General features: G+C 69.5%; 52 protein-coding genes and 2 pseudogenes (2 of these 54 only partly in view). 32 read left to right on the forward strand and 22 right to left on the reverse strand.

Annotated features, from left to right (window positions below; genetic code table 11):
• Positions 1-322, forward strand: the final stretch of a protein-coding gene (locus tag ACWF7A_RS12930; protein WP_452250602.1) for a LysR family transcriptional regulator. Its footprint begins 578 nt before the window's first position; only the last 322 of its 900 coding nucleotides appear in the window; its start codon lies beyond the left edge, outside the window; the stop codon is at positions 320-322.
• Between the two features lie 117 nt (positions 323-439).
• On the opposite strand, the pseudogene ACWF7A_RS12935 reads toward ACWF7A_RS12930, so the two are convergent.
• Both ACWF7A_RS12935 and ACWF7A_RS12940 read right to left on the reverse strand, forming a co-directional pair.
• Positions 440-964: pseudogene (locus ACWF7A_RS12935) on the reverse strand (pentapeptide repeat-containing protein); the annotation flags it as partial.
• A gap of 217 nt (positions 965-1,181) precedes the next feature.
• Positions 1,182-2,054 (reverse strand): pentapeptide repeat-containing protein, encoded by an 873-nt coding sequence (locus tag ACWF7A_RS12940; protein WP_452250603.1) that lies wholly within the window; start codon positions 2,052-2,054, stop codon positions 1,182-1,184.
• Positions 2,055-2,125: 71 nt separating this feature from the next.
• On the opposite strand from ACWF7A_RS12940, the gene ACWF7A_RS12945 reads away from it, so the two are divergent.
• The 3 genes from ACWF7A_RS12945 to ACWF7A_RS12955 are packed head-to-tail and all read left to right on the forward strand — an operon-like array spanning position 2,126 to position 6,987.
• Positions 2,126-2,941: an SAM-dependent methyltransferase gene (locus ACWF7A_RS12945; RefSeq protein WP_452250604.1), complete on the forward strand. Its 816-nt coding sequence runs from the start codon at positions 2,126-2,128 to the stop codon at positions 2,939-2,941.
• Between the two features lie 60 nt (positions 2,942-3,001).
• Positions 3,002-5,167, forward strand: a complete 2,166-nt coding sequence (locus ACWF7A_RS12950) for a putative bifunctional diguanylate cyclase/phosphodiesterase (protein ID WP_452250605.1) — start codon at positions 3,002-3,004, stop codon at positions 5,165-5,167.
• 20 nt (positions 5,168-5,187) lie between these two features.
• Positions 5,188-6,987 carry a glycoside hydrolase family 15 protein gene (locus tag ACWF7A_RS12955; protein ID WP_452250606.1) on the forward strand — a complete coding sequence of 600 codons (1,800 nt, stop codon included), beginning with the start codon at positions 5,188-5,190 and terminating at the stop codon, positions 6,985-6,987.
• On the opposite strand, the gene ACWF7A_RS12960 is transcribed toward ACWF7A_RS12955, so the two are convergent.
• Positions 6,984-9,623 carry a glycosyl hydrolase 2 galactose-binding domain-containing protein gene (locus ACWF7A_RS12960; RefSeq protein ID WP_452250607.1) on the reverse strand — a complete coding sequence of 880 codons (2,640 nt, stop codon included), beginning with the start codon at positions 9,621-9,623 and terminating at the stop codon, positions 6,984-6,986. The two genes, ACWF7A_RS12955 and ACWF7A_RS12960, sit on opposite strands and share 4 nt — an antisense overlap.
• Positions 9,624-9,773: 150 nt before the next feature.
• Between ACWF7A_RS12960 and ACWF7A_RS12965 the strand changes: the two genes are divergently transcribed.
• From ACWF7A_RS12965 to ACWF7A_RS12985, 5 genes are all read left to right on the forward strand, one after another.
• Entirely contained in the window at positions 9,774-10,367 is a 594-nt protein-coding gene (locus ACWF7A_RS12965; RefSeq protein WP_452250608.1) for a DUF3558 domain-containing protein, read from the forward strand.
• Between the two features lie 120 nt (positions 10,368-10,487).
• On the forward strand, positions 10,488-10,862 hold the full coding sequence (locus ACWF7A_RS12970) for a transcriptional regulator (protein WP_452250609.1): 375 nt from the start codon (positions 10,488-10,490) through the stop codon (positions 10,860-10,862).
• 15 nt (positions 10,863-10,877) lie between these two features.
• Positions 10,878-12,179, forward strand: a complete 1,302-nt coding sequence (locus ACWF7A_RS12975; RefSeq protein WP_452250610.1) for a hypothetical protein — start codon at positions 10,878-10,880, stop codon at positions 12,177-12,179.
• A complete protein-coding gene (locus ACWF7A_RS12980; protein WP_452250611.1) occupies positions 12,176-12,982 on the forward strand; it encodes an ESX secretion-associated protein EspG in 807 nt (268 codons plus the stop codon). Before ACWF7A_RS12975 ends, ACWF7A_RS12980 begins: the two co-directional genes overlap by 4 nt.
• Before the next feature lie 119 nt (positions 12,983-13,101).
• Entirely contained in the window at positions 13,102-14,682 is a 1,581-nt protein-coding gene (locus ACWF7A_RS12985; RefSeq protein WP_452250612.1) for a glycosyl hydrolase family 28-related protein, read from the forward strand.
• Here the strand turns inward: ACWF7A_RS12985 and ACWF7A_RS12990 are convergent.
• The gene (locus ACWF7A_RS12990) at positions 14,677-16,365 is read right to left on the reverse strand and encodes a hypothetical protein (RefSeq protein WP_452250613.1); all 1,689 of its coding nucleotides are present in this window, start codon (positions 16,363-16,365) and stop codon (positions 14,677-14,679) included. The two genes, ACWF7A_RS12985 and ACWF7A_RS12990, sit on opposite strands and share 6 nt — an antisense overlap.
• Complete coding sequence (locus ACWF7A_RS12995; RefSeq protein WP_452250614.1) at positions 16,362-17,894, reverse strand: hypothetical protein; 1,533 nt, start codon at positions 17,892-17,894, stop codon at positions 16,362-16,364. The genes ACWF7A_RS12990 and ACWF7A_RS12995 overlap by 4 nt, the downstream gene beginning before the upstream one ends.
• A 90-nt stretch (positions 17,895-17,984) precedes the next feature.
• On the opposite strand from ACWF7A_RS12995, the gene ACWF7A_RS13000 reads away from it, so the two are divergent.
• The gene (locus ACWF7A_RS13000; protein ID WP_452250673.1) at positions 17,985-18,332 is read left to right on the forward strand and encodes a sterol carrier family protein; all 348 of its coding nucleotides are present in this window, start codon (positions 17,985-17,987) and stop codon (positions 18,330-18,332) included.
• 21 nt (positions 18,333-18,353) lie between these two features.
• Here the strand turns inward: ACWF7A_RS13000 and ACWF7A_RS13005 are convergent, their stop codons facing one another.
• The gene (locus tag ACWF7A_RS13005; RefSeq protein ID WP_452250615.1) at positions 18,354-20,324 is read right to left on the reverse strand and encodes an alpha/beta hydrolase; all 1,971 of its coding nucleotides are present in this window, start codon (positions 20,322-20,324) and stop codon (positions 18,354-18,356) included.
• Positions 20,321-20,644, reverse strand: a complete 324-nt coding sequence (locus tag ACWF7A_RS13010; protein ID WP_452250616.1) for a type VII secretion target — start codon at positions 20,642-20,644, stop codon at positions 20,321-20,323. Before ACWF7A_RS13010 ends, ACWF7A_RS13005 begins: the two co-directional genes overlap by 4 nt.
• A 94-nt stretch (positions 20,645-20,738) precedes the next feature.
• Here ACWF7A_RS13010 and ACWF7A_RS13015 point away from each other — a divergent pair, with 94 nt between their 5' ends.
• The 6 genes and pseudogenes from ACWF7A_RS13015 to arfB all read left to right on the forward strand — a co-directional run bounded on the left by ACWF7A_RS13015 (position 20,739) and on the right by arfB (position 26,159).
• Positions 20,739-21,485 (forward strand): maleylpyruvate isomerase N-terminal domain-containing protein, encoded by a 747-nt coding sequence (locus ACWF7A_RS13015; protein WP_452250617.1) that lies wholly within the window; start codon positions 20,739-20,741, stop codon positions 21,483-21,485.
• Positions 21,485-21,787, forward strand: coding sequence for a hypothetical protein (locus tag ACWF7A_RS13020; protein WP_452250618.1), 303 nt, complete (start codon positions 21,485-21,487; stop codon positions 21,785-21,787). Before ACWF7A_RS13015 ends, ACWF7A_RS13020 begins: the two co-directional genes overlap by 1 nt.
• A 116-nt stretch (positions 21,788-21,903) precedes the next feature.
• Positions 21,904-23,409 carry an amidophosphoribosyltransferase gene (purF, locus tag ACWF7A_RS13025; protein WP_452250619.1) on the forward strand — a complete coding sequence of 502 codons (1,506 nt, stop codon included), beginning with the start codon at positions 21,904-21,906 and terminating at the stop codon, positions 23,407-23,409.
• Between the two features lie 30 nt (positions 23,410-23,439).
• Positions 23,440-24,501, forward strand: a complete 1,062-nt coding sequence (purM, locus tag ACWF7A_RS13030; protein WP_452250620.1) for a phosphoribosylformylglycinamidine cyclo-ligase — start codon at positions 23,440-23,442, stop codon at positions 24,499-24,501.
• Positions 24,502-24,554: 53 nt separating this feature from the next.
• A pseudogene (locus ACWF7A_RS13035) lies at positions 24,555-25,013 on the forward strand (SigE family RNA polymerase sigma factor); the annotation flags it as partial.
• A 717-nt stretch (positions 25,014-25,730) separates the two neighbouring features.
• The gene (gene arfB, locus ACWF7A_RS13040) at positions 25,731-26,159 is read left to right on the forward strand and encodes an alternative ribosome rescue aminoacyl-tRNA hydrolase ArfB (RefSeq protein ID WP_452250621.1); all 429 of its coding nucleotides are present in this window, start codon (positions 25,731-25,733) and stop codon (positions 26,157-26,159) included.
• Here the strand turns inward: arfB and ACWF7A_RS13045 are convergent.
• Both ACWF7A_RS13045 and ACWF7A_RS13050 read right to left on the reverse strand, forming a co-directional pair.
• Positions 26,142-26,813: a response regulator gene (locus ACWF7A_RS13045; RefSeq protein ID WP_452250622.1), complete on the reverse strand. Its 672-nt coding sequence runs from the start codon at positions 26,811-26,813 to the stop codon at positions 26,142-26,144. The genes arfB and ACWF7A_RS13045 overlap by 18 nt on opposite strands.
• Positions 26,810-28,348 carry an ATP-binding protein gene (locus tag ACWF7A_RS13050; protein ID WP_452250623.1) on the reverse strand — a complete coding sequence of 513 codons (1,539 nt, stop codon included), beginning with the start codon at positions 28,346-28,348 and terminating at the stop codon, positions 26,810-26,812. Before ACWF7A_RS13050 ends, ACWF7A_RS13045 begins: the two co-directional genes overlap by 4 nt.
• A 130-nt stretch (positions 28,349-28,478) precedes the next feature.
• On the opposite strand from ACWF7A_RS13050, the gene ACWF7A_RS13055 reads away from it, so the two are divergent.
• Genes ACWF7A_RS13055 through ACWF7A_RS13065 form a run of 3 tightly spaced genes read left to right on the forward strand, consistent with a single transcriptional unit; the run spans position 28,479 to position 31,474 of the window.
• Entirely contained in the window at positions 28,479-29,447 is a 969-nt protein-coding gene (locus ACWF7A_RS13055) for a Bug family tripartite tricarboxylate transporter substrate binding protein (RefSeq protein WP_452250674.1), read from the forward strand.
• Positions 29,444-29,962, forward strand: a complete 519-nt coding sequence (locus ACWF7A_RS13060) for a tripartite tricarboxylate transporter TctB family protein (RefSeq protein ID WP_452250624.1) — start codon at positions 29,444-29,446, stop codon at positions 29,960-29,962. Before ACWF7A_RS13055 ends, ACWF7A_RS13060 begins: the two co-directional genes overlap by 4 nt.
• A complete protein-coding gene (locus ACWF7A_RS13065) occupies positions 29,963-31,474 on the forward strand; it encodes a tripartite tricarboxylate transporter permease (RefSeq protein ID WP_452250625.1) in 1,512 nt (503 codons plus the stop codon).
• A 43-nt stretch (positions 31,475-31,517) separates the two neighbouring features.
• On the opposite strand, the gene ACWF7A_RS13070 is transcribed toward ACWF7A_RS13065, so the two are convergent.
• The 5 genes from ACWF7A_RS13070 to ACWF7A_RS13090 all read right to left on the reverse strand — a co-directional run bounded on the left by ACWF7A_RS13070 (position 31,518) and on the right by ACWF7A_RS13090 (position 35,837).
• Positions 31,518-32,030 (reverse strand): BTAD domain-containing putative transcriptional regulator, encoded by a 513-nt coding sequence (locus ACWF7A_RS13070; protein ID WP_452250626.1) that lies wholly within the window; start codon positions 32,028-32,030, stop codon positions 31,518-31,520.
• Positions 32,027-32,290: a hypothetical protein gene (locus ACWF7A_RS13075; protein WP_452250627.1), complete on the reverse strand. Its 264-nt coding sequence runs from the start codon at positions 32,288-32,290 to the stop codon at positions 32,027-32,029. The genes ACWF7A_RS13070 and ACWF7A_RS13075 overlap by 4 nt, the downstream gene beginning before the upstream one ends.
• A gap of 378 nt (positions 32,291-32,668) precedes the next feature.
• Positions 32,669-33,031: a hypothetical protein gene (locus ACWF7A_RS13080; protein WP_452250628.1), complete on the reverse strand. Its 363-nt coding sequence runs from the start codon at positions 33,029-33,031 to the stop codon at positions 32,669-32,671.
• 314 nt (positions 33,032-33,345) lie between these two features.
• Positions 33,346-34,839, reverse strand: coding sequence for a CoA-acylating methylmalonate-semialdehyde dehydrogenase (locus ACWF7A_RS13085; protein ID WP_452250629.1), 1,494 nt, complete (start codon positions 34,837-34,839; stop codon positions 33,346-33,348).
• Entirely contained in the window at positions 34,836-35,837 is a 1,002-nt protein-coding gene (locus ACWF7A_RS13090) for a LacI family DNA-binding transcriptional regulator (RefSeq protein ID WP_452250630.1), read from the reverse strand. The genes ACWF7A_RS13085 and ACWF7A_RS13090 overlap by 4 nt, the downstream gene beginning before the upstream one ends.
• A 133-nt stretch (positions 35,838-35,970) precedes the next feature.
• On the opposite strand from ACWF7A_RS13090, the gene ACWF7A_RS13095 reads away from it, so the two are divergent.
• The 11 genes from ACWF7A_RS13095 (at position 35,971) to ACWF7A_RS13145 (ending at position 47,031) form a co-directional block, all read left to right on the forward strand.
• Positions 35,971-36,966 (forward strand): Gfo/Idh/MocA family protein, encoded by a 996-nt coding sequence (locus tag ACWF7A_RS13095; protein ID WP_452250631.1) that lies wholly within the window; start codon positions 35,971-35,973, stop codon positions 36,964-36,966.
• A 2-nt stretch (positions 36,967-36,968) separates the two neighbouring features.
• The gene (locus ACWF7A_RS13100; protein WP_452250632.1) at positions 36,969-37,829 is read left to right on the forward strand and encodes a TIM barrel protein; all 861 of its coding nucleotides are present in this window, start codon (positions 36,969-36,971) and stop codon (positions 37,827-37,829) included.
• Positions 37,830-37,843: 14 nt separating this feature from the next.
• Positions 37,844-38,830, forward strand: coding sequence for a sugar ABC transporter substrate-binding protein (locus ACWF7A_RS13105; RefSeq protein ID WP_452250633.1), 987 nt, complete (start codon positions 37,844-37,846; stop codon positions 38,828-38,830).
• A gap of 75 nt (positions 38,831-38,905) precedes the next feature.
• Positions 38,906-39,895 (forward strand): ABC transporter permease, encoded by a 990-nt coding sequence (locus tag ACWF7A_RS13110; protein WP_452250675.1) that lies wholly within the window; start codon positions 38,906-38,908, stop codon positions 39,893-39,895.
• Positions 39,892-40,662 carry an ATP-binding cassette domain-containing protein gene (locus ACWF7A_RS13115; RefSeq protein ID WP_452250634.1) on the forward strand — a complete coding sequence of 257 codons (771 nt, stop codon included), beginning with the start codon at positions 39,892-39,894 and terminating at the stop codon, positions 40,660-40,662. Before ACWF7A_RS13110 ends, ACWF7A_RS13115 begins: the two co-directional genes overlap by 4 nt.
• The gene (gene iolC, locus ACWF7A_RS13120; RefSeq protein ID WP_452250635.1) at positions 40,659-41,591 is read left to right on the forward strand and encodes a 5-dehydro-2-deoxygluconokinase; all 933 of its coding nucleotides are present in this window, start codon (positions 40,659-40,661) and stop codon (positions 41,589-41,591) included. Before ACWF7A_RS13115 ends, iolC begins: the two co-directional genes overlap by 4 nt.
• Complete coding sequence (locus tag ACWF7A_RS13125) at positions 41,588-42,493, forward strand: Cgl0159 family (beta/alpha)8-fold protein (RefSeq protein WP_452250636.1); 906 nt, start codon at positions 41,588-41,590, stop codon at positions 42,491-42,493. The genes iolC and ACWF7A_RS13125 overlap by 4 nt, the downstream gene beginning before the upstream one ends.
• On the forward strand, positions 42,490-43,377 hold the full coding sequence (iolB, locus tag ACWF7A_RS13130) for a 5-deoxy-glucuronate isomerase (protein WP_452250637.1): 888 nt from the start codon (positions 42,490-42,492) through the stop codon (positions 43,375-43,377). The genes ACWF7A_RS13125 and iolB overlap by 4 nt, the downstream gene beginning before the upstream one ends.
• Entirely contained in the window at positions 43,374-45,227 is a 1,854-nt protein-coding gene (iolD, locus tag ACWF7A_RS13135) for a 3D-(3,5/4)-trihydroxycyclohexane-1,2-dione acylhydrolase (decyclizing) (protein WP_452250638.1), read from the forward strand. Before iolB ends, iolD begins: the two co-directional genes overlap by 4 nt.
• 51 nt (positions 45,228-45,278) lie before the next feature.
• On the forward strand, positions 45,279-45,953 hold the full coding sequence (locus tag ACWF7A_RS13140) for a pentapeptide repeat-containing protein (RefSeq protein ID WP_452250639.1): 675 nt from the start codon (positions 45,279-45,281) through the stop codon (positions 45,951-45,953).
• 82 nt (positions 45,954-46,035) lie between these two features.
• Positions 46,036-47,031, forward strand: coding sequence for an NADH:flavin oxidoreductase/NADH oxidase (locus tag ACWF7A_RS13145; protein WP_452250640.1), 996 nt, complete (start codon positions 46,036-46,038; stop codon positions 47,029-47,031).
• A 73-nt stretch (positions 47,032-47,104) separates the two neighbouring features.
• Here the strand turns inward: ACWF7A_RS13145 and ACWF7A_RS13150 are convergent, their stop codons facing one another.
• Entirely contained in the window at positions 47,105-47,296 is a 192-nt protein-coding gene (locus tag ACWF7A_RS13150) for a DUF3073 domain-containing protein (protein WP_360041030.1), read from the reverse strand.
• A 173-nt stretch (positions 47,297-47,469) separates the two neighbouring features.
• Here ACWF7A_RS13150 and ACWF7A_RS13155 point away from each other — a divergent pair, with 173 nt between their 5' ends.
• Positions 47,470-48,330 carry a hypothetical protein gene (locus tag ACWF7A_RS13155; protein WP_452250641.1) on the forward strand — a complete coding sequence of 287 codons (861 nt, stop codon included), beginning with the start codon at positions 47,470-47,472 and terminating at the stop codon, positions 48,328-48,330.
• Here ACWF7A_RS13155 and ACWF7A_RS13160 read toward each other — a convergent pair.
• The 5 genes from ACWF7A_RS13160 to ACWF7A_RS13180 are packed head-to-tail and all read right to left on the reverse strand — an operon-like array spanning position 48,273 to position 52,428.
• Entirely contained in the window at positions 48,273-49,454 is a 1,182-nt protein-coding gene (locus tag ACWF7A_RS13160) for an MFS transporter (protein WP_452250642.1), read from the reverse strand. The two genes, ACWF7A_RS13155 and ACWF7A_RS13160, sit on opposite strands and share 58 nt — an antisense overlap.
• A gap of 43 nt (positions 49,455-49,497) precedes the next feature.
• On the reverse strand, positions 49,498-50,067 hold the full coding sequence (locus ACWF7A_RS13165) for an RsiG family protein (RefSeq protein WP_452250643.1): 570 nt from the start codon (positions 50,065-50,067) through the stop codon (positions 49,498-49,500).
• Between the two features lie 60 nt (positions 50,068-50,127).
• The gene (locus ACWF7A_RS13170) at positions 50,128-50,952 is read right to left on the reverse strand and encodes a 3-keto-5-aminohexanoate cleavage protein (RefSeq protein WP_452250644.1); all 825 of its coding nucleotides are present in this window, start codon (positions 50,950-50,952) and stop codon (positions 50,128-50,130) included.
• A gap of 28 nt (positions 50,953-50,980) precedes the next feature.
• Positions 50,981-52,042, reverse strand: a complete 1,062-nt coding sequence (gene ygfZ / locus ACWF7A_RS13175) for a CAF17-like 4Fe-4S cluster assembly/insertion protein YgfZ (RefSeq protein WP_452250645.1) — start codon at positions 52,040-52,042, stop codon at positions 50,981-50,983.
• Positions 52,039-52,428, reverse strand: a complete 390-nt coding sequence (locus ACWF7A_RS13180) for a transcriptional repressor (RefSeq protein ID WP_439664575.1) — start codon at positions 52,426-52,428, stop codon at positions 52,039-52,041. Before ACWF7A_RS13180 ends, ygfZ begins: the two co-directional genes overlap by 4 nt.
• An 81-nt stretch (positions 52,429-52,509) precedes the next feature.
• On the opposite strand from ACWF7A_RS13180, the gene ACWF7A_RS13185 reads away from it, so the two are divergent.
• Positions 52,510-53,352: an aminodeoxychorismate lyase gene (locus ACWF7A_RS13185; protein WP_452250646.1), complete on the forward strand. Its 843-nt coding sequence runs from the start codon at positions 52,510-52,512 to the stop codon at positions 53,350-53,352.
• A 21-nt stretch (positions 53,353-53,373) separates the two neighbouring features.
• Here ACWF7A_RS13185 and ACWF7A_RS13190 read toward each other — a convergent pair whose 3' ends face one another.
• Positions 53,374-55,908, reverse strand: coding sequence for a glycosyl hydrolase family 18 protein (locus ACWF7A_RS13190; protein ID WP_452250647.1), 2,535 nt, complete (start codon positions 55,906-55,908; stop codon positions 53,374-53,376).
• Positions 55,909-55,993: 85 nt separating this feature from the next.
• Positions 55,994-56,601: the 3' portion of a 5-oxoprolinase subunit C family protein gene (locus ACWF7A_RS13195; RefSeq protein WP_452250648.1), read on the reverse strand. The gene runs 244 nt beyond the window's last position; only the last 608 of its 852 coding nucleotides appear in the window; its start codon lies off the right edge, out of view; it ends in the stop codon at positions 55,994-55,996.

Below are 56,601 nucleotides of genomic sequence, written 5' to 3' on the forward strand. Positions count from 1 at the left end.
CGACTTCAACGCGGACTGGGGCACGCGTGACGAGGTCGACCGCACGCTGGCCGCCGCCGGGGTCGAGCGGCACGTCGCCGTCGAGGTCAACGACGTGCACTCACTTCTGGACTTCGTCGGGTTCGGTCTCGGGGTCGCGCTCGTGCCGCAGTCCTTCGCCGGGAAGTCGGACCTTGTTCGCTTCCTCGGGCTTCGCGGCGACGTGGACGTCCCCTTCGCGGAAACGGTCGTGGTCACCGGGAACACCCTGGGTGCGGCCGCCGGTGTCCTTCTCGACATGGTCTTCGAGGCGCGGGCGGGCAGGCTCCGGGCTGCCGGTTAGCTTCCAGCCCGCGTGCGTGGTCCGCATCGCCGTGCCGGGCAGGAGCTTCAGCTCACCGGTCTGCTTCGGCGGCGGCGGGTCGGTGAGCGCGAGGAACGTGCCGACCGTCGTGGACCGGAAGTCGACCTCGCCCTTGAACCTGACCTCGCTGAAGGCGAGCCCGCCGGCGAACGCCGTCTCCGTGATGCTCAGCCGCCCGTGGAACGTGGAGCCGGACAGGAGCGTGGGCTTGCGGACGTCCATGCGGGGCAACGCCGTGATGCCGTAGAACTGCGCCCGGCGCGCGATGAACCTGTTGACCCGCCTGCCGTCCAGCTGGAAGTACTCCAGGGCGGCGCCGGTCAGGTCGAGGTCGTAGTACACCTTCTTCTTGTCGTCACCCCACGAGAGCAGGTCGCGGATCAGGCGCTGCGCGGTGCGCCGGACCTGCTGCTCCCGCTGTTCGTCCGGCGGCACCTCGTCGAGCAGCACCGTGTCCGGGTCGGCGCCGTTCTCGGCCCAGGACGGGTGGACGAACGGCCTGCGCAGGTACGCGCACAGGACGTCGAGGACGGTCTGCTTGTAGCGCGGCGTGGAGTTCGCCAGCCACACCAACGAATGCATCGCGCCCACGCGCACCTGGTCGGCCTCGTTGCCGAGCATCTCGACCGAGCGCGCGAACCGTTCGTCGGCGACCTTCTCGCTCTCCAGGTTGTGCTTGAGGTCGTTGAGGTACAGCGCGTACAGCGCGACGACGGCACCACCCGCGACACCGGCCGTCTTCACGATCTCCACGGCGGGCGCCTTGAACACCACGAGGAGGACCGCCGTCGCCGCGGTCACCACCGCGGCGGAGATGACGGCGTAAAGCCACTTCACGTCAGTTCCTCCACGCCTCGGGAAGATCGGCCTGCACCGCGAACGTACAGCCGTCCGCCTTCACGTCGGCCCACTCCGAGTTCGAGAACTTCGTCTCACCGCCGAACTTCGACTCCGTAAAGACGGCGAGGCCGCGCGCCTTGACCCTGCTGAACCACGCCTTGCGGCGGAAGTCGTTGTGGTGCATGTACAACCGGCCGGTCACCTCGGCGTCGGTGAGGTACGCGTCGCCGTGGACCACCATGTGGTGGAACGCGTTGGACTCGTTCAGGTGCGCGACCCGCATGATCAGGTCGCCGACCTGCCGGTACGACAGGTCCATGTACTCGAGGTGCGCCTTGGTCAGGTTGAGGTCGTAGTGGACCGGGCTCTTCTCCTCCAGGCGCGGCAGCAGGTCCTCGACCAGCCGCTGCGAGGTGAGCCGGACCTCCAGCTCGATCTCGCCGGCGTCCTCGTCGTCGGGCGACCGCTTGAACGGCTGCCGCAGGTACGCGCAGAGGATGTCGAGCACGGTCTGCGTGTACTCGACCCGCGACTTCGCGAGGCCGGCCAGTGCGTGCATCGCGCCCACCCGCACCTGTGCGGTCTCGTGGCCGAGCAGTTCGACGGCGCGCGCGAACCGTTCGTCGGCCACGCGGGACCTGTCGTGGTCGATGCGCTGGGCCTCGAGCTCCTGGCGCGCTTCCTCGACCTTGCGGCGCCGGTCGTTCAGCCACAACGCGTACAAAGCGACGATCGCACCGCCCGCGAGACCACCGGTCTTGATCGCCTCGTGCTTGGGCGCGCCGGGGTCGAGGAGCAGCAAAATGCCCCCGACCAGCACAAACGCGCCGATCGACGCGAGAATGGTCGACAGCAGCAAACTTTTCCTCACGAGGTCGGCATTCTGCCAAGAGCCGGGTGCATGATGGGCTGGAACGGTCCGAACGCGGGTGGGGTGAGCGAGTGGAGCGGCCGAACTGGGCGCCGGGGGACATCGACCTGGAGCGCCCGAGCGTCGCGCGGGTGTACGACTACTGGCTCGGAGGCGCGCACAACTTCGCCGCGGACCGGGACGTGGCCCAGAAGACCCTCGAGACAATGCCCGAGCTGCGCGGTGTGGTGCTCAACCACCGCGCGTTCCTGCGCAGGGCCGTGCGCCACCTGCTCGGCCTGGGCGTCCGGCAGTTCCTCGACCTGGGGTCCGGCATCCCGACCGTCGGCAACGTGCACGAGATCGCTCAGGCCGCCGACCCCGAGGCCCGCGTCGTCTACGTCGACGTCGACCCGGTCGCCGTCGCGCACAGCCGGTCGCTGCTGGGCGGCAACGACCGGGTGAGCGTCCTGCAGGCCGACGTCCGCGACCCGGCGGGTGTGCTGGCCTCGGACGAGGTCGACAAGCAGTTCGACTTCGACGAGCCGGTCGCCGTGCTGATGATCGCGCTGCTGCACTTCGTCTCGGACGAGGAAGACCCGTGGGGCATCATCGGCGGCTATCGCGACAGGCTGGCGCCGGGCAGCTTCCTGGCGGTGTCCCACGCGGGTTACGACGAGACCGACGTCGAGACGGACGCCTCCGTGCGGGCCCGCAGGCTCTACGACCGGAACGTCACGCCGATGGCGTTCCGCGACCGAGCCGAGTTCACCCGCCTGTTCGACGGGTTCGCGCTGGTCGAGCCCGGTGTCGTCCGGGTGCCCGCCTGGCACCCCGAGTCGCCCGCCGACGTGGAGGAGTCCGGTAAGCGCTTCCCGGGGTTCGCCGCGCTGGGCCGGAAGGCGTAGAGATGACTCCGGACCGCGACCGGCCGTATGCTGCGCGTTCGTGGCGTTAGGGCCGAGAAGATGACCGATCGGGTTGACCACCGGGTGCGTGAGGACCGCTATCCCTTGAGCCCGGCCGTTTTGGCCGGTGCCGAGTCGTTCGCGCGCAGCTGGGCAACGGCCGTGATCGGGTCGAGCTACGTGCCGATGACCAGGGCAGAGGTCGCACAGCACCTGCAGGACCTCACCGAGCGGCTGGTCGAGGCCCTGTTCGCGAGCCCGTTCCGCACCGCCCCCGGTTACGAGATCGGCTCACGTCTGGTCGACGCGCACTTCACCGGCACCGACACGCTCGGCCGCACGATCCAGCTGCTCGGTGACGACCTGCTGGTCGAGCTGGGCTTCCCCGGCGACGCCAGGCTGACGTCCCGCCTCGCGGCCCTCCAGGGCGCGCTGGCCGCCGGGTACGCCCGCGCGCTGCGCGAACGCACGCTGGCCGAGCAGGAGGCGATCAGGGCGGCCGTGCTGGACGCCCGTGACCAGGCAGAGTCGATGCTGCGCGCGTCGGAGGCCCGGTTCCGCGCCATGTTCACCGAGGCCGCGATCGGCATCGGCATCGCCGCGATCGACGGCCGCATCCTGGACGTCAACCAGGCCCTGCAGGACATGCTCGGGTTCAGCGTCGAGGAGATGCGCCAGTACAACGTGCGCGACCTCATGCACCCCGAGGACGCGGGCAGCGTGTGGCGGCTCTACGACCAGCTCATCGCGGGCGAGTGCGACCACTACCGCGCCGAGAAGCGCTTCCACCGCGCCGACGGCGAGCAGGTGTGGACGCACCTGACGTTGTCGCTGGTCCGCGACGACCACGGCGAGCCGCAGTACCAGGTCGCGATGATCGAGGACGTCACCGACCGCCACCTGCTGCAGAACCGCCTGCGCTACCAGGCGCTGCACGACCCGCTCACCGGGCTGCCGAACCGGGCGCTGTTCCTCGAACGCCTCGGCCGCGTCTTCAACAACCGCGCGAAGCACGTGCGGGCGGGCCTCTGCTACCTCGACCTGGACGGCTTCAAGGTCATCAACGACTCGCTGGGCCACGACACAGGAGATCAGCTGCTGGTCGAGGTCGGCCGCCGGCTCGATCACTCGGTGTCCGGCGAGGGCAAGCTGGTCGCGCGCATGGGCGGCGACGAGTTCGTGATCCTCGTCGAGGGCTCGTCCGGGGAGCAGGACATCGTCGACGTGGCGGACCGAGTGCTGACCGAGCTCGAGGCCCCGATCCGCATCGCGGGCCACGAGCTGTCGGTGTCGGCGTCGATCGGCATCGTCGAACGGCAGCTGTCCGGCACGACGTCCGCGGACCTGATGCGCGACGCGGACATCACGCTGTACTGGGCCAAGGCCGACGGCAAGGCGCGCTGGGCGCTGTACGACCCGGAGCGCAACGCGAAGGAGGTCGCTCGCTTCACGCTGTCGGCCACCATGCCGCGCGCGTTGGAACGCGGCGAGTTCTACGTCGAGTACCAGCCGCTGGTGCGCCTGGAGGACTCCACCGTCACCGGTGTCGAGGCCCTGGTGCGCTGGCAGCACCCGGAGTTCGGGCGCCTGGCGCCGGACCGGTTCATCGAACTGGCCGAGGAGACCGGCCTGATCGTCCCCTTGGGACGGTGGGTGCTGCGCAAGGCGTGCGAGGAGGCCCGGCGCTGGCTGGAGGAGTTCGGTGACGCGGCGCCGTTCGTGTCGGTGAACCTGGCCGTGCGCCAGTCCCGCGACCCCGAGCTGGTCCGCGACGTCAAGCAGATCCTCGACGAGTGCGCGCTGCCCCCGCACCACCTGCAGCTGGAGCTGACGGAGTCGGCGATCATGGGCACCGCCGACGAGCCCCTGGAGGCGCTGCGGGCGTTGTGCGACATGGGTGTGCGCATCGCGATCGACGACTTCGGCACCGGCTACTCGAACCTCGCCTACCTGAAGCACCTGCCCGTGCACGAGCTGAAGATCGCCGGCTCGTTCATGGAGGGGCTGCGCGCGGAGAACGAGGAAGACCCGGTCGACGCGCAGATCGTCGCGACGCTGGTGCAGCTCGCGCACGCGTTGTCGTTGGGTGTCACGGCCGAGGGCGTGGAAACGCCTGCTCAGGCCGCGCGGTTGCTGCGTCTGGGCTGCGACACGGGTCAGGGCTGGTTCTTCGCCCGGCCGGGGCCGCCCGAGAACATCGACAGCCTCCTGCGTGGTGATCTCTAGACCGGGGAACTCCGAGTGTCATGAAGCCCTTGGCGCTCGTCGTGCTCCTCCTGGTCATGTCGGCCCCGATGGCCCGCGCGTCTGCCGAGGTGGTTCCTCTACCGGCCGACAAGCAGGCGTTCGGCACGGCCAGGTCCGCGGCGAGCCCGGTGTGGTTCACCCTCGGCCACGAGGGGCTCTCCGAGATCTTCTTCCCCGATCTGAGCACGCCCGCCACCCGTGAGACGCGGTTGCTGGTGGACGGGAAGCCCGGCCGGGCGTACACCGAGCCGGCCGACGACAGGTCGCTGACGTTCCGGCAACGGCTCCGCGGCGACGGCTGGCAGGCCGAGATCACCTACGTCACCGACCCGCGGCGCGCGGCCGTTCTCGCCGACGTCGAGTTCAGGTCACAACGTCCGGCCCGGTTGTCGGTCGAGCACGTGCCGATGAAGGGGTCCAGCGAGGTCAGGACCACCCTGCCGACCGAGCCCGTGCGACGCGCACACGGCACGTTCGCGGTCGGTTTCGGTGAGGGAGTCGCGCAGGCCGCGCTCGACCGCGGGTTCCGTGACGCCGCACGGGAGTACGCGCAGGGCTGGCACACGTACCTGAACGGGCTGACCAGGCCGAAGTCGGCGGACCGGCGGCTCTACGACATGTCCGTGATGGTGCTGGCCGCGACCGAGGACAAGACCCACCCCGGCGCGTCGATCGCGTCGCCGAGCTTCCCGTGGGCCTTCGGGTTCGACCGGGAGCTGGCGCCGGAGCTCGGGCCGTACGCGCTGGTGTGGCCCCGCGACCTCTACCACGTGTCCACGGCCATGATCGCGGCCGGAGACCGCGGGTTCGCCGAGCGCTCGCTGGACTTCATGCTGAACGAGCAGCAGCAACCGGACGGCCACCTGCCGCAGAACACCCGCGTCGACGGCACCCCGGTGTGGCTCAAGGTCCAGCTCGACCAGGTCGCGGCGCCGCTCCTGCTGGCCTGGCACCTCGGTCGCCGAGATCAGTCCACAGTGGACTCGCTGCGCCGCTCCGCCGACTACCTGCTGAGCTACCCGAACTCGCCGTTCAGCGAGCAGGAACGCTGGGAGAACCAGGACGGCTACTCGCCCGCGACCATCGCGTCGGTCGTCGCCGGCCTGGTCTGCTTCGCGGACCTCTTGCAGCGCAACGGGGAGAACGCCGACAAGTACCTCAAGGCCGCCGACGCGTGGCAGCGGAAGGTCGAGGGCTGGACCGCGACGAAGACCGGCCCGTACTCGCCGAAGCCCTACTACCTGCGGCTCACCAAGGACGGACAGCCCGACGCGCCGACGAAGTACAACCTCGGTGACAACAACCCCACCGACATCGACCAGCGCGCGGTCGTCGACCCGAGCTTCCTCGAACTGGTGCGGCTCGGCCTGAAGCGCGCCGACGACCCGACCATCCGCAACACCGTGCGAGTCGTGGACCAGCAGCTGAAGGAACAGGGCTACTGGCACCGGTTCACCCAGGACGGCTACGGCGAGACGGCGGACGGCAGGCCGTGGGGCATCAACTGGCCGACGCCGACCCGCACGTACGGCAGGCTCTGGCCGTTGCTGACCGGCGAACGCGGTGAGTACGAGCTGCTCGCCGGGGACAGGGCCAGCGCCGCGAAGCGCTTGAAGGAGATCGCCGCGACCGCGAACAGCGGGCTCATGCTGCCCGAACAGGTGTGGAACGGCCGGGGTACCGGCTCGGCCACCCCGCTCGCCTGGACGCACGCGCAGTACGTGCGGCTGGCGTGGTCGCTCGACGCGGGCCGTCCCGTGGAACGGCCCGACGTCGTCGCGAACCGCTACGGCGGCTAGCGCTTCGACACGTTGTGCCCGGAGAGCTGGACGACCGGCTGCGCGCCACCCAGGTCGGACGTCCGGTACTCGGCCCGGATCGTCTGGCTCTCACCGGGGAACAGCGTGATGTAGTTGTCGCTCCAGTCGACCGGCAGCACCTCGGCACCGCCCTGACCCTTGCGCAGCGACGCCCGCATGAAGAACGCCACCGACGTGCCGGTGTTCCTGACGGTCACCGACGTGGCCTGCCTGCCGTCCGCGCCGGGCGTCGTCGTGGAGGTCACCGACACCTGGCCGGCCTTCAGCGAGCTCAGCGACTTCAGGTCCGTGTACTGGGCCTGCGGCGTGTACCACCAGTCGCCGGCGTTGTAGTTCAGCGTGTCCGCCTTGGTGGACAGCCAGTAGACGTTGCGGTCGATCTCCCTGCCGCTCGCGTCCTTCAGCAGCAGCCGGACGAAGTACGCGGGTGACAGCCCGGACGGCTGCGGCAGGTTCCCGACCCGCACGGACCCGTTCGCCTTCGCCGGAACGGAACGCGTCTCGTTCGCCTTCTGCGTGCCGTCGGAGTTGAAGACCGTCACCTGCAGCTGCAGGCCCTGCTTGGCTTCCAGGCCCATGTTCACCACGGCGAGCGACTTGTCGTCGTAGGAGTACTGGGCGTGCAACGCCTTGTTCGCCGTCTTGGCGCCGAAGTACGACCCCGCGGTGGCGAGGTTGTAGTTGTAGAGGTGCCAGAAGAGCTTGGGCCACGGGTCGTTCTGCATCCAGTAGATGACGCCCTGCGCCTGGTTCGCGCCGGTGTCGGAGAAGTCGCGGCCGAACGCCTCGAACTGGGCTCGGTTCGTCTCGTACTGCTGCAGCTGCGCCTTCTTGACGAAGTCGTCCACAGTGGACGGCTTGCCGTAGCGGTTGTCGAGCGCCGTGCCCCAGAAGCCGATCTTGCTGAAGTTGCCGGACGGCGACAGGTGGTACTGCTGCGCGTTGTAGTCCGTCAGCTTGGAGATCTCGGCGGGGCTCATGAACTTCTTCAGCTCGTCCATCTCCGGGATGGCGAGGCCGGGGCCGATCTCGGACGCGAAGCCCGCTGACCCGCCCTTCTGGTTGTTGTACCAGTAGACCGGCGGCTCCCACCAGTACGGGCCGTCCATCTTCATGCCCGAGTCACCGAGCTGCGGAGAGCTGCGACGTGCGGCCGCGGTGATGATCGGCGTCTGCCAGTCGGCGCGCTTCAGGGCGTCCAGGTAGATCTTCTCGACGTCGGTCACCGGGGCCTCGTCCGAGCCGATCAGGAACGTGAACACGCTGGGGTGGTTGCGGATTCGCTTGGCCTCGCCCTCGGCGGACGCGCCGGCGACCCTCTTGTCCTCCTCGGTGAACCCGCCGGTGTTCTGCCACCTAGAGCAGCACTCCCAGCCGGTCATCAGCAGGATGCCCAGGCGGTCGGCCATGTCGTAGATCTCGTCGTTCTCCGGCTTGCCCTCCAGCCGGATCGTGTTGAGGCCCATGGACTTCGTCAGCATCATCTCGTCGGCGATCTTCCGCACGTTCGTGCGCAGGAAGAGGTCGGACGCCCAGCCGCCGCCGCGGATCAGGATCGGCTTGCCGTTGATCTGGTACTGGACGTTGCCGCTGATCATCTTCGAGGTGACCTCGCGGATGCCGAACGTCGTCTTCTGCTCGTCCGACTTCACGCCGGCGACGGTCGCGGTGGCGGTCGCGTCGTACAGCGGCTGCGCGCCCATCTGGTACGGCCACCAGACCTGCGGGTTGGTGACGTTCAGCGGGAACGTGACGGTCTTGGTCTCGTTCGCGGCCAGGCTCACGTTCTGGCTGTAGCTCTGGCCCGCGGCGCTGCCGGCGACGGTCGTGGTGACCGCGCTGCCGGTGTTGTTGCGCGCGTCGACCCTGACGGTGACCGCGGCGCTGGTCAGGTTCGGCAGCGGCAGGTCGGACAGGACGTGCAGGCCGCGCACCGAGACCGGGCCGCTCTGCGTGATGTCGACGTCGCGGAACAGGCCCTGGTTGCGGTCGGGCGGGAGCTGGGCCCAGTCGATGAAGTGGATCACCAGGTCCTTGGCCGGGTCGGACGGCGAGGCCTTGATCGCGAGCGCGTTGTCGCCCTTGCGCAGCAGGCTGGTCACGTTGAACTCGAACGTCGGGTAGGCGCCGACGACCGTGTCGGTGCCGGCGACCTTCGTGCCGTTCAGCCACACCTCACCGCGGGAGATCACGCCGCCGTTGAGCTTGAGGAACGTGTTCACGCCGGGCTGCGGGTCGGCCTGGAAGACCTTGCGGTACCACCACGGCACCTTGAAGTCGTTGGGGTCGGCCTTCTTCAGGTTCTCCGAGTAGTTGACGTCGCCGTACCTGTTGTTGGCGATCAGGCCGGCCATCACCGTCGACCGCGCGGGCACGGTGAGCCAGCCGGCGTCCGAGTAGGACGGACCGGAGATCACGGTGCCGGACTGGGTAGCGGTGGCGCTCGTCTGCATGCGCCAGTCCGGGACGGTGGAGGTCTGTCCGGGTGCGGCGGCCACCTTCAGCGCCGCTCCCGTGCCGGGCACGGGGCCCGCGTTGGCGGAGGTGCCTGGCACGAGCAGGGCCAGACCCACCGCCGCCACGACCAGGGCCGGTAGTGGTCGGTTGCGCAGCATGTCGCTCCTCGACGCATCGGGGCGGCGGCGCTTCGGGGTATCGTAAAGAAGGTTTCCTTTTGGTGAGGTCACCGGCAATGCGTCGTACGGGTGACGCGGGACACGTCGAACGCCACACTCCGTGCCCGGGGATCCGATAGTTTGGCCCGCATGCGTCGACTTGCCGTCCCGTTTCTGCTGGCAGCGGTCCTGTCCGGGTGTTCTTCGACAGAGCCGGGCAAGCCCTCCGCGAGTGACCAGACCGGCTCCGCTCCGACGACCGGAACTTCTGCCGGGACCGCCCCCGTGAAGAGGCCCAAGACCGTCGATCTCCTGGCGCTCGACCCGTGCGCGCTGATCTCTCCCGACCAGACGACGGCTTTGGGTTTGAGCACCGTCAAAGCGGGGGACCCGTTGCCCGCCTACGGGGAGGGGAGCAAGCGATGCAATGCGTCCTACGCGGACCGCAAATACCTCTCCACGATCCACACCCTGGTCAACGGCGGTGTGGACAGGCTGAAGCGGACGGTCGGCGAGTCGAAGCTCACTCCCCTTCAGGTCGCCGGTTATCCGGCCTACCTCACGCAGCGGGAGTCGCCGGGGTCGGCAGGTACCTGTGAGATCTACATCGACGCCAACGACGCCCAGTTGTTGCTGGTCGACGCGATCTCGGGGTTCGGTGACGCGAGCTCGACCCTGGACGTCGCGTGCGAGCGGGCCAAGGCGCTCGCCGGAGCCGCCGGCGCCGTCCTGGCGACCAAGTGAGAGTTGAGTAGAAGTACGCGTCTTGTACCGGGAACCGGTCACTCGCGTAATGCATCAGAGCTAAAGTCGTCCCAAATGCACACATGGTCCGTCCCCGGGCCGTACTGAGGAGGGTGTGCCGTGTTTCTCGCGGATGGTGGAGGCGGAGGCGTTTCGACGCCGCCCGAGTTCGGTCAGCGAAAGCTGAAGGTGGACCCGTCCGCCATTCCACAGGCGAGGAAGGCCTTCGAGCAGGCACTCGCGGAGTTCGACGAGAAGATCGTGCGAGCTGTCGACCAGCTGCCCACCACGCCGTGGGCCAAGGACCCGATCAGTGGCGAGACCTCGAAGGTCTTCAACGAGCAGACGTCCGAGAAGGCGCTGGCCGCGTTGCGCGCCTACCGCACGCAGCTCTCCGGCGTGGTCGACCAGCTCAAGGCCATCGAGCAGCAGTACATCCTCACCGAGGGCGACAACGCCGCCATGTGGGGCCGGCACCAGCGAGACCAGGACTGAGAGGGGGACTGACCGATGACTGACCACCGCTTCCAGGGGTACGGACACCCCGAGCTGTACAAGATGATCAATTCTGGCCCCGGCGTCTCCGCCTCCATCCCGGTCGAGGCCGGCTGGAAGCAGATCGCCGCGTCGCTCGCCCAGATCGACGCCGACCTGCACGCCGGTCTGACGAAGATGGGTGCGGGCTGGGAGTCCGACGCCGCCGACGCCGCCCAGGGCGCGCTGTCGCCGCTGGCCCAGTGGGCGGGCTTCGCCGAGACCGGCGCGACGACCATGGAGTCCTCCGCGCGCCTGCAGGGCGAGTACATCGCCGACGCGCGCAAGAAGATGCCCGAGGTCGTCCCCGTCACGACCGAGAAGCCCGGTTTCCTCGACATCGCGGGTGGCGCGCTGACCGGTCCGGTCGGCATGGCGCACGTCATCAACCAGCAGCGCGACCACGAGCGGCAGGAAGCCGCCGCGGACAACGCCGCCGCCAAGGCCGTCCAGGTCATGGAGGACTACCAGTCCGACAGCCGCTGGAACTCCTCGACGCTCGGCGACTTCCCGACGCCGCCGCAGGTCGTGATCGACACGCCGCCTCCGGGCGACACCGGCACGGGCAGCACGCGCGTCGGCTACACGGAGCCCACCGGCATGGGTCCGTCCGGCACCGGCACGACGACCCCGTCGTGGTCGACCGGCTCGCCGACGCAGACCACCACCACGGGTCAGGTCTCGACCGGCTGGACCCCTCCGCCGACCGACACCACGCACACCTCGTGGACGCAGCCCCCGACGACGGTGGCGCCTCCCACGCACACCCCGCCTCCCACGAACCTGCCCACGCCGACGCCGCCTCCCACCTCGACGCCGGTTCCCGGTGGCCCGGTGTTCACGCGTCCCGGCACGGGCGGTCCCGGTGGTCCTGGTGGCCCCGGCCGTTCCGGTGGCCCTGGCGGTCCCGGCGGCTCCAGCAGCGTTCGCGGCGGCCAGCTCGGTGGCGGCGGCAAGTCGTTCGGGCCGATGTCCGGCTCGCTCGGCTCGGCCGGCCAGCAGGGCGCGATGAAGCCCGGTGGCATGCCGGGCGGCATGTCCGGTCTGGGCTCTGGTCCTGACGCGCTGCGCGGTGGTGGTGCCGCGGGCGCCGGTACCGCTGGTGCCGGCAAGGGCGGCGCGGCCGGCATGGCTGCTGGTGGCGGCGCGCACGGTCAGAAGGGCGAGGGCGAGGACGACATCGAGCACAAGGCGGCCGACTACCTGGTCGAGACCGACGACGTGTTCGGCGACGACCGCATGGTCGCTCCGCCGGTCATCGGCGGCTTGCCGGAGTGAGTCTGTTCGGCGCACCGGCGGAGAGGGAGCCGATCACTCTCTCCGCCGAGGAGTTCGACGTGCTGTGGGAACGGATGAACGTCGGCCCCATGCCGCTGCTCCTGAAGGTTCCCACCCCGGGCAAGACGCGGGACGAGCGCGTCCAGCTCGAGAACCGCGTCTACCAGCAGTTGGACCAGCGGCGCCTGGGCAACTCGCGCGGGCTCTCGTCCGAGCTGGACGGGCTCCTGCGCATGTTCGTGAAGCCCGAGCGGGAGGCGGACGGCCGCCTCTGGCTCGGCCACAGCGTGCGGGTCCTCGCCGTCGCGAACGGTGACTGGACCGCCGTGGCGACGCTGCGGGACGACCAGCTGACGTTCCAGCCGTGGGCGGGCTCCGGCCTGGCCTCGGCGGTGCTGTCGGTCCTGCCGCAGCACCCCGCGGGCACGGGGCTCTCGGTCACGCTGCCGAGCGCGGACATCGAGAAGGCGATCGCGCAGACCGACGGGTCGCCGAAGTCGATGGAGGCCTCGTTCCGGAGCATCGGGCTGCGCGAGGACGACGCTAAGGCGCTGGTGAAGATGTTCACCGGGCTCGTGCACACCGGGAACTTCGGCGCGGCCGCGCGGGACAAGTACGGCAAGCGCTGGCGGCCCGAGCGCGTGATCGCGTTCTTCGACACCGAAGAAGGCCGCTACCTGCAGCAACGCAAGTCCTCGAACGGTCAGCCGCCGTGGAGCACGTTCACGCCGACCGACGGGCGCCGGATGCTGCACCAGGTCGACGAGCTGATCTCCGAGGCGGTTCGTTCCGCGGGCGCCTGATGTCTGGTTTGATCTGACCACCGCCGCCGTGGCCAAGACCCCTTGGAGACGGCGAAATGAGCATCGACAGAAGGCTGTTCCTGCTGGCTACAGGGGCTGCACTGGTCGGGACGTCAACGATGACGGGGACTGCCACCGCGCAGTCCTCCGCTTCGCTGTGGCAAGAGTTCGTTGCCAACCCGTACAACCACCCGCAGATCCCGAACATCGCCTACGCCGGCTACCGCACGGGTGAGAAGCCCGCCCGCCGTCCGGTCCTCGCGAACGTCCTCTTCTTCGGCGCCCGGCGCGACGGCTCGGCCGACGCCTCCGCCGCGATCAACAAGGCCGTCGAGTTCGTCGGCAGGCTCGGCGGCGGCACCGTGTACGTGCCACCGGGCCGCTACCGGATCGACGACATCATCCGCATCGGCTACGACAACGTGGTGCTGCGCGGCGCGGGCAGCACGAAGACGACCTTCTACGCGACCCGGTCGCTGGAGGAGATCGTCGGCATCAACCGCAGCCGCTACGGCTCGGAGAACTCCGCCTGGAGCTGGTCGGGCGGCCTGGTCTGGGTCTGCCACCGCGACCGGTACCAGCCGCTCGTCGACGCGATCAAGGCGCGCAGGTGGCCGTTCGAGGGTTGGACGGGCAACGAGCTGGAGCAGGGCTCGACGCTGACGAACGTGACGAGCTCTGCCGCACGGGGCTCGTTCGTCGTGACCGTCGAGAACGGGCGGAAGCTGCGCGCGGGCCAGCGCGTGTTGCTGCGGCTCGACGACTCCGAGTACTCGCTGCCCAAGCACATGTGCGGCGACGTTCCCGGTACCGCCACGTACAAGTGGGACGACAAGGACAAGCTCCTGTCGTACTTCCCGTTCCTGTGGCCGGTGCGCGTGGAGTGGGTGCGCGGCGACAGGGTCAAGCTCGCGCAGCCGTTGCCGCTGGAGATCCGCCCGGAGTGGAAGGCCCGCCTGACGACGATGGCGCCGGTCGTCACGGGGTCCGGCGTCGAGGGCATCAAGATCGAGATGTTCAAGGTGCCGACGCCGAAACACCTGCTGGACAAGGGGTACAACGGTGTCGCGTTCCAGTGCGCGTGGGACTGCTGGGCCGACGACGTGCACGTCCAGGACGTCGACAACGGCTTCCTCCTGGTGTCCTCCAAGGGGATCTCGCTGCTGAACACGCGCGTGTCCGGCCGCGGCCACCACCACGCGTACGCCGTGCGTGAGCAGTCCCACGACAACCTGACCGACGGCTTCGTGATCGAGGCGCCGTCCGAACCCTCGCAGGCGGGCGCCGGCAACCACGGCCTGAACGTGGAAGGCCTGTCGTGCGGCAACGTCTGGACCCGCGGCCGCATGGACCACGACGTCTTCGACACCCACCGCGGCCTGCCGTTCGCCAACGTCCGCACCGAGATCACCATCAACAACGTGGGCGCGCACGGCGGCAGTGCGAACGCGGGTCCGTTGTACGGCGCCAGGTTCGCGCACTGGAACGTCACCGTCACGAACCAGCGCGCCGGCAACGTCCGCATCGACCAGGTGGCACCGTGCAGCGCCACCGTCGCGATCTCCGAGGTGCGCGACTTCGGCCAGATCGACAAGCCGGACTTCACCGGCGAGCTGAACTCCCGGCTGGAGCTCTACGGCACCACGGACGTGACGCCGCGCAACCTCTATGACGCGCAACGAAAGCTGCGCCGCTCATGAGCTAGCCATCGCCACGGGCAACGACCACGCCACGTCGTCGAGGTCGGTGGGGAGCACGACCCTCTCCACCGACCTGCCGATCCTGCGCGTCCAGCCTTCGCCGGTGAGCTCCAGCCGGTACGACGTGTGCTCGCTCGGTGTCGTGTCGGACAGCAGCAGGTGCTGCCCGTAGGTCCGGCCCGCCGTGGCCAGCGTCTGCAGGACCTCTTCGAACTCCGGGCGTTCGTCCAGAAGCCCGTGCACGCCGTCGATGCAGACCAGCAGCTCGGGCAGGACGAGCCCGGTGGCGCGGTAGTCCCAGATGCTCCGGAAGTTGTTGTGCGCCAACGTTCTGGTGCGCTGCTCGTGGTCCTCCAGCAGGTCCACGATGCCGTGCCGCACGTGCGGTGCGCCGTCGATGCCCGCGAACACCCCGTTGCCGTGGAAGTCGATGAACACGACTTCCAGCTCGTCCGGTGAATGCCGTGCCATCTGCCCGAGAACCAGCGCGCGGATGCCCTCCGCCCGTCGGTCGTCCGGCGCCACGACCCCGCCGTGCGGACCCATCCCGTCCTGCAGGTGCTTGGACTTCAGGTCGATCTCGACCGGCTGCCCGAACTCGTCCACGCCCACCGGAACCCGGTACTGCAACCGGACCGGGCGCGACTTCCACGCGTGCCTGTTCGGCATCTCGTGCAGGGCGAAGAAGTCCGGTGCGGGCTCGTCCTCGTGCATCAGCGGGGGCAACGACCGCGCCATCTCGCCGAGGTTCGCGGGCGCCGCGCAGTCGTCGATCCGCAGGCCCGCCAGCGTGCTCGGACCGTCGAGCAGGAGTTGCATCCCGGACTTCCCGACGTCCGCCGCGACGGGCGCGAACGCCGCCTCTCTCACGTCCCCGAACCCGCTGACGCACACCAGGAGCTGCGGCAACACCTGGTCGAAGCCGCGGTGGTCGAAGACCGTCCACGTGTTGCCGACGACCTCCAGCCGCCGTTCCGACTCCTCGGCCAGCAGGTCCGCGATCCGCTGCGGATCACGTGCCGCGTGGCGATGACGAGCCAGCACGTGGGGGGCCTGGTCGAGCCCGTCGAACACGTCCGAGTCGTGCGCGTCGATGAAGATCGCCTGGAACAGCTTGGGCGAGTGCGTGGTCATCAGGCCCAGCACCACGCTGCGGAACGCGTCCGGCGACGTGACGCTCAGATGCGTTCCCGTGCGCCACTTCCCGTCGGCGAAGTGCGTCAGGTCCACGACCACCGGCAGGCCGTTCGAGTCGACGCCGGCCGGGACCTTCCACCAGCGGCCCTTCCACGCGAGCGCCTTGGTGAACCGCTTCAACCCGTGCAGCGCCAGGAAGTCCAGCACCTCGACCCGCAACGGCACCCGTTCCGGCAGCTCCTCGACCGACCGCGCGGTGACGATCACCCGCACGTTCCACGCCGCTGCGGCGATCCACCGCACCGACTCGGCGAGCCCGGGATCCTGTGCGGCGCAGTACTTCCAGTCGTCGACCAGCAGCGTCGCACCGGGCTCCGCGCCGCGCTCGAACCACGCCAGCAGGTTCTGCCGCCGCCGTTCGTCGCCGGGCTCGAAGCTCACCGCGACGCCCGCCGCGTCACCCCGTCCGATGCGGTAGATCCCCGACACGGCAGCGATCCGCCTGGCGACGAGGTCCGGCGGCCCGATGAGCGCGAGGTGGTTCACGGGAGCGCGATCTGCGTGGGGAGGCGGTCGGGCAGGGAGAGGCCGAAACCGGGCCGGTCCGGTACGCGGGCGGCCTGGTCGGGGTCGAGCAGCGACGTGGCCGGGTCGTCCAGGCGGAACTCGACGGCGAACGCCAGGCTGTCGCGGATGAACGGCGGCACCTGGTTCCACGTGCGAGCGGTCACGACGATGTGGCGCTGCGGGTCGAGCGGCTCGCCGGGGCCGTCGAGGAGCTGGTAGCGCTCCGGATCGCGGAGCACCGCCGCCAGGGTGCGCAGCGTCGTGCTCTTGCCCGTGCCCGGCTTGCCGACGATGGCCCCATGGCGCAGTTCTCGGGTGAAGGTGGGTACCAGGACGTCCCGCTGTTGCTCGGAGGGACGGGTCACCAGGCCGATGGCGCCCGGCGGCAGCACGTCCAGCTTCAGATCCGTTGTGGACGGTCGTGGCGGCAGGGTGATCTTCTGGGTGGACTGGAAGGCGCCGGGCGGCGGCAGGGCGAGCACGTGCGCGGGCGGGCAGGTGCCGACCAGGGCCGGTGGCAGGACCTCGGCCCACTCCTCGAGGTCGTACGGCGGAACCGCGGCCGGCCAGGCGGGGATCTGCGCAGGCGGGGCCGCCGCCAGCCGGTCACCTGAGTAGAGCAGGTGGACGCCGAGCTCGTCACCTGCCCCGCTGAGGGACTGCAGGAGGCCGCGGTAACCGGGGTGCCGCTCCACCAGCGCCTCGGGGCTGTCCACGCAGACCATGAGAGCTGGGAAGGGCTCGCCCGTCCGCTTGAGACGGCGCCGGCGGTCGAGCTCGCCGGTCAGGCCCGTGTAGAACTGCTGGAGCATCTCGTCGTCGTCTTCGCCCGTGAACGCGCACGCCACGTGCGGCGCCGCCTCCAGACCGTCGAACAAGCCGACGCTCTTCATGTCGAAGAGGGCGAAGTTCAGGTCCGTCGACGAGTGCGTGACCATGAGGCCCAGCAACGCGCTCAACAGCTTCTGCTCGCGTTCCGCGGGCGGGGCCAGGCAGGCGGCGAGGGTCCCGTTGACGTCCAGGTACACCGGCCAGCCGCGGGCGTCGGCTCCGATGGCCGCCTGGAGGTCGTGGCGCTGGTACTTGTTGCTCAGGTCGGGTTCGATCTCGTGCAGCGCCAGGAAGTCCGTGGCCTCGCCGTGCAGGTGCCGCCGCAGCCGGCCGGGCACCTCGGACCACTTCCGCGCCGTGACGACGACCTGCACGCCCCGTGCCGGCCCGAACGCGGCGATCCACTCGACGGTCCGGTCGAGCGCCGGGTCGAGGCCGGAGCACAGCTCCCAGTCGTCCATCAGCAGCACCGCCCCCGACGGCGCACCGCGTTCGAACCAGTCCAGCAGGCTGCGGCACCCCGGCTCGTCCGCCGGGTCGAAGGTCGCGGACACGGGCAACGGGTCCGCCCCGCGCCCGATCCGGTACACCGAGATGTTCGGTGCCGCCGCCAGAGCCGCCGTCAACCGCTCCCTGGTCGCCTGCCCGGGACCGACGACGGCGAAGTTCCTGATCACAGCCCAGGTGTATACCAACAGCGCCGGGAGCGCCGCTGCCCCTTCGCTAATGTGGGCGGCGTGCCAGCCAAAGCCGTCGACCCAGCCGAGATGCGTGCCGCCGTCGCAGCAGTGCTCCCGTGGCTGCGAGGTGAGGCTGACCAGCCAGAACGTCCCGCGCTCGCCGCCGCCGTCCGGCTGAGCCTGCGCACCCTCGAGCAGATCGCGCCCGGCCGCAGCGTCGAGGTGCGCGTCCCCCCGTTCGCGGCGGTGCAGTGCGTCGAGGGGCCGCGCCACACCCGCGGCACGCCCCCGAACGTCGTGGAGACCGACCCGCGCACGTGGCTCGAGCTGGCCACCGGCACCCTGGCCTGGGCCGAGGCGCTGGACGGCGCTCGGGTCACCGCGTCGGGGACCCGAGCCGACCTCTCACCGCTGCTGCCGGTCGTGAAGTTCTAGAACGCTCCTGGTCGTGAAGGTCTAGAACCAGGACCCGATGGTCTTGATCGCGCCACCGACACCCTCGACGGCGTCGCGCCCGAGCTCCACCACGTTGCCCACGGTGTCGACCACGACGTCGCCGACGTCGCTCGCGACCTCGCCGACCGTGTCCACCGCGTGCCCGGCCGCGTCGCCCCAGCGCCCGTCCGAGATGTCGTCGACGACCTGACCGCCACCGCGCCAGACGTCCTCGCCGATGTCGACGACCTCCTTGCCGGTGTTGACACCCCAGTCGATGACAGGCCCGACCCCTGGCAGGTCCGAACCGGGCACCTCACGCGGCGTGGGAGCGTCCTGCCAGCGCTGCTCGGTGACGCTGCCGCCGTCGCCGTTGGCGATCTTGGCGAGGTTGCTGAGCGACTCGGAGCCCTTGTCGTAGTACGACGAGTGGGCGTGCCCGATCCAGGACTCGCCGGACGTGCCGAACGTCTTGGCGCCGAACGAGGAGTCGTAGGGACCGGTCGAGGACCCGTCCTTGGTGAACCAGTCGCCGCTCGTCGCCTGGATGACCGGGTCGTGCTCCGTGCCACCGACGTAGACGTGCCCGCCGCCGGCCGACAGCTGGTCGACGTTCGACGCACCGACGCCCGGCGAGCCGACGAACACGATGTCGTCCGCCTTCAGCCCGTTGTCCATGGCCGAGTAGCCGACGACCGTGCTGCCGTAGCTGTGGCCGATCACCGTGACGTGGGCGTTCGGGTTGGCCGTGCGGTAGCCCTCGACGTCCTTCGCGAGGATCTGGCCGCCCTCGATCGCCTGCTGAGGGTCGTTGACCTGGCCGGGGAGGAACTCCGGCGCGTCGTAGCCGAGCCACTGGATCGCGGCGCCGTCCGGGCCCATCTGCGCGCTGAGGTTCGCGGACTGGTCCAGCCCGAAGCTGCTGAGCGTGGACGTGGTGCCCGGCACGCACACCGCGACGTTCTTCGCCGTGTCCGGGTTGCCGAACGCGACGGCGATCGCACCTTCCTTGGCACCGGCGCCGTCGGGACTCCAGGCGAGCACGTACGCCGGCTTGCCGTTCTCCACGGCCAGGTCGTCCGCCTTGTCCAGCGCACCGACCGCGTCGTCCGCGTTCTTGGCGCGGCGGGCGGCTTCGTCGTACTGCGACATCAGCTGCGAACCCTGGGCGTCGTTGCGCAGGGCGCGCTGACCGTCCGCGGAGTTCGGGTCGACGCCGAGCTCCCGCGCCCGATCGGCCAGTTGCTGTTTGAGCTGATCCTTCTCCGCGTTGAAACGCGCCGCGTCCTCGGGGATGCGCTTGCGGTTCGCGGCGTCCAGCACGTCGGCGGGCAGGCCGCGGAGCTGGCCGAGCTCCTGGTACTTGGTCTTCTGCAGGGCGTCCTGCTGGTCCTTGCTGAGCGACTTCCACCAGTCGGCGACGGCCTTCGGGTCCGAACCGGGCGGCGGGACGGGAGGAAGCGCACCACCCGCGCCACCGCGCTGGGCCGCCCGGTCCCAGCCGCCGTCGGCGCGCGCGGCCTGCTCGAAGCCCGGCGGGATCTTGGTGAGCGCGGACGCGTAGGACCGCAGAACGTTGTCGTAGCCCGACTTCACCTTGTTCAGGGAGTCGTTGACCTGGTTCGCGAGCTGGCGGGTCTGCGCCTCGTCCATGCCCGGCGGACGGCCGCGCCACACGCTGATCGCCTGGTCCGCGGCGCCGCGCATCTGCCCGTAGGCGCGCGAGGCGGCCTGGACGATGTCGACACCCGCGCCGAGCCGTTCCGCGGCGGCCTTGGCGGCGGTGGCGGACAGCTGCGCACGGGCGGTGAACTTCGTGGCGGCCTCGCCGGTCCAGTTGCTGACAGCGGTCTTGCCGCCGTTCAGGACGGACTCGCCCGCGCGGCCGACCGCGCTGATCGCGCCGGTGATCGGATCCGAGGCGGCGGCGATGCGGCCGACGTCGCCGGACGCGAGCCTGCTGTAGAGGCCCTCGGGGTCGGGGTAGCTCACTTGCCGCCTCCGAGTCCCTGCATGATCTTCTGCAGTGCGCTCATGTGGTCGTCGTCCGTGCGCTGGTAGACCTCGGCGTTCGCCACGAGACCCTCCGCCGCGTCGGTGATCCAGGCGGACCCGCGCTGCAGGTCCTGGGCGTGCTTGCCGACGAACCCCGCCAGCGCGTCCGCGAACTCGGCGGCGGCGTCCACCTCGCCGAGCGCGCCCGCGTCGAGCCTGAGCATCGAGATCATCTCCGCTGCCTCCCGCACCGCGTCGGAGCCGTTGCCGAACTCCTTGGACGCGGTGTGCAGCAGCTCTGGCTCAACGCCGAACATCGCCACCCCCTGTTGGTCACCGATCACTGCGACGCGAATACATCATGGTCGGTTCCCCACTCACCCGTAGAGCGTTTCGGGCACGATGTCGCTCATGGTGCAGACGGGGTGGACGGCTCAGCGGTGGACCGCTGTGTTCATCGAGCAGGCAGAGATGTTCCGCAAGGCGGTGGCGGCCGCGGACCCCGCGACCGAGGTGCCGACACGGCCGGGATGGACCGTGCAGGACCTCGTGATCCACCTGGGTCGCTTCCTGGAGACCTCCACCGACTACCTGCGCACCGGCAGCCGCACGGCGATGCAGCCGTCGCCCCCTCAGGCCGGGCTGACGCCGCTCGAATACCTCGACCTGCAGCTGACCGCGGCCGCGGAGATCCTCACGGCGGTACCGGGAAACCGCCCCGTCTGGACGTTCTCACCCGCCGCGCCGGATCTCGCGTGGGTGTGGCACCGCCGGATCGCGCACGAGACGGTGCTGCGCCGGTTCGACGCGCAGACGGTCGTCCGGGAGGTCGTGGCCACGGACGCCGACCTCTGCGTGGACGGCATCGACGAGGTGCTGACCACGATCGTCGCGGCCAAGCTCGACGGCGACGTGCCGAACATGACGTCCGGCACCGCGACCGTGCGGCCGACCGATGTGCCGGAGTCGTGGCTGATCTCCCTGGCGCCGGAGGAGGTGCCGGAGATCCGTGCCGCCGCCCCCGGTGAGGAGGGCGACGCGCAGGTGACCGGCGAGGCCGAGGTCGTCTACTTCTGGCTCTGGAACCGCATGAACTTCAAGGAGATGACCGGCGACCGGCGCGTGCTGGACGTTCTCCAGGTCGGACGGGGGCACTGATGCGCAAGCTCGTGATCGTGGCGCTGGCCTGCCTCGCACTGACCGCCTGCGGCGACAAGAGGTTCGAGGGCGACATCAGGTTCAAGGTCACCAAGGCGGACTCCGAGGGCTACGAGCTCGTCCTGGCCCAGCAACAGCCGGTCGACATGGTCAGCGACTGGTACTCGGGCCGGGTCCTCGCCAAGGAGTTCCCGGATCCCGTGGCCGTCGGCGACGAGGTGGTCTGCCACGTCGTGCAGGAACGCGTCAACGAGAAGCACATCGCCACCCGCACCCAGACGACCGGGTGCAAAAAGGCCTGAAGTGGGCCGAAGGCATGAGTTTCATCACCTCACCAGGGGTCTGGAGGGGGTAGTTCACCCGGTGCTCCACATACACTCGGAGGCGCAGCCAGCCCCATCGTGAGGGAGCCAATTCGGTGGTCGACGACCATTCCCAGTCCGAACAGGAACCCCGTGAGGAGTGCGGCGTCTTCGGCGTCTGGGCTCCGGGTGAAGACGTCTCCAAGATGACCTACTACGGCCTCTACGCCCTGCAGCACCGCGGGCAGGAGGCGGCCGGCATCTCGGTCGGGGACGGGGCTCAGGTCGTCGTCTTCAAGGATCTCGGTCTCGTCAGCCAGGTGTTCGACGAGCAGGTCCTGCAGAGCCTCAAGGGCCACGTGGCCGTCGGGCACTGCCGTTACTCCACCACCGGGTCCACGACCTGGGAGAACGCCCAGCCGACGTTCCGCACGACGGCCGCCGGCAGTGGTCTGAGCCTCGGCCACAACGGCAACCTGGTGAACACCGCCGAGCTGCTGGAGAAGGCCAAGAGCCTCGGCATCGTCGAGCGCAACGGCGCCACCACCGACTCGGACATCCTCTGCGGCCTGCTCGCCCACGCGGCGGCCGACAAGGGCATCGAGCAGGCCGCGCTGGAGCTGCTGCCCACGGTCAAGGGCGCGTACTGCCTGACCTTCTCCGACGAGTCCACCCTCTACGCGGCGCGCGACCCGCACGGCGTCCGCCCGCTGGTGCTCGGCCGGTTGGAACGCGGCTGGGTCGTGGCGAGCGAGACGGCGGCGCTCGACATCGTCGGCGCGAGCTTCGTGCGCGAGGTCGAGCCCGGCGAGCTGATCGCGATCGACGGGGACGGCCTGCGGTCGACCCGGTTCGCGACGCCCGAGCCCAAGGGCTGCATCTTCGAGTACGTCTACCTGGCTCGGCCGGACACGACGATCTCCGGACGCGGCGTGCACGCCACCCGCGTCGAGATCGGCCGCCGCCTCGCCAAGGAGCACCCGGTCGAGGCCGACCTGGTGATCCCGGTGCCGGAGTCCGGTACGCCCGCGGCCATCGGCTACGCGCAGGCGAGCGGCATCCCGTACGGGTCGGGCCTCGTCAAGAACGCCTACGTCGGCCGGACGTTCATCCAGCCGTCGCAGACCATCCGCCAGCTCGGCATCAGGCTGAAGCTGAACCCGCTGCGCGACGTCATCCGCGGCAAGCGGCTCGTCGTCGTGGACGACTCGATCGTGCGCGGCAACACCCAGCGCGCGCTCGTCCGCATGCTGCGCGAGGCCGGTGCGCTCGAGGTGCACGTGCGGATCGCCTCGCCGCCCGTCAAGTGGCCGTGCTTCTACGGCATCGACTTCGCGTCGCGGGCCGAGCTCATCGCGAACGGCCTGGACGACGACGGCATCCGTCGTTCGGTCGGCGCGGACTCGCTCGGGTACGTGTCGCTGGAGCAGTTGGTCGCGGCGACCGAGCAGCCCAAGTCGCGGCTGTGCTCGGCGTGCTTCGACGGCGAGTACCCGATCGAACTGCCGCAGGACGCGCTCATCGGCAAGCACCTGCTCGAGGGCCTCAAGGGCGTGTCGGGCTCGGCCGCTCCCGTTCTGGCGAACAGCTATGGTGCCGAAGACGCGTTGCGTCGCCCCTGAGCACCCGATATCCAAGTGGAAGAAGTTGACGTGACCGACAGCGCCAAGGCCACCTACGCCGCCGCCGGAGTCAGTATCGCCGCAGGTGACGAGGCGGTGGAGAAGCTCAAGCCGTGGGCGGCCAAGGCGCACCGGCCCGAGGTGCTCGGTGGCATCGGTGGCTTCGCCGGCCTGTTCCAGCTCAAGCTCGACCGCTGGAAGGAGCCGATCCTCGCCTCCTCCACGGACGGCGTCGGCACCAAGATCGCGATCGCGCAGGCGCTCGACAAGCACGACACCGTCGGCATCGACCTGGTCGCCATGATCGTGGACGACCTGGTCGTGTGCGGCGCCGAGCCGTTGTTCGTGCAGGACTACATCGCGGTCGGCAAGGTCGTCCCGGACCGGATCGCCTCGCTCGTCAAGGGCATCGCCGAAGGCTGCGTCCAGGCCGGCTGCGCGCTGCTCGGCGGCGAGACCGCGGAGCACCCCGGCCTGATGGGCGACGACGACTACGACATCTCCGGCACCGGCGTCGGCGTGGTCGAGCACTCCAAGCTGCTCGGCCCCGACCGCGTCCGCGACGGTGACGTAGTGATCGCGATGGGCTCGTCCGGCCTGCACTCCAACGGCTACTCGCTCGCCCGGCACGTGCTGCTGGAGATCGCGCGGATGCCGCTGGAGGGTCACGTCGAGGAGTTCGGCCGCACCCTCGGCGAGGAGATGCTGGAGCCGACCAAGATCTACGCCAAGGACTGCCTGGCGCTGATCGCGGAGACCGAGGTGCGCGGGTTCTCCCACGTCACCGGTGGTGGCCTGGCCGCGAACCTGGCCCGCGTGCTGCCCGAGGGCCTGCACGCGACGCTCGACCGCGGCACCTGGACGCCCGCGCCGGTGTTCCAGCTCATCGCCCAGCGCGGCCGCGTGGAGCGCGAGGAGATGGAGAAGGCGTTCAACATGGGTGTCGGCATGGTCGCCGTCGTCGCGCCCGAGGACGTCGACCGCGCGCTGGCCGTCCTCACCGCCCGCCACGTGCCGGCGTGGGTGCTCGGCGAGATCACCAAGTCCGAAGAGGGCGGCGCCGTCCTCGTTGGCGATCACCCCCGTTTCTGAGGCAACCTCCTGACTCGGTCGTCGCGTACTAAGCGGCGACCGAGGAGGGGCACTTGGACCGCGACCGCGAGTTCGGGGAGTTCGTCGACGCACGCGCGCTCGTCATGCGCCGCACGGCCTATTTGCTGTGCGGCGACTGGCATCGAGCCGAGGACATCGTCCAGCAGGCGTTGATCAAGATGTACGTCGCGTGGTCGCGCGTGCGCAAGGACAGCGTGGACGCCTACGCGCGCAAGGTGCTGGTGCGCACCGCCATCGACGAGACCCGGCGCGGGTTCTTCCAGCGCGAGCGCATCGTCGACGCCGTGCCGGAGAGCGCGGTCACGGACGCCACCACGGATCTCGACCTCCGCCGTGCCCTCGACGCGTTGCCCGCGGGACAACGCGCCGTCGTCGTGCTGCGGTACTGGGAGGACCTGAGCATCACCGAGACCGCCCGCATCCTCGGCAGGACGGAGGGCACGGTGAAGAGCCAGGCCGCCAAGGGGCTCGCCGCGTTGCGCGACCTGCTGGAGAACGAGCCGGCGTCGCGGATCTACACCTCCGAGGTGATCCGGAAGGGCAGGACCAGGCTCGTCCGCCGCCGCACGGCGATCGCGGGGGCGATGGTGTTCACGCTGCTCGCCGGGGCCGGCGTGACCGGGTACCTGGCGGCGGTGCCGCACAAGGCGTCGGCACCGGCGCTGTCCCAGGCCGACTCCGGGGGTGTGGTCGACCGCAGCGCCGAGCTGACCAAGATTCTGCGCAGGCAGTACGCACTGCCTGTCGGTGTCGTCGCCGAGGACGTCCCCGAGATCGACGCGCAGGCGTTCGTGTTCTTCACCCGCGACGCGACCACCAACACCCCGGACGGCTTCCAGCGAGCGGTCGCGAGGCTGCGTGACGCCCAGGGCGTCGGTGGTGTGACGATCAAGATCGACCGCACGTCCAGGGACCTCGGTCTCTGCGAAGCGCCCGTCTGCCGCACCGAGGAACGCAACGGCGTCAAGCTGCGCATCACCCAGTTCCCGATCCCCGGCAACCCGGCCGCTCAGCTCGTCTACGTCACCGCCACCCGCTCGGACGGCTCGACCGTCACGGTCACCGGCGACAACCTGGGCAGCTTCAGCGACGGCGTCCGGGGCGAGCCGGACCCCGGTGGGACGGTCCAGCGGTCCGCGCCAGTGCTCGACACCGAGGAGCTGATAAAGATCGCGACACTTCCGGGTCTGACCTTCTAACCTGGAGGCATGAACGACGTGACCGTGACGAGGACGCTGGTGGTGCCGGCGTCCGAGTTGCGCGAGCGTTTTTCCAGGTCAGGTGGGCCGGGCGGGCAGGGAGTGAACACGGCGGACAGCCGCGTCGAGCTCTCGTTCGACCTGGCTGCCTCGCCGTCGGTGCCGGAGCACCTCAAGGCGCGGATGCTGGAGCGGCTCGCGGGCAGGCTGGTCGACGGCGTGATCACGATCGCCGCCTCCGAGCACCGCGCGCAGCTGCAGAACCGGGCCGCCGCCCGCGAACGCCTCGCCGCGGTCCTCCGTGCCGCCGCCGCGGCACCGCCTCCGGTGCGCAGGGCGACCAAGCCGACCAGGGGTTCGCAGGAACGCCGCATCGCCTCGAAGAAGCGCCGTGCGGACACCAAGAAGGGCCGCGGCCGTTCAGGCTCCTGGGACTAGGGCGTAGATCCGTTCGGGCCGCCCGGTGCCGCCGTACCGCAACCGGACCTCGGCTCGTCCCATCGACACGAAGTGCTCCAGGTACCGGCGTGCGCTCACCCTCGCCACACCGGTCGCCGAAGCGCACTCCGACGCCGACTGCCCCTCCGGGTGTGCCCTCAGGGCGTTCTCCACGAGCCGTGCCGTCTCCGGCGTCAACCCCTTGGGCAGCAACGGTTTCGAGGTCGGCCGTGCACCGAACACCTGGTCCACGTCGGCCTGTCCGGCCGAGTCGAGCCGGTGCAGCTTGTCCCGCAACGACGCGAAGTGCGCGAGCTGGTCGCGCAGGGCCGGGTAGTCGAACGGCTTGATCAGGTAGTGCAGCACGCCCCCGCGCATCGCACTGCGCACGGTGTCGACGTCGGTCGCCGCCGTGATCACGATGACGTCGACCTCCTCGTTGGCGCGCAACGACTTCAGCACTTCGAGCCCGTTGACGTCCGGCAGGTAGACGTCGAGCAGCACGAGGTCGGGCTTCAGCTCCCGCACCAGCCGCAACGCGTCCCCGCCGGTGTGCGCGACCCCGACGACCTCGAACCCGTCGGTGCGCGCGACGTATCCACTGTGGACCTTCGCCACCATGAAGTCGTCGTCGACGACCAGCACCCGGATCACCAGGGCAGCCTTGCCGTGAAGACGGAACCCGACACGCTCACCGAACCGCCGCGCCGCAGGCACGCCCGCCTGATCAGCGCGAGCCCGATGCCGCGTTCCCCGTGCGATGCCGCCTTGGTCGTGAACCCGTGCCGGAACACCTCGTCCGCGAGTTCCGGTGCCACACCGGGACCCGAGTCGCGGACCACCACCTGGACCTCGTCGTCCAGTTGCACCACACCCACCTCGATCCACTTCCCCGCGCCGTTCGTGCTCAACGAGCTCAGCGCGTCCAGCGCGTTGTCGACGAGATTTCCCAGCACCATCACCAGGTCCGCGGACAGGGCCTCGTCGACCCTGCCCAGCACGCTGTCCGGGCCCAGCCGCAGCGCCGTGCCGCGTTCGGCCGCGAGCGACGCCTTGGCGATCAGCAGCGCGGCGACGGCGGGATCGCCGATCGACGAACCGACCTCGGTGCGCCACTGGTCCTGCGCCGTGCTGATCTGGTGAACGTAGTTGGTGACCTCGTCGTACTCCTTCAACGAGATCAGCCCGGCGATGGTGTGCAGCCGGTTCGCGAACTCGTGCGCCTGCGCTCTCAACGTGTCCGTCGCGTGTTGCGAGGCGTCGAGTTCATGTTGCAGCGCAAGGAGTTCCGTGCGGTCTCGCAGCGTCACGACCGCACCCTCGCCGCCGTCGATCGGCATGCGGTTCAACGTCAGCACGACGCCCTGGCGCAGCACGAGCTGGTCGACGCCGGTCGCGCGTCCGGTCAGCACGTCCCGCAGCCGGTCGTTGAGCTCCAGCTCCTCGACCGAGCGGCCGACCGCGTCCTCCGGCAACGCCAGCAGGTCGCTCGCGTGGTCGTTGACCAGCGTGATCCGGTTCTGCCCGTCGAGTCCGACGACGCCCTCGCGGATGCCGTGCAGCAACGCCTCGCGGTTCTCGACCAGCGCGGTGATCTCGTGCGGCTCCAGCCCGAGGGTCTGGTTCTTCACCCTGCGCGCCAGCAGCAACGAGCCGGTGACGCCGATGATCAGCGCGATCGCCAGGTAGCGCAGCACGTCGACGGGTTGCTGCAGCGCGCCCGCGAAGACCCCGGGGTCCTCCGCGCCCGCGATCACCATGCCGTTGACCCGGCGGCTCAGCGGGTCGAACACCGGCACGTGCGCCTCGATCGAGTCGCGGACCGTGCCCGTCCAGGACCGGCCCTCCAGCGCGGTGGCGCGGGTGTCCAGAGTGGACCCGATCTGGGACGGGTCCGGCGAGGCGATCACGAGCCGCTGGTCGTTGAGGATCAGCACGTAGGAGGCGCCGGACAGACTGCGGGCCGTCTCGGCGGGCGCCGACAGCTCGCGCCAGTTGCCCATCCGCTCCTGGACCAGCGAGTTCGCGGCGACGGTCTCGGCGACCGAGAGCATCCGGCGTTCCTCGTTGGAGCGAAAGTTGCTGCCCGTCTGGACAACAGTCAGCGCGCCGACCGCGCCCAGTAGCAACGTGACGACTACGAGTTGCCATGCGAGGAGCTGACTGGCCAGGGAACGGCTGCGACGCATGTGACCTCCCGTGACCAGAAAGACCGAAAGAAACCTTAGAAGCGCAAGAGCGACATCAAGGTTTACACGAGAGCAACATGTCCAACCACGCGGACGAGAGGCGGGGATCACAGTGTCGGTGAAGGTGTGGGTGGCGGTGGCGGCGGCGTTGCTCGCCGTCCTGCTCGTGCCACCGCTGCTGACGCCGGGTGCGGACAGCGGCGAGAGCAACCAGGTGCGGGCCCTGCGGGTGCTGGTGCCGAACGCGCCGGGTGGCGGGTACGACATCACGGCGCGCACGGCGGCGAAGGCCATGGAAGACGCTGACCTGCTGCGCAACGCCGAGGTGTTCAACCTCCCCGGCGCCGGCGGCACGGTCGGACTGGGCCGCACGGTCGGTGAGCGCGGCAACGGCAAGCTGATCATGTCGATGGGCCTGGGCGTCGTGGGCGCGGTGTACACGAACAAGTCGCCGAACTCGCTGCTCGACACCACCCCGATCGCGAAGCTGATCGAGGAACCGGACATCGTCGTGGTCGCGAAGGACTCGCCGTACACGTCGATGCAACAACTGGTCGACGCGTGGAAGGCGAACCCCGGCACCGTGACGGTCGGCGGCGGTTCGGCTCCCGGCGGCCCCGACCACCTGGCGCCGATGCTGATCGCCAAAGCCGTGGGCCTGCAGCCCAAGACGGTCAACTACATCCCGTTCGACGGCGGTGGCGAGCTGCTGGCGTCGGTGCTCGGCGGCAAGGTCGCGTTCGGCGTCTCGGGCGTCGGCGAGTACCGCGACCAGATCCAGGCCGGCACGTTGCGGGTGCTCGCGGTGACGAGCAAGGACCGCATCGAGGGCATCGAGGCGCCGACGCTGAAGCAGTCCGGTGTGGACGTCGAGTTCACGAACTGGCGCGGCATCGTCGCTCCTCCCGGCATCTCGCCGACCGACAAGGCGAAGCTGGTCGAGGTGTTCCAGAACCTCCAGAGGACGCCGCAGTGGAAGGAAGCCCTGCAGCGCAACGGCTGGACGGACGCCTTCGCACCGGGAGACGAGTTCAGGACCTTCCTGGAAAACGAGAACAAGCGGGTGGCAACGGTGCTCAAGGACTTGGGGCTGGCATGACGACCGTGACGAAGCCGGAGCGCCGCAACTGGCTCCGCGACCACTCCGAGCTGGGCATCTGCGCCCTGCTGGTCGTGCTCGGCGTGCTGGTGCTGACCGACGCGCTGCAGATCCCCACGGACTTCGCCCAGCGCGGCCCGGTCGGCCCGAAGGCGGTGCCGATCCTGGTCGGCTCGCTGTTGCTGCTCGTCGCCGCGCTGCTGGCCCGCGACGTGCTGCGCGGCGGCAAGGGCGAGGCCGAGGCCGGCGAGGACGTCGACCTGTCCGCACCCGCCGACTGGCGCACGGTCCTGCTGCTGTGCGGTGCCTTCCTCGCGAACGCCGTGCTGATCGGCGTCGTCGGGTTCCCGATCTCCGGCGCGATCCTGTTCTGGGGAGCGGCCTACGCCCTGGGCAGCCGCAACCTGGTGCGCGACCCGTTGATCGCGGCCGGCCTGTCGATCTTCACGTTCCTGGTGTTCAACAACCTGCTCGGCGTCCCCCTGCCCGGTGGCCCGTTGATGGAGGTGTTCTAGGTGGAACAACTGCTCGACGGCTTCGCCACGGCGCTGACGCCGACACATCTGCTGCTCGCCGCGATCGGCGTGCTCCTGGGCACCGCGATCGGTGTCCTGCCGGGCATCGGCCCGGCCATGGCGGTGGCGCTGCTGCTGCCCGTCACCTACGGCATGGAGCCGACCGGCGCGTTCATCATGTTCGCGGGCATCTACTACGGCGGCATGTTCGGCGGCTCGACGACGTCGATCCTCTTGAACACACCGGGTGAGAGCGCCGCGGTGGTGGCAGCGTTCGAAGGCAATCCCATGGCCCGCAAGGGTCGTGGAGCGCAAGCGCTTGCCGCCGCTGCCATCGGCCACTTCACCGGCGGCATCATCGGCACGCTGCTGATCGTCCTGCTGGCCCCGTTCGTCGCGAAGCACGCCGTCGACATCGGCGCCCCCGACCTGTTCGCCGTGATGGTGCTGGCGTTCATCGCCGTCACCTCGGTCCTGGGCGCCTCCCGCATCCGCGGCTTCGCGTCGTTGCTGATCGGCCTGACCCTCGGCCTGGTCGGCCTCGACGAGATGACCGGCCAGCAGCGCCTCACGTTCGGCTCGCTGCACCTGGCCGACGGCATCGACATCGTCGTGGTCGCCGTGGCCCTGTTCGCGGTCGGCGAGGCCCTCTGGGTGGCGGCCCACCTGCGCCGCAAGCCGTTCGAACCGATCCCGGTCGGCCGCCCGTGGCTCTCGAAGGCGGACCTGAAGCGCACCTGGAAGCCGTGGCTGCGCGGCCCGGTGATCGGCTTCCCGTTCGGTGCGATCCCGGCCGGTGGCGCGGAGATCCCGACGTTCCTGTCGTACGTGACGGAGAAGCGGCTCTCCAAGCACAAGGACGAGTTCGGCAAGGGCGCCATCGAAGGCGTGGCGGGCCCGGAGTCCACGGCCTCCGCCTCCGCGGCCGGCACCCTGGTCACGATGCTGACCCTGGGCCTGCCGACCACGGCGGTCGCGGCCGTCATGCTCGCCGCGTTCCAGCAGTACGGCATCCAGCCGGGCCCGTTGCTGTTCCAGCGCGAGGCGGGCCTGGTGTGGGCGCTGATCGCGTCGCTGTTCATCGGCCTGACTCTGCTGCTGGTGCTGAACCTGCCGCTGGCACCGCTGTGGGCGAAGCTGCTGCGCATCCCGCGGCCGTACCTGTACGCGGGCATCCTGTTCTTCGCCTCGGTCGGCGCCTACGCGGTCAACGCGGACATCTTCGACCTGCTGCTGATGTTCGTGATCGGCGTGCTGGGCTTCGCGATGCGCCGCTACGGCCTGCCGGTGCTGCCCGCGATCATCGGCGTGATCCTCGGCCCGGCCGCGGAACAGCAGATGCGCCGGTCGTTGCAGCTCTCCGACGGCTCGCTCACCGGTCTGGTCAACAGCCCGATGGCGATCGTGGTCTACGTGGTGATCCTGCTGATCCTGTTCTTCCCGTTGTTCAAGCGGTTCCTGCCGAAGCCGCCTGCCGCCGCGGAAGAGGAGCGCGAGAAGGTCGACGCCTGATCGCACGGGAGAGCCCCCGCTCAGGAACCGAGCGGGGGCTTTCTCATGCGCTGCGCACGATCAGGATCGCGAACGGCTTCTCGTCCTGCGGCCCGCGCACCGCGAGCTCGGTCTGCTCGCGCAACGTCGCCCACAGCTCCATCACGCGGGCCACCTGCGGTTCGGACAGGCCGCACGTGCTCACGAACGCCCGCACCTGGTCGGGCTTCGTCGGCAGCCTGTCGCGCTTGAGCAGCGAGTAGACCTGGCTGCGCGGCAACGTCGCCGCCCCCGCCCGGCGCGAGAGCTCAGGCAACGTCAGCCCGGACCGCGCGTGGATCTTCCGCAGCAACGCGACGAACTCGGCCTCGGTCGCCGCCCGCAGCTCGGCGGTCGACGTCGGCATCAACGGCCGCACCGCCTCGACGTCGAGGCCGAGCTCCGCCCCGAGAATCGCGTGGACCTCGCGGTACGCGGCGATCGCCTCCGCACGCCGGCCCGGTCTCGACAGGCCTGCCAGCAACTGCGGCCAGAGCCGGGTCAGCCGTTCCAGCACGTCACCCTCCTGGCCCGTCATCGCTGGTCGTCCTCCCAGACCACCATCGAGCCCGCCGGCGGCAGCGGCCCGAACCTCGCGGTGAACGGCCGGCTGCGGCTCAGCGTGATCGTCACCGCGAGCACGGCGGCGGTCGTGGACACGGAGACGACCGGAGAGTGGTCGTGCGCGAGCATCCACGCGGTGAAGACGAAGGAGGCCGTCGCCAGCAGGACCGTGCTGGTGCCGGAGTTGGCGCGGTGCCTGCGCGGCGCCCCGTTGTAGGGCGTAGGGGTGGTCATCAGAACTCCTGGAAAGGACTCGGCGCGTCACCGTGCGCCGAAGGGGACCAGCTGGAGTGGGAACAGGTACGAGCCGGATGTGCGGAATGCGTCCACGCGGGCAATTGGCGTTGCCGCGGAACTCGGCGACATAACGGCTCTGCTACGAGCATGTCACTCACACGGGTGATTGCCAACTGAATCACCGTCCAGGTTTTTCATGTCCCGCACAACGGCGTCCACATCCGTCCAACGGGGTCCAAGTGACAAGTTTTCGTCCACTTTTCCGGCGCTCCTGACCACACTGTCGACAATTGGTCGTATTGACCGCGTCCAATGTCGTCCAGTCGTCTGTTCGGCGTTGCGCGGGAACGTTAGGCTCGCGCACGTGCCGGAGCATCACTTCGGCGGTGAGAAACCCCTGGCCGAGCTTTGGACCAGCTGAGCAGCGGGGTGCGGCCTCCTGTTGGCGCGGGAGGCCGTCACGCGCCGCCACTGCTCCACCCACCCGTCGAGCGCCTCGGCCGGCTCTCCGCAGCCGGTCAGAAAGGCCCTGAGCGGGCCTTCCTGCTTGGGGACCCGGTAGAGGCACATCGCGTGCGCGCTGCTCTTCGCCAACGCGTGCTCACCCGCGTTGATGGAGACCTGACCGTACGAGAGTCCTCTTGACAGGCGCAGCTGGTTCAGTGCGCAGAGGAACTCGGAACGGGTGCGGGCGCGGCATGCCGTCGCGAAAGGACTGTCGTCCTCACTGGGCGACATCGTGTTCGGTCCTCCTGCTGAGGGCGTTCTTCCTTTCCGCTGTAACGAACGATGCGGCGTCCGCGAGAAAGGAAGCGATGTTCGGCTGTGTGAACGCGGATCCTACCTCCGTGTCCAGCACCTTTGTCGAACCGATGCGCCGTGTCCGCATATTCCAAGATCAGCGAAATTGGCGGCGATTTCAGCAGGACAATCGTTCGCTTGGCTCATCTGACCAGATCAGCGACTCGTTCGGGTCGCAATTGGTTCGTACCAAATAGAAATGGCCGCCCTGTTCGCCTGAGGCGGACGGGGCGGCCGTTGCTCCGAACGGATCAGCCGTGCGTGGGGAAGCCCAGGTTCACGCCGTGCTGCTGCGGCCATCGAGACGTCACGGCCTTCGCGCGCGTGTAGAACTTCACGCCCTCAGCTCCGTGCACGTGCGTGTCCCCGAACAGTGAGTCCTTCCACCCGCCGAACGAGTAGTAGGCCATCGGCACGGGGATGGGAACGTTGATGCCGACCATCCCGACGTGCACCCGCCGCTGGTACTCACGCGCAGCAAGCCCGTCGCCCGTGTAGATCGCGGTCCCGTTCCCGTACTGGTTGGCGTTCACCAGCTCGAGGGCGTCCTCGAACGTCTCGACCCGCACCACCGCGAGCACCGGCCCGAAGATCTCATCGGTGTAGATGGACATGTCCCGGGTGACGTGGTCGAACAACGTCGGCGCGAGCCAGAACCCGCCCTCGGCGCCCGGTGGCGCGTACCCGCGACCGTCCACGACCAGTGACGCCCCGGCGGCCTCGCCGGCGTCCACATAGGACCGGACGCGGTCCCGGTGCACCCCGGTGACCAACGGCCCCATCTGAGCCGAGGGGTCAGTGCCGGGAAGCACCGACGGGTGCAGCTCACGGGTCCGCGAAGCGATCTTCGACACGAGCTCGTCGCCCGCCGAGCCCACCGCCACGACCACCGAGATCGCCATGCAACGCTCGCCGGCAGAGCCGTAACCGGCGGAGACCGCGGCATCCGCGGCCACGTCGAGGTCGGCGTCGGGCAACACGACCATGTGGTTCTTGGCGCCACCCAGAGCCTGCACGCGCTTGCCCGCCGCGGTGCCACGCGAGTACACGTGCCGGGCGATCGGCGTGGAGCCGACGAACGACGCTGCCGCGACATCGGGGTGGTCGAGCAAAGCGTTGACCGCGAACGCGTCGCCCTGCAGGACGTTCAGCACGCCGTCGGGCAGCCCGGCTTCCCGGAACAGCTCGGCCAGCCGCAGAGACGCCGACGGGTCGCGCTCCGAAGGCTTCAGGACGAAGGTGTTCCCGCAGGCGATCGCGATGGGGAACATCCACATCGGCACCATCACGGGGAAGTTGAACGGCGTGATGCCCGCGACGACGCCCAGCGGCTGACGGAACGAGTACGCGTCGACGCCGCGCGAGACCTGCTCGGAGTGCTCGCCCTTCAGCAGTTGCGGGATGCCGCACGCGAACTCGACGACCTCCAGGCCGCGCTGCACCTCGCCGGCCGCGTCCGAGAGCACCTTGCCGTGCTCGGACGTGATGATCGCGGCCAGCTCGTCGCGATGGGTGTGCAGCAGGTGGCGGTAGGCGAACAGGATCCGCGACCGCGTCGACAGCGACGACTCCGACCAGGACTGCGCCGCCTTCGAGGCGGAGGAGACCGCCAGGTCGACGTCCGCCTGCTCGGCCAGCACGACCTGTGCGGCGACGGCACCGGTGGCCGGGTTGAAGACGTCCGAGGTCCGGGACGACACCCCGGTGGTGCGGGCGCCGTCGATCCAGTGGGGGATGGTGCTCAACGCGGTCCTCCTGGGGGAGCTGTGGTGTTCCGGACAACGAGCGAGGGAGTGAGGAGATGGCGCACGGGTTCGGTGCGCTCGGAACGCACGCGCTGCAGAAGCGCGTCGGCGGCCAACCGGCCGAACTCGGCACGGGGCTGGTCGATCGTGGTCAGGGAGACGTGGCGCAACGCGGCCAGTGACGTGTTGTCGTACCCCACAACGGAAACATCGGCAGGGACGCGCAACCCGGCGTCCTCCAGTGCCGAGATCGCGCCGACGGCGTTGAAGTCGTTGCAGGACAGGATGGCCGTGGGCAGAGCGTCGTCGGCGATCAACCCTCGAATCGCTCGTGCACCGGCCGCGTCGGTGTACTCGGAGGTCACGACCTGGGGCTCCAGCCCGAAGGACTCCATCGCGCCGACGTATCCGCGCCGACGAGGTCCGGCCTGGGTGCCCTCACCGCCGTCCAGATGCGCGATGCGCTTGTGCCCCAGCGAAACCAGGTGCTCGACGGCCAGTCGTGCACCGACCTCGCCGTCGTCGTTCACGGTATCCACAGTGGACACACGGGAGGACCGCGCGACCAGGACGACGGGAAGTTGTTCGGCGGCCTTGCCGATGGCGGTCGCCGGGACGACGGGCGACAGCAGGACGAGACCGGCGGGACGGAAGGAGAGCAGCGACTCGAGGGCTCGGCGTTCGCGAGCGGGAGAGCGGCCGCCGGTGTTGATGATGATGTCGAAGCCCTGATCGCGCGCGACCTCGTCGATGCCGTCCACGACCTCCGCGAAGAACGCGTTGTGCAGGTCGGACACCATCACGCCGAGAACTGTGGACGTGCGCGAGGCGAGCGACCGCGCCATGGCGTGCGGTGAGTAACCCAGTTCTTCCGCGGCCTTCAGCACAGCGCTGCGTCGCAGCTCGCTCACCTTGGGTGAACCGCGCATGACCAGCGACACCAGTGCGCGGGACACTCCGGCCCGTGCGGCGACGTCCTCCATCGTCGGCCTGACCACCTGAAAACCACCTCCTCATGTCACGCGCAGGAAACGCACCCTTGACACCCGTGTGGCCGAAGTTACAGCATTGGAGCGCTCCAACCAATAGAGCGCTCTAACAGATCAACGCGATGAACAGGGGAAACCTGCGATGCGGATCGGAGTAGCGGGTGTCGGCAGGATCGGCACCATGCATGCGACCAACCTCGCCGCACTGGATCGAGTCGACGAGGTGCTCCTCTTCGACCCGGTGCCGGGGAGGGCAGCGCAGGCGTCAGCCGAGCTCGCCGGGACCAAGGCGGTGGACGACCTCGACACGTTGCTGGGCAACGTCGACGGCGTGCTGCTGGCCACCCCGACGAACACGCACCCCGAGATGCTGCGCGCGGCGATCGGCAAGGGCGTTCCCACGTTGTGCGAGAAGCCGATCGCGAGCGACGTCGCCGAGATGGCCGCGCTGATCGCGGACGTCGACCGGTCCGGCGTCGAGGTGCTCGTGGGCTTCCAGCGCCGCTTCGACCCGGCGATCTACGAGCTGAACCGCCGCATCAGGGCGGGCGAGGTCGGCGACATCTACCTGGTCAGGGCCGTCGGCAACGACGCGAACCCGCCGGACTTCTCCTACCTCCCGGCCTCCGGCGGCATCTTCCGCGACCTGCTGATCCACGACCTCGACTGCGTGCCGTGGCTCGTCGGCGAGCCGGTCGTCGAGGTCTACGCGAGCGGTTCCGTGCTGGTGCACCAGGCGTTCGCGGACGCCGACGACGTCGACAACGCCGTCGTGATGCTGAAGTTCGCGGGCGGTGCGCACGCCACGCTCGCCGGCGGACGGCACGACCCGGTCGGCTACGACCACCGCATCGAGGTGCTGGGCAGCAAGGACTCGCTGGTCGCGGGCGTCGATGCGAAGACCCCGCTGAACTCGCTCGAACCCGGCGGCCACGTGGCCGGAGAGGACGCCTACCCCGGCTTCCCGGAGCGCTTCCACCGCGCGTACGTCAACGAGATGAACCTGTTCACGCAGGTCATCAAGGGCGAGGTCGCGAACCCGTCCCCGGCGCGAGAGAGTTTGATCAGCCTCCGCCTGGCAGAAGCTTGTGAGCAGTCGCGCCGCAGCGGCGCACCGGTGAGGATCGAGGGGAACTAGGCATGGCGAAGATCGCTGGGGCACCGATCTCCTGGGGCGTGTGCGAGGTGCCGGGCTGGGGCGACGTGCTCCCGTCCGAGACCGTGCTGAGCGAGATGCACTCCCTCGGCCTCACCGCCACCGAGCTCGGCCCGCCGGACTACCTCCCGGCCGACCCCGCGCAGCTCAAGGCCTTGCTGGCCGGTCACGAACTGAGCCTCGTCGGCGGTTTCCTCGCCGTCACGCTGCACACCGACGTCCAGTCCACTCTGGACGAGGCGGACCGCGTCGCCGCGATCCTGAAGGCCGGCGGTGCCGAGGTCTTGGTGCTCGCCGCCGCGACCGGCATCGACGGCTACGACGAGACGCCCAAGCTCAGCGACGACGAGTGGAACACGCTCGTCGACACCTGCGCGAAGATCCGTGAGATCGCCGCAACGCACGGCCTCAGGACCGTGCTGCACCCGCACGTGGGCACCCACGTCGAGCGGGAGGCGGAGGTCGACAGGTTCCTCGCGGACTCCGATCTCCAGCTCTGCCTGGACACCGGCCACCTCCTCATCGGTGGCACGGACCCGGTCGAGCTGGCGCGCCGCTACCCGGACCGCATCGGTCACGTGCACCTCAAGGACGTGCGTGACGAGATCGCGGCGAAGGTGCGCAGCGGCGAGCTCAGTTACACCGATGCCGTGGAACAGGGCATCTACGTGCCGCTCGGGGACGGCGACGTGGACGTCGAAGCGCTGGTGCGGCTCGTTCAAGAGGCGGGCTACACCGGTTGGTTCGTGCTTGAGCAGGACACCCAGCTCAAGGATGGAAGTCCCGTGGACAAGCCACTTCAGGACACCGCGCGCAGCCTTGCGCACCTCAGCAAGATCCTCTGAAGGGACTGGAGACGATGAAGTCTCGTCTGGTACTCCGTGCGGGCGTCGCGCTCGCCGGTGTCGCTCTGCTCGCCGCTTGTAGCGGTCCCACCGGTACTCAGTCGCAGAACACGGGCAACAACAGCGCGCCGGCCGCGTCGGGTGACCTGAAGGTCTCCGTCATCACGCACGGGACCGCGGGCGACGCGTTCTGGAGCGTCGTGAAGGTCGGTGCCGAGGACGCGGCCAAGCAGCTCAGTGTCGGCGTCACCTACAACTCCGACGGCGACCCCGGCGCCCAGGCCAAGCTGATCGACAACGCCGTGTCGCAGAAGGTCGGCGGCATCGTGGTGTCGATGGCGAACCCGGACGCGCTCAAGACGTCCATCGAGAACGCGGTGAAGGCCGGCATCCCGGTCATCACCATCAACTCCGGCAGCGCGAAGAGCGCGGAGTTCGGTGCCATGGCGCACGTCGGCCAGGAGGAGTCGATCGCCGGTGAGGAAGCCGGCAAGAAGCTCAAGGCAGCAGGCAAGACCAAGCTGCTCTGCGTGATCCACGAGGCCGGCAACTCGGGACTCAACCAGCGTTGCGACGGTGCCCGCACCGGTTTCGGCGGCGCGGTGGAGAACCTCCAGGTCGACATCTCCAACCCGACGGACGTCGAGGCCCGCATCAAGGCCAAGCTGCAGTCCGACACCGCCGTCGACGGCGTGCTGGCGCTCAACCCGCAGGTCGCCGTGAACGCGGCGTCCGCCATCAAGGGCGCGAGCTCGAAGGCGCAGGTCGCGACGTTCGACCTGAACGCCGACGTGGTCAGCTCGATCAAGGCGGGCGAGGTGCTCTTCGCCGTCGACCAGCAGCAGTACCAGCAGGGCTACCTGCCGATCGTGATGCTGAAGCTCTTCAAGGACAACGCCAACACCCTCGGTGGCGGCAAGCCCGTCCTCACCGGTCCCGGCTTCGTCGACAAGTCCAACGTGGACAAGGTCGCGGAGTACGCCAAGAACGGCAAGAGGTAAGGAGGAGGCGGGGAGATGACCGTGACAGCCACAGCTCCACCGGCTGCCGACGAACGGCTGGGCAAGCCCAAGGCGATGGATCAGCTGATCAAGCGCCCTGAGATCGGCGCGATGCTCGGCGCACTGCTGGTGTTCCTGTTCTTCTCCGTGGTCACCGAGCAGTTCCTGAGCATCGGGGGCGCGGCCACCTGGCTCGACGACGCCTCCATGCTCGGGATCATGGCGGTCGCGGTGGCGATGCTCATGATCGGCGGCGAGTTCGACCTGTCCGCCGGCGTCATGACCGCGTCCACCGCGCTCGTCACGGCTCTCCTCGCCACCCAGCTGGGACTCAACGTCTGGCTGTCGTTGCTGGTGTCGCTCGCGTTCGCCCTGGCGGTGGGCGCGCTGAACGGCTGGCTCGTGATGCGCACGGGCCTGCCGAGCTTCATCGTGACGCTGGGAAGCTTCCTAGCGTTGCAGGGCCTCAACCTCGGCATCACGCGCCTGGTCACGGGCAGCGTGCAGGTGTCGGGCATGCGGGAGGCGGCGGGCTACGAGTCCGCCGGGTTCCTGTTCGCCTCGACGTTCCAGATCGGCGGCACGAGCTTCTACGTGTCGATCATCTGGTGGGTCCTGTTCACCGTGATCGCGTCGACCGTGCTGATGCGCACCAAGTTCGGCAACTGGATCTTCGCGATCGGCGGTGCCGCACAGAGCTCCCGCGCCGTCGGCGTGCCGGTCGTGCGCTCGAAGATCCTGCTGTTCATGACGACGGCGTTCGCCGCCTGGCTCGTCGGCTCGATCAACATCCTGCGGTACGCGAGCGTGCAGGCGAACCAGGGCATCGGCCTCGAGTTCCAGTACATCATCGCGGCGGTGATCGGCGGGTGCCTGCTCACCGGCGGCTTCGGTTCCGCGGTGGGCGCGGCGATCGGTGCGCTGATCTTCGGCATGGCCCGGCAGGGCATCGTCTACGCGGGCTGGAACAGCGACTGGTTCCAGCTGTTCCTCGGCGTGATGCTGCTGGCGGCCGTGCTGGTCAACAACATGCTGCGCCGCCGGGCGGAGAGGGTCAGGCGATGACGTCACTGATCGAGACCGAGAACATCGGCAAGACCTACGGCAGCGTCATCGCGCTCAGCGATGTGTCCACTGTGGTCAACGCGGGTGAGGTCACCTGCGTGCTCGGCGACAACGGCGCCGGGAAGTCGACCCTGATCAAGATCCTGGCCGGTGTCCATCAGCACGACCAGGGCTCGTTCAAGGTCGAGGGCGAGGAGATCCGCTTCTCGTCACCCCGCGAGGCCCTGGACCGCGGCATCGCGACCGTGTACCAGGACCTCGCGGTGGTGCCGCTGATGTCCGTGTGGCGCAACTTCTTCCTGGGCTCGGAACCGACGACGAAGTTCGGCTTCCTGGACCGCAAGAAGGGCAAGGAGATCACCAAGAAGGCGTTGTCCGACATGGGCATCGACCTCCGCGACGTCGAGCAGCCCGTCGGCACGCTCTCCGGTGGCGAACGGCAGTGCGTCGCCATCGCCCGCGCCGTGCACTTCGGCGCCAAGGTGCTGATCCTCGACGAACCGACGGCCGCGCTGGGCGTGAAGCAGGCCGGTGTGGTGCTGAAGTACGTGGCCCAGGCACGTGATCGTGGCCTCGGCGTCGTGCTGATCACCCACAACCCGCACCACGCCTACCCGGTCGGCAACCGGTTCCTGCTGCTCAAGCGGGGCCGTGCATTGGGTTCGTACGAGAAGTCCGAGATCGACATCAACGAGCTCACCAAGCAGATGGCCGGTGGCGCCGAGCTCGAGGCGCTGGAGCACGAGCTGCGAGGTGTCGAGGCGTGACCTCACTGGAAGTGCTGACCGTCGGCCGGGTCGGTGTCGACCTCTACCCGGAGCAGTCCGGGGTGCCGCTGGCCCAGGTCAGCACCTTCGCCAAGTCGCTCGGCGGGACCGCGACCAACGTCGCGGTCGCCGCCGCGCGGCTCGGCCGGCGTGCCGGGGTGCTGACGAAGGTCGGCCCGGACGGCTTCGGCACCTACGTCCGCGAGGCGCTCGAAGGCTTCGGCGTGTCGTCGAAGTACGTCGGTACCTCGCCGGACCTCCTGACCCCGGTGGTGTTCTGCGAGCTCAACCCGCCTGCGGACCCGCCGTTGCTGTTCTACCGCCTGCCGACCGCGCCGGACATGACGATCGGCGAGGACGACGTGCCGTGGTCGCTCACGCGTGAGGTCCCGCTGTTGTGGGTGACGGGTACGGGCGTCTCCGCCGAGCCTTCTCGTGGCTCGCAACGGATGATGCTGGCGAACCGGGCCCGCAGCGGCCACACCGTGCTGGATCTCGACTACAGGCCGATGTTCTGGCCGGACGTCGAGACCGCGCGGGCCGAGATCAGCTGGATGCTCGACCACGTGACGGTCGCCGTGGGCAACCGGACGGAGTGCGAGATCGCGGTCGGCACGTCCGATCCCGACGAGGCCGCGGACCGGCTGCTGGACCGCGGGATCTCGTTGGCGCTGGTCAAAAAGGGCGCCGAGGGCGTTCTCGTGGCCACGCCCGAAGGCCGGTGGACCGTGGAGCCGAACCCCGTCGAGGTCGTCTGCGGGCTCGGCGCCGGCGACGCGTTCGGCGGCTCGGTGGTGCACGGCCTGCTGTCCGGCTGGGACCCGGTGAAGATCGCCCGCTACGCCAACGCGGCGGGCGCGATCGTGGCGTCCCGGCTGGCCTGCGCCGACGCGATGCCCGACCAGGAAGAGATCGAGGAACTGCTGTGATCACCGACGGCCAGTGGCGCGAACTGTTGTGGCGGCGGGCTGAGGACCCCGGTTCGATCAGACGGGCCTACCAGGCGCGCAAGCGGCGGAACTCGTTGCTGAACGGCAAGTCCACACTGTTCCTGGTCGCGGCGGACCACCCGGCACGTGGTGCGCTGGGCGTCGGCGGCGACCCGATGGCGATGGCTGACCGCCGCTCGCTGCTCGCCAGGTTGCTGACGGCACTGGCGAACCCCGACGTCGACGGTGTGCTCGGCACGCCGGACGTGATCGAGGACCTCCTGCTGCTCGACGGCCTGAACGACCGCGTGGTCATCGGCTCGATGAACCGCGGCGGCCTCGCCGGTGCGGACTGGGAGATCGACGACAGGTTCACCGCGTACGACGCGTCGTCCATCGCGACGTTCGGGCTCGACGGCGGCAAGATGCTGCTGCGCCTGGTCGACTCGGACCCCGGCACGATCCCGACGCTGGAAGGCTGCGCGCGGGCCGTCACCGAGCTCGCCGAGCACGGCCTGATGGCGATGGTCGAACCGCTGCCGTACAAGCGCGACCACAACGACAAACTGGTGCTGCAGAAGGACGCCGCCGCTCTCTCGCGTGCCTCCGCCGTCGCCGCCGGACTGGGGTCCACCTCGGCCTACACCTGGTTGAAGCTGCCCGCGCCCGAGGAACCGGAAGTCGTGCTCGACACCACGGCGTTGCCCGCCTTGGTTCTTGGCGGCGTGCCGTCGGCGAACCCGCAGGACGACCTCGCGTCGTGGGGCCGATCGCTGGGCCATCCGACCGTGCGCGGCCTGGTCGTCGGACGCGCGCTGCTCTACCCGCCGGACGGTGACGTGGCCGCCGCCGTCGTCGCTGCCGCCGAAATCCTCCGTACCGCGAAGGGGATCGTGGAATGACCCTGCACCGTCCACACGGGACGCTCTCGACCTCGACCGACGTGATCTCGCTGGCCCCCGAGGACGCGGGCTGGACCTACACGGGCCTGCGCGTGCTGGAGATCGAGGCCGGGTGGGTGCGCACGATCGAGACCGGCGAGTTCGAGGCGTTCGTGCTGCCGCTCGCCGGCTCTCTGGTGGTCGAGGTCGACGACGAGAGGTACGAACTGCAGGGCCGTGACTCGGTCTTCACCCGAGTCACGGACTTCGCCTACGTGCCGCGAGACGCCTCCGTCCGGCTGTCCTCCGCGAACGGGTGCGTGGTCGCGCTGCCGATGGCCCGCTGCGAGAACAGGCTGACACCGAAGTACGGCCCGGCGGACGGCGTCCCCGTCGAGGTGCGCGGCTCCGGCAACGCGACCCGCCAGGTCACGAACTTCGGCACTCCCGGCGTCTGGGACCACGCGGACAAGCTCAACGCGTGCGAGCTCATCACCCCGGACGGCAACTGGTCCTCGTACCCGCCGCACAAGCACGACGAGTCCGAGCCGTGCGAGGTGAACAACGAGGAGATCTACTACTTCCGCATCGCCGACCGCGACGGCGTCACCCCGTCCCGCACCGGCTTCGGCTTCCACCGCACCTACACCGACGACGGCACGATCGACGAGGACGTGACCGTGCGGGACGGCGACGTCTTCCTGATCCCGCGCGGCTACCACGGCCCGTGCGTCGCGGCGCCGGGTTATCCCATGTACTACCTGAACGTTCTCGCGGGTCCGGGCACTGAGCGTTCGATGGCGTTCTGCGACGACCCGGCGCACACCTGGATCCGCGACAGCTGGGCGACCCAGGAACTGGATCCCCGTTGTCCCGTAACGACTGCCGAGGGGCGGGCCAAGTGAAGCTCACGACCGCACAGGCACTGGTCCGCTGGATGCTGGCCCAGCGCACCGAACTCCTCGACGGCTCGCAGGCGCCGCTGTTCCCCGGCGTGTTCGCGATCTTCGGCCACGGCAACGTGCTCGGCCTCGGCAACGCGCTGGAGGAGGTCCGCGACCGGATCCCGGTGTGGCGCGGCCACAACGAGCAGGGCATGGCACTGGCCGCCGTCGGCGTCAGCAAGGCCACCCACCGCCGCCAGGTCGGCGTCGCCACGTCGTCGATCGGTCCCGGCGCGCTGAACATGGTCACGGCCGCCGGTGTCGCGCACGCCAACCGCCTGCCGCTGCTGCTACTGCCGGGCGACACCTTCACCGGCCGCGCCCCGGACCCCGTGCTGCAGCAGGTCGAGCACTTCCACGACCCGACGGCCACGGTCAACGACGCGTTCCGCGCGGTCAGCCGCTACTTCGACCGGATCACCCGGCCCGAACAGCTGCTCTCGACGTTGCCCCAGGTGGCCCGCGTCCTCACCGACCCGGCCGACTGCGGCCCGGTGACGCTGGCGCTCCCGCAGGACGTCCAGGCGGAGTCCTACGACTTCCCCGACGCCCTCTTCGCCCCGGTCGTCCACCGCCCGCTGCGTCAACGCCCCGACCTGATCGCACTGGCCGAGGCCGCGTCGGCGATCCGCGGCGCCTCACGGCCGCTGCTGGTCCTGGGCGGTGGCGTCCGCTACTCGGGTGCCGCGGGCCGGGCCCTGCGGTTCGCCGAGCAGCACAACGTCCCGGTCGTCGAGACCACCGCCGGCCGCACCCTGGTCCCGCACGAGCACCCGCTGCACGCCGGCCCGCTGGGCATCACCGGTTCCACGTCCGCCAACGTCCTCGCGGGCGAGGCGGACCTGGTCATCGCCGTGGGCACCCGCCTGCAGGACTTCACCACCGCGTCCTGGACCGTCTTCTCCCCGGACGCGCACCTCGTGTCCCTGAACGCCGCCCGCTTCGACGCCGTGAAGCACGGCGCGTTCGCCCTGGTGTCCGACGCCGACGAGGGCCTGCGCGAGCTCACCGACGTCCTCGGGTCCTGGCAGGCACCGGCGGAGTGGGCCTCGAAGGCCCTGGCAGAACGCACGAAGTGGGACGCGCACATCACGACGCTGCGCACTCCGGGCGAGGGTCTCCCGACCTACGCCCAGGTGGTCGGCGTCGTGAACGACGTCAGCGAACCCACCGACTACGTCATGACCGCGTCCGGCGGCCTGCCCGGCGAACTGATCGGCGGCTGGCGCGCCACCGGCGAGTCCACGATGGACGTCGAGTACGGCTTCTCCTGCATGGGCTACGAACTGGCCGGTGCCTGGGGCGCCGCGATCGCGCACACCCAGGGCGTCGTCACCACGCTGCTCGGCGACGGCAGCTACCTGATGCTGAACTCCGAGCTCTTCTCCGCGGCCTTCGCGGGCCACGGGTTCGTCGCCGTCGTCTGCGACAACGACGGCTACGCCGTGATCCACCGCCTGCAGACGGGTCAGGGCGGCGCGGGCTTCAACAACCTCTACGCGGACTGCACCTCGGCGCATCCCGAACCGCCGCGCACCGACTTCGCCGCCCACGCCGCGGCCATGGGCTGCGCTGTGTTCGCCGTGGACTCACTGGGTGACCTGGAAGGCGCTTACCGCAAGGCGCGCGAAGCGACTGTCGCGGAGAAGCGTCCGGCCGTGGTCGTGATCCGCACGCACCCGTCGTCGTGGACGGAGGCCGGGGCCTGGTGGGAGGTCGGCGTGCCGGAGGTGTCGCACCGTTCCGAGATCTCCCGAGCTCGTGAGGACGTGCTGGAGGGCAAGATCAGGCAGGTTCGTTACCTGAGCTGAACTCCAACAGCGGATACCGCAGCGGCAGTGCGGTCGCGAGGATGACTCTCCGTGAGCAAGCGGATGGTCAGGCTCGGAGCGGTTGCCCTGCTCGCGCTGGGTGTCGCCCTTCTGGTGCCGCCGACCGCACCGCTGCCGTCGTTCTCGGGGGTGGTGCTGGTCCTCGCGTCCGGTGCGCTGGCCTGGCTCCAGGTGAGGGACGGCCAGCTCGTCGACGGGTACCGCCGTGCCGTCCGGTTGCTCGGCAGCGACGAGGCCGAGCTCAGGGTCGACGGACTCCACCTGCTGGAACAGATCGCGGAGGACTCCGCGCAGAGCCGGCTGCTCGTCGACGTCACCATCGGGGACTTCCTGCGCGAGCGATCTCCCTGGACGGCCTCGGAGCACCCGCCGCGGCCCGTCGGCGAGAGTCCGGCACCGGACGTCGAGGCGGCCCTGGCGATCCTCACCCGGCAGCCGGTCGCGGCACTCGACCTGTCCCACGTGGATCTGCGCGGCGCGGACCTGCGCGGGGTCTCGCTGCGCGAGGCGTCCCTGCGCGGTGCCAGCCTCGAAGGCGCGGATCTCCGTGCCGCCGATCTCACGAACGCGGACCTGCGCGGCGCCGACATGCGCGCCGGCAACCTGGACAAGGCGGCGCTGGCCGGAGCCCGCGTCGACCGGAAGACGATCTGGCCTCCCGGCTTCACGCCCGCGCGTGTCTCCGCGTCGCTGTTCAGTGACTGAGACAACCCGATCGCGGGGAACAACCCGCCGCGGCCTCCCCTTGAACAATTAGTTAGGTCTACGAACGTTCGAGGGAGCTCTTGTGAGCCTGTTGTTCTCCCCGCTGACCCTGCGCTCGGTCACGCTGCCCAACCGCATCGCGGTCAGCCCGATGTGCCAGTACTCGGTCGACAAGGAAGACGGCGTACCGACCAGCTGGCACCTCGTCCACCTGGGCTCCCGCGCGGTCGGCGGCGCCGGCCTCGTCATGGCCGAGGCGACGGCCGTGGAGGCGCGCGGCCGCATCTCGCCGCAGGACACCGGCATCTGGAACGACGCGCAGGTCGAGGCCTGGAAGCCCATCACGGCGTTCATCAAGGAGCACGGCGCGGTGCCCGCGATCCAGCTCGCGCACGCCGGGCGCAAGGCGATCGGGGACTGGGTGCCGGTGGCGCCCACGACGGAGCCGTTCCCCGGCGGCAACCAGCCGGAGAAGCTGACGAACACCACGCAGATCGTGAAGGCGTTCGTCGACGGCGCGCTGCGGGCGATCGAGGCCGGGTTCGAGGTCCTCGAGGTCCACGCCGCCCACGGCTACCTGCTGCACGAGTTCTACTCGCCGCTCACGAACGAGGGCAGCATCGAGGAGCGCATCGCCCTGCCCGTCGAGGTCACCGCCGCAGTCCGGGCAGCGGTCGGCCCGGAGGTACCCGTGATCGTGAGGATCTCGGGCACCGACTGGGTCGACAACGGCTGGACTGCCGACGACAGCGTCGTGCTGGCACATGCGCTCAAGGCCGCGGGTGCGGACCTGATCGACGTGTCCAGCGGCGGCAACACCGCGCAGGCGGACATCCCGATCGGGCCCGGCTACCAGGTGCCGCTCGCCGAAGCTGTGCGACGCAAGGCAGACGTGCCCACGGGTGCGGTCGGCCTGATCACCGAGGCGAAGCAGGCCGAACAGATCTTGACGGACGGTTCCGCCGACCTGGTCCTGCTCGCGCGCGAACTGCTCCGCGACCCGTACTGGCCGCTGCACGCGGCACAGCAGTTGGGTGTGGAGGTCAGGGCGCCGAAGCAGTACGCCAGGGCGTTCTGAAAGAGCCCTCAGAGTTCAAGGGCTGGGCACCGGGGTCACCGGTGGCCCAACCCTTGAACTCCGAAGGCTGAATTCAGCGACGGTAATCGTCGTAGTCGTCGTACGGGTCATCGTGTGGTGGCTCGTCGCCACCACCGCTCCCGTTCGGCGACCTTTCATCAGTCGACAGCTCGCGCTGCAACGCAGCGAAGTCGGTCTCATGAGAGCTGTATTTGAGCTCCCTGGCGACCTTCGTCTGCTTGGCCTTAGCTCGGCCGCGCCCCATGGCTCGACCCCCTCGCACAGGGACGGGGGCGGCCGGGGGAACGGCGGCCCCACTCGTCTCGACAACTGATTCCTGGTAACTACCGTACCGTGCCGATGGGGTTCCTCGCGACGCGGTAGGCGTGACACGTACCGCCAAATCTCATGGCCCCCCTCGCGTGGAAGGATGCACACGTGCCCAGACCGTTCGTCGCCTACCTACGGGTGTACGAACCGTTATCGGTCTTGGACGCAACGCTAGCTTCCAAGGTCGAAAAAGCCCTGGATGCGGGCCCTGTCCCCCGCGCGGAGGTGGGCGACCGGGAACGAGAGCTGTGGTTGCGATCACAGTTGAGACAAAAGCTCCTCCCGGGCGAGTCCTTCGACGTGATGACGATCAGCCCGGCCGAGGTTCCGACCTCCGAGGCCGCCCGCGTCGGCCCAGGGCCGCTCGTCTGCCCGCTCGACCTCCGGACCCGCTCCGCCGCCGCTCTGGTCGGCTTCCTGGCCTCCTCGCCGCCGATCCTCCAGGACGCGGCCCTCGCCCTCTCGCCGGAAACGGTCCGAGCGCGCGCGTCCGCCGTGATGGCCGAGCTGACCGTCGGCGCGGTCCACGTGATCTCCACGACGTGGACGGTCCCTCTGCCGTGGTTCGCCCTCGTCGACCCCGCCCAGCGCCGCGTGGTGCTCGCCAGCGCCCAGGACGACCCCGAACGGCAGGTGTCGTGGCGCGTGGCCATGGCCGACGCCCGAAGGCGGGTCGCGCGGGCCCTCAAGGTCGTGAAGCGCTCCCTGGGTGAGGACGGGCCGGCCAAGGTCCTGTCCGACACGGGCCGCTGGCTCGAGCACTTCCACCCGCACTCCGCCGTCGAGCTCGACTACGGCGGCCTGGTGCAGCTGCTCGAGGACAAGGACCTGCTCGAGGACACCTCGGCGGCCGACGTGAACGCGATCGTCGACGCCCTCGAAGCGGACGACGCCGAGGAGGTCGCGTTGCGCTACGAGGCGCTGCGCGAGTTCTGGGGCGAGCTGGCCCGCAGGGAACGCCACGGCTGAAGCAGCACCCGCGCGACCACGGCGGCCACTGCCGCCAGCAGCATCGCCGCGGGCCAGCCCACCGACACCGCGACGAAGCTCGCGACGAACGGGGTCACCGCCGCGCTCAGGTAGTTCGCCGAGTTCTGCATCGCGATCGCCGTGGCACTGCGCCCGTCCGGCGCGAGCTCACCGGCCTCGGTGACCGCCAGCCCGTTCCAGCACAGCGCGAACAGCGAGGTCGGCACCAGCACCGCGATCAGCAGGGGCAACGGCGCCTGGTCCAGTGCCGCGACCAGCGCGAACCCGCCCGCCGTGATCACCGAGACGATCTTCAGGGGCCCGATCCGGCTGCGTGCCCGGTCCGACCACACCCCGGCCGCCAGCCGTCCGGCGCCGCCCAGCAGCTGCGCGACGGCGAAGACGGCCGCGGCCGCCGTGACGCTCATGCCGCGGTGCTCGTGCAGCAGCGGGACCGTCAGCGCGGTGGCGGTGAACTGGGGCACCACGAGCAGCCCGCTGGCGAGCGACAGCCGCAGCAATCGGGGGTCCTTGAGCACCAGTCCGTGCTCGGAGCTCGCCCGGATCGCGCCGGGCGGTTCCCTGACCAGCAACGCCACCGCGAGCGCCACGAACGCCGTGATGCCCGCCAGCACGACGAACGCCGTGGGCACCCCGGACGAGAGGGCGATGCCGGGCAGGACGGCCGCGGTGAGGGCGGCGCCGAGCGGGGTCGCCGTCTGCCGGACCCCCATGGCGAGCCCGCGCGACTCCCTGCCGAACCACGACATCACCGCCCGGCCGCTGGCCGCGTTGACGCTGGCCCCGAACAGGCCGGCACCCAGGAGTGCGAGACCGGCGATCCAGGCGTTGCCCAGCGCGACGGACAGCAAACAAGCCGCGGAGCCCACGCCGCCGATGGTCATCACGAGCCGTTCGCCGCGTCGGTCCGCGACGACACCCCACGGCACGAGAGCGATCATCGTGCCGAGGTTGACCGCGCCGAGAAGCAGCCCGACCTGGGGCAACGTCAGTGAGAAGTGCTGCTGGAGCTGGGGGCTGATGGCCGGCAGGCCCAGGAAGACGGCCGCGTTCGTGCCCTGCGCCACTGCACCCACAGACAGCACGACCCAGCGGTACCCCATGAGGGCACGCTAGGTCGACTGTTCAGAAAGTGGAACGGTTGTCTTACCTCTTGGGACGGTGGTGTCCGCGCTCGGCGGCCAGCAGCTCGTCCACCGACGCACTCCCGCGCTGGTAGCGCGCGGCGATCTCGGCGTTGAGCTTGTCCACGACCACCTGCACCTCGCGACGTCGCACCGACACGGACGCCTCTTCCGAGATGAACGTCTCCAGCACCTCGCCGAGCTTCGAGTCGTCCAGGGAGCTCACGTCGGAGAGGTCCACGTCGGAGATCAGCGCCTCGACGTGCCGTTGATGCGCATCAGCACGTGACGGCTCATGGGTCTGGTACCGGCCGAGACCGGTCGCGGGACCCACGGCGTTCGTGGAGAGGATGGTGGCCAGCTGCTCGACCACGGCCGAGCCTCCCGAGCTGCGGCGCTCTTGTTCCGCACGCACGATGTCGATGCGCGCGTGCAACAACCGCCGCAGGTAGGACAGATCTGTCTCTTCCTGCGCAGCTTCGTCGCGGAGTTCGCGCACCTCGACGAGCGGGCGCTGCTCGACGCCCTCCGTGTAGTCGGGGGCGAGCACCCTGTCGATTCGGCGGCGCCCGCCAGGACGCACCTCGATCACGTGTCCATCCTGCGGTAGATCCTCCCTACCCGCCAACACATCCCATGCACCAAACTTGTCTCAAATGTGCACGCCCAGCAGCTTTCGCGCCTCGTCCGGGGTCAAAGCGGGTCGCTGGGCGATCTTGGAAAGCCCTGCGGCACGTGCCACGAGCTGTGCGTTGTCCCGCACGGGCACCCCTCGCGAGTAGCTGACGGTGTCTTCCATACCCACTCGGAGGTGGCCACCCGCACCCAAAGCGGTGAACATCACGGGGAGAGTGGTCCGGCCGATCCCGGTGGCGGAGAACGTTGCCCCGTCCGGCAGAGCGTTGACTGCGGCGACCAGGGTCGCGGCGTCACCGGGCATGCCGCCGGGCACGCCCATGACGAGGTCGACGTGCACGTGGCCGCCCGCGGGCAGGCCGTGCTGGTCGAGCAGGCGCTTCAGCGACGCGAGCTGCCCGACGTCGAAGATCTCGTACTCCGGGACGATCGAGCGCTCCTGCATGCCCTTGTGCAGGGAGACGATGAACTCCCAGCGGTTCATGAAGACGTCGTCGCCGAAGTTGACCGTGCCCATCGTGCAGGACGCGGAGTCCGGCATCGCCTCGAGCACGCGCAGCCGGTGCTCTTCCGGGTCGTGCACCGACCCACCGGTCGACAGCTGCACGACGAGGTTCGTCTCGGACCGCAGGGCTTCGACGGTGGCCTTCAGCAGACCGAGGTCGAGCGACGGTTTCGTGTCCTCGCCACGGATGTGGACGTGGATCATCGCCGCGCCGACCTGCTCGCAACTCTGCGCCGTCTTGACCAGCTCTTCCAGGGTCACCGGAAGCTGCGGGACGTCGGCTTTCGCGTGCTCCGCTCCGGTGGGAGCGACAGTGATGAGCGTGCCCAGGGACATAGGCGCGACTGTAGCGGTCCGGCTGGGGTCAACCCCGCAGGTTGCGAACGGCTTCCCGGCCCAGACCGGGGGTGTCCGCGGGCACCGAGTCGGGGTCGATTCGTGCCGGAACCTCCCGTTCGGGTGCCCCGGCGACGAGCTCCGCCTCGACCGGTACGGACCGCTTGACCAGCGCCAACGCGATCGCGCCGAGTTCGTGGTGCAGCGTCACGGTGCCCACCCGGCCGACCACGCGGCCGTCCAGCGTCACCGGGTCGCCGGTCTCCGGCTGGGCGTCGGCAGAACCATCCAGGTGGAGTAGGAGCATTCGCCTGGGCGGGCGTCCCACGTTGTGGACCTTGGCGACCGTCTCCTGGCCGCGGTAGCACCCCTTGTTCAGGTGCACGGCCGGGTCGATCAGGCCGACCTCGTGCGGGATCGTGCGCTCATCGGTGTCGATGCCCTGCCGTGCGCGCAGCGACTCGACCCGCAGCGCCTCGAACGCGTAGCTGCCCGCGGGACGTGCGCCGGCGTCCGTGAGGCGCTGCCACCACGCCGCCTTCTCGTCGCGCGGTACCAGCAGGTCGAACGAGTTCTGGCCGGGCCACGACGTGCGGCGCACGAAGCCATCGCCGAGCGCGTCGACGTGCGATGGCTGCGGGACACCGAGCTTCTCCAGCAGCGCGGGGGCGTCCGGGCCGGTGATCGTGAGCAGCGCGAACTCCGCCGTGGCGTCGCGCGGCTCCACCTTGGACCAGAACACCATCTTCTTCAGGTACGCCAGCAGGTCGTCGACCTTCTCGACGTCGAGGAACACCGTGCCGCCGACGTTCGCGACGACCATGTGGTGCTCCAGGCGGCCCTGGGCGTCGAGGATCAACGCCTCGGTCGCCGCGCCCTCGCCCAGCTGCTCGAAGTGCTGGCTCGTGAGCTGGTGCAGCCACTTGAGCCGGTCCTCGCCCGGGATCGCGATGACACCGCGGTTCGAGCGGTCGACCACGACCACCGAACGGACGGCCGAGCGCTGTTCGGCGAACGGGTCGCCGTAGTGCCAGGCCACGCCTGCGTCGGTGGAATCGTCGGGCGGTGGGACGGCTCCGGGGAGGCTCACTCGGTCTCCTGCTCCTGCTTCAAACAGTCTCGGCACGTGCCGGACAGGGCGAGATGGCTTGCATCAAGTTCGAACCCTTCGCGCTCCCGCAATGTTCCGACCAACGGGTCGAGAAGCTCACACGGGATCTCCTGGATCGAGCCGCACACGTGGCACACGAGGTGCACGTGCTGGTGATCGTCGACCGAGTAGCTCGGCGCACCGTGGCCAAGGTGCGTGTGCCGAACCAGTCCGAGCCGGTCGAGGAGATCGAGCGTCCGGTAGATCGTGGTGATGTTGACCGTCGGCGCCGTCTCCTGGACGCGCTGACAGATCTGCTCGGGTGTCGCGTGTTCCAGCGACCGGACCGCGTCCAGCACGAGCTGACGCTGCGGCGTCATCCTCATACCGCGGTCGTGCAGCGTTTTGCGCAGGCCTCTTGCGGTCTCCACGTCAACCATGTTAGTTGCCGCTAGTAGGCTCGGCGCATGCGCGTGCTGGCACTGCTCGACGGAACCCTCGCTGACCCCGACTCGCCGCAGATCCGCGTCGAGGACCTGGGACTCATGCGCGGCGACGGCGTGTTCGAAACGATCCTCGTGGTCGACGGGAAGCCCCGCGAACTCACGCCCCACCTCGACCGGCTCGACCGGTCCGCGGCCATGCTCGACATGGCGCCCCCTCCCCGTGCGGAGTTCGAGCGCGCGGTCGAGCTCGTCATCGGGAACTGGGCCGGCGGGCAGGAGTTCGCCCTCAAGCTCGTCTACACCCGCGGCGTCGAGGGCGGCGACGGCACGCCCACCGGGTTCGCGCTGGGCATGGAGATCGGCGCGAAGGTGCTCAAGCAGCGCGCCGAGGGCCTGTCCGCCGTGACGCTGGACCGGGGCATCGACGCGGATCTCGCCGACCGCGCGCCGTGGTTGCTGCTGGGCGCCAAGTCGCTGTCGTACGCGATCAACATGGCCGCGCTGCGCGAGGCCGAGCGCCGCGGTGCCGCCGAGGTCGTCTTCACGACGTCCGACGGCTCCGTCCTCGAAGGCCCGACCTCGACGCTGATCCTGGTGCGCGGCAAGACCCTGGTGACGCCGCCGTCGAAGCTCGGCATCCTGCCCGGCACCACGCAGTACGCGTTGTTCCGCGCCGCCGAGCGCGCCGGTTGGACCGTGCTCGTGGAGCCGATCCAGACCGGCGAGCTCTACGACGCCGAGGGCGTGTTCCTCTGCTCCAGCGTCCGCAAGATCACGCGGGTGACCGTGCTGGACGGCAAGCAGCTGCCCGACTCGTCGGCCCTGCTGACCGAGCTGCAGGGCCTGTACGAGTCGGAGTACTGATCGAGAGCGCGGTGACCGCGCTCAGCGGAGTCCGGCGTCGACCGCGGCCATCAACGGGCCGCGGTCACCCGACATCTCCCAGAACATCGCGCCCAGCAGGTTCTTCGACTTCAGCCACGCGGTCTTCTTCTGGATCGACCACACGTCGTCGAAGGTCCACCACTGGTTGCCGGTGTAGCAGGACGTCGCCACGGAGACCTCGTCGTGGAAGACGGTGCAGTTCGGCACCGAGGCGACGAGGTTGGCGTACCCGCGCGTGCCCGACTCCTCGGGGAACTGCCCCGGCGCCGCACCTCCCGCGGTCTGCCACTCGCCGTTCTTGCCGCCGTTGGCCACGTTCTGCCAGCCGCGGCCGTAGAACGCGAGCCCGAGCGTGATCTTGCGTGACGGCACTCCGGCGTCGAGGTAGGCCTGCACGGTGCTCTCGACGCTGAACTTGGTGGTGTACGGGTCGTCCGGGTCCGGGTAGAGGTTGCCCTGGTGGCCGGTGCGGTTGGGCTCCCACGAGTTATCGCTGCCGGAGCCGTGGAAGTCGTAGCCCTGGACGTTGAAGATGTCCATCGACTGCGCGACCCGTCCGAGCTCCCAGCCCGCCTCGATCTTGCCGGGGTCGGCCGGGGTGAACGCGGTGAGCTGGTAGCGCTTGCCGGTCGTGGTGCTGTACGCGTCCATCTGCCGGCGGAACTCCTCGATCAGCAGGGTGTTGTTGACCTTGTCCTGCGGCCCGAAGTGGTTGCCCGCGTGGCCTTCCGCGCCCGGCCACTCCCAGTCGAGGTCGAAGCCGTCGAAAATGCCCGCGGCGCTGCCGGGACCGCCCGCGCTGTTGTAGACGGGCAGGTTTCCCTTGAGGTAGACGTCGATGCACGACGCCACGAACTTCTTGCGCGCCGCGTCCGTCGCCGCCACGTCCGAGAAGTACTTGGAGTACGTCCATCCGCCGAGTGAGATCAGCACCTTGAGGTTCGGGTGCTTCACCTTGAGCTTCTTGAGCTGGTTGTAGTTGCCGCGCAACGGTTCCCAGCCGCTGTCCGCGACGCCGTCGACGGACTGCGCGGCGCTCATCGGCCTGCTGTAGTCGGCTTCCGCGTCGCCCGCACCGTCACCCTGGTTCGGGTCCTGCGGGTTCGGGCTCGTGCCCTTCGTGACGCCGTGCAGACACGTCAGGTTGACCGGGTCGATGTTGCCGAACGCGTAGTTGACGTGCGTCATCTTCGCCGCGTCCATGTCCTTCACGAAGTACTGGCGCCCGTATATGCCCCACTGCACGAAGTACCCGACACGGGCGTAACCGCCGACGATGTCACCAGTGCGCTCGTTCAGCGCGTTGCTCGGGCCCGAGACGTTGTCGTAGAGGTCCCGCGCCCTGACGGTGAACGTGTAGCCGGTCGACGGTGAGAGGCCGCCGATCACGGCCGTGGTGCCGGAGACCGTCGTCTTCACGGTCGAGCCGACGTAGACGTCGTAGTTCGCGATCCCGCTGTTGTCCGTGGAGGCGTTCCACGCCAGCGTGATGCTGCCCGCGTCCTTGGCCGTCGCCCGCAGGTTGCCCGGCGCGGCCGGTGGCGTGGTGTCGTTGGCGGGGTTGTTGGTGGTGACGCTGACGGCGGCGCTGGGACCGCTCTGAGCGCCCTTGGTGTCCTTGGCCCGCACCGTGAACGAGTACGCGGTGTTCGGGTTCAGGCCGGTGATGACCGTGGACGTCGTGGCGGAGGAGCCGACGACGCTGGCGCCGCTGTAGACGTCGTAGCTCGCGACCGGCAACGACCCCGGCGTGGACGCGTTCCACTGCAGGCTCACCGTGCGCGTGGTCTTGCTCGGGCTCGTGAGACCCGTTGGGGCGCTTGGTGGAGTGTCGGCGCTGCCGTCGCAGTTGGCGTTGTTGACGCGGCAGGTGACCGGGTCGACGTTGGCGCTGATCGAGAACGTCGGGCTGTAAGGCTCGGTGCTGCCCCCGGCGGCGACGGTCTTGTTGTAATGGATCGGGGTGACGGTGACCTGGTTGCCGCTCTGGCTGACGGTGCCGTTCTGGCCGTTGCTGACCGTCACGCCGTTGGGCAGCGTGAAGGAGATCGACCAGTCGCTGACGGCGGCGGTCCCGTGGTTGCGGACGATGAACTTCGCCGTGCCCCCGGCCACGGAGTAGTCGGCGGTCAGCCCGGTGGGCGCCGGAGGCGCGGTGCCGCTCCCGTCGCACGCCATGTTGTTGATCGTGCAGGCAGTCGGGTCAGCCGCGGCGCTCAACGTGAACGTGGGGCTGTAGGGCTCGGTGTTGCGCCCCGGCGGGAGGTTGTTGATGTAGAAGGCAGGAGTGAGCGTCACTCTCGTGCCGTTCTGGGTGATCGTCGCGTTCTGCGGACTGCTCGCCGTGACACCCGCGGGCAGGTCGAACTTGACCGACCACCCGTTGAGCGCGGCGGTGCTCGCGTTGGCGACGACGAACTTGCCCGTCGTGCCGGTGCGGGAGAAGGTCGCGGTGATGCCCGTGGCGGCCTGTGCAGGGACCACCAGAGCCAGGAGTGCTACCAGACTTGCTAGCAGGGCAGGGATCCGGCGCATGCGGAACTCCAGTTTGGTAGAGATTCCGCGGCGGCTGCCAGTTACGGTATTTGGTCTGGACCACTTACGTCAACGACGTCGTTCCTCAGCCGATCGGCCGGAACCTGACCTCCGTGCCCGGCCTCGCCTGCCCGATCGCGGCGAGGAAATCGTTGTCCACCACACCGATCACGGGGTAACCACCGGTCGTCGGATGGTCGTTGAGGAACACCACGGGCTGCCCGTCCGGCGGCACCTGGACCGCCCCGGTGATCATCCCTTCACTGGGAATCTCCCCGTCACGACGATTCAGCTTCGTCCCCTGCAGCCGCGCCCCGACCCGGTTGCTCCGGTCCGACACCGTCCACTTGCCCTGCCGCAGCTGGGTTTCCGCCTCGTCGAACCAGTCGTCGCGCGGCCCGAGCCTGATCGGGATGACCAACGTTTGCAGCGCGTGGTGCGGCGGCACCACATCGGCACCTTCGGGCAAGCTCGGCGTCCCAAGATGCAGGACATCGTTGTCCCGCAAGGGTTCTGGACCGATTCCGGAGAGCAGGTCGGTGGACCGGCTGCCGAGCTCCCTCGGCACGTCGATGCCACCGGAGATCGCCAGATAGCTGCGCAGTCCTGTCCGCGGCGTGCCGATTTCGAGGACTTCGTCCTGTTCGAGGTGCAGCGGGTGGTGCGAGTCGGCGAGCTTCTGGTTGATCCGGA

It is taken from the genome of Lentzea sp. NPDC055074 (assembly GCF_053608005.1).

Coding starts and splice junctions, on each gene's coding strand:
- ACWF7A_RS13110 (WP_452250675.1), top strand. CDS start 38,906: ATGGATCAGCTGATCAAGCGCCCTGAGATCGGCGCGATGCTCGGCGCA.
- ACWF7A_RS13105 (WP_452250633.1), top strand. CDS start 37,844: ATGAAGTCTCGTCTGGTACTCCGTGCGGGCGTCGCGCTCGCCGGTGTC.
- ACWF7A_RS13060 (WP_452250624.1), top strand. CDS start 29,444: ATGACGACCGTGACGAAGCCGGAGCGCCGCAACTGGCTCCGCGACCAC.
- ACWF7A_RS13100 (WP_452250632.1), top strand. CDS start 36,969: ATGGCGAAGATCGCTGGGGCACCGATCTCCTGGGGCGTGTGCGAGGTG.
- ACWF7A_RS12950 (WP_452250605.1), top strand. CDS start 3,002: ATGACCGATCGGGTTGACCACCGGGTGCGTGAGGACCGCTATCCCTTG.
- ACWF7A_RS12965 (WP_452250608.1), top strand. CDS start 9,774: ATGCGTCGACTTGCCGTCCCGTTTCTGCTGGCAGCGGTCCTGTCCGGG.
- ACWF7A_RS13095 (WP_452250631.1), top strand. CDS start 35,971: ATGCGGATCGGAGTAGCGGGTGTCGGCAGGATCGGCACCATGCATGCG.
- ACWF7A_RS13185 (WP_452250646.1), top strand. CDS start 52,510: ATGCGCGTGCTGGCACTGCTCGACGGAACCCTCGCTGACCCCGACTCG.
- ACWF7A_RS13180 (WP_439664575.1), bottom strand. CDS start 52,428: ATGAGGATGACGCCGCAGCGTCAGCTCGTGCTGGACGCGGTCCGGTCG.
- ACWF7A_RS13010 (WP_452250616.1), bottom strand. CDS start 20,644: ATGTTCGGCGTTGAGCCAGAGCTGCTGCACACCGCGTCCAAGGAGTTC.
- ACWF7A_RS12955 (WP_452250606.1), top strand. CDS start 5,188: ATGAAGCCCTTGGCGCTCGTCGTGCTCCTCCTGGTCATGTCGGCCCCG.
- ACWF7A_RS13115 (WP_452250634.1), top strand. CDS start 39,892: ATGACGTCACTGATCGAGACCGAGAACATCGGCAAGACCTACGGCAGC.
- ACWF7A_RS13190 (WP_452250647.1), bottom strand. CDS start 55,908: ATGCGCCGGATCCCTGCCCTGCTAGCAAGTCTGGTAGCACTCCTGGCT.
- ACWF7A_RS13070 (WP_452250626.1), bottom strand. CDS start 32,030: ATGACGGGCCAGGAGGGTGACGTGCTGGAACGGCTGACCCGGCTCTGG.
- ACWF7A_RS13050 (WP_452250623.1), bottom strand. CDS start 28,348: ATGCGTCGCAGCCGTTCCCTGGCCAGTCAGCTCCTCGCATGGCAACTC.
- ACWF7A_RS13075 (WP_452250627.1), bottom strand. CDS start 32,290: ATGACCACCCCTACGCCCTACAACGGGGCGCCGCGCAGGCACCGCGCC.
- arfB (WP_452250621.1), top strand. CDS start 25,731: ATGAACGACGTGACCGTGACGAGGACGCTGGTGGTGCCGGCGTCCGAG.
- ACWF7A_RS13080 (WP_452250628.1), bottom strand. CDS start 33,031: ATGTCGCCCAGTGAGGACGACAGTCCTTTCGCGACGGCATGCCGCGCC.
- ACWF7A_RS13150 (WP_360041030.1), bottom strand. CDS start 47,296: ATGGGGCGCGGCCGAGCTAAGGCCAAGCAGACGAAGGTCGCCAGGGAG.
- iolB (WP_452250637.1), top strand. CDS start 42,490: ATGACCCTGCACCGTCCACACGGGACGCTCTCGACCTCGACCGACGTG.
- ACWF7A_RS13015 (WP_452250617.1), top strand. CDS start 20,739: ATGGTGCAGACGGGGTGGACGGCTCAGCGGTGGACCGCTGTGTTCATC.
- ACWF7A_RS13170 (WP_452250644.1), bottom strand. CDS start 50,952: ATGTCCCTGGGCACGCTCATCACTGTCGCTCCCACCGGAGCGGAGCAC.
- ACWF7A_RS13020 (WP_452250618.1), top strand. CDS start 21,485: ATGCGCAAGCTCGTGATCGTGGCGCTGGCCTGCCTCGCACTGACCGCC.
- ACWF7A_RS13160 (WP_452250642.1), bottom strand. CDS start 49,454: ATGGGGTACCGCTGGGTCGTGCTGTCTGTGGGTGCAGTGGCGCAGGGC.
- ACWF7A_RS13000 (WP_452250673.1), top strand. CDS start 17,985: ATGCGTGCCGCCGTCGCAGCAGTGCTCCCGTGGCTGCGAGGTGAGGCT.
- ACWF7A_RS12960 (WP_452250607.1), bottom strand. CDS start 9,623: ATGCTGCGCAACCGACCACTACCGGCCCTGGTCGTGGCGGCGGTGGGT.
- ACWF7A_RS12985 (WP_452250612.1), top strand. CDS start 13,102: ATGACGGGGACTGCCACCGCGCAGTCCTCCGCTTCGCTGTGGCAAGAG.
- ACWF7A_RS12975 (WP_452250610.1), top strand. CDS start 10,878: ATGACTGACCACCGCTTCCAGGGGTACGGACACCCCGAGCTGTACAAG.